Source organism: Pediococcus acidilactici, from assembly GCF_016127815.1.
Lineage (GTDB): Bacteria > Bacillota > Bacilli > Lactobacillales > Lactobacillaceae > Pediococcus > Pediococcus acidilactici.
Genome location: NZ_CP066046.1, coordinates 1,091,892 through 1,148,185 on the forward strand (window position 1 = coordinate 1,091,892; position 56,294 = coordinate 1,148,185).

At 41.6% G+C, this 56,294-nt stretch carries 67 protein-coding genes and 1 pseudogene (2 of these 68 cut by a window edge); 7 read left to right on the top strand and 61 right to left on the bottom strand.

Annotated elements, in window-relative coordinates; translation table 11 throughout:
• The 3 genes from I6H64_RS05390 to I6H64_RS10120 form a co-directional block, all read right to left on the bottom strand.
• Window positions 1-1,636, bottom strand: partial view of a glycoside hydrolase family 3 N-terminal domain-containing protein gene (locus I6H64_RS05390; RefSeq protein WP_008842188.1) — the 5' portion only. The gene continues 572 nt to the left of window position 1, outside the view; 1,636 of the gene's 2,208 nt are visible here — the first part of the coding sequence; its start codon is at window positions 1,634-1,636; its stop codon lies beyond the left edge, outside the window.
• A 278-nt stretch (window positions 1,637-1,914) separates the two neighbouring features.
• Window positions 1,915-2,154: an LPXTG cell wall anchor domain-containing protein gene (locus tag I6H64_RS10115; RefSeq protein ID WP_080600956.1), complete on the bottom strand. Its 240-nt coding sequence runs from the start codon at window positions 2,152-2,154 to the stop codon at window positions 1,915-1,917.
• Window positions 2,154-2,363 carry a hypothetical protein gene (locus tag I6H64_RS10120; RefSeq protein ID WP_205600602.1) on the bottom strand — a complete coding sequence of 70 codons (210 nt, stop codon included), beginning with the start codon at window positions 2,361-2,363 and terminating at the stop codon, window positions 2,154-2,156. Before I6H64_RS10120 ends, I6H64_RS10115 begins: the two co-directional genes overlap by 1 nt.
• A gap of 143 nt (window positions 2,364-2,506) precedes the next feature.
• On the opposite strand from I6H64_RS10120, the gene I6H64_RS10125 reads away from it, so the two are divergent.
• Window positions 2,507-9,505, top strand: coding sequence for a hypothetical protein (locus I6H64_RS10125; protein WP_232623491.1), 6,999 nt, complete (start codon window positions 2,507-2,509; stop codon window positions 9,503-9,505).
• Window positions 9,506-10,473: 968 nt separating this feature from the next.
• On the opposite strand, the pseudogene I6H64_RS10265 reads toward I6H64_RS10125, so the two are convergent.
• The 58 genes and pseudogenes from I6H64_RS10265 to I6H64_RS05680 all read right to left on the bottom strand — a co-directional run.
• Window positions 10,474-10,560 (bottom strand): annotated as a pseudogene (locus tag I6H64_RS10265) (KxYKxGKxW signal peptide domain-containing protein); the annotation flags it as partial.
• A gap of 159 nt (window positions 10,561-10,719) precedes the next feature.
• Window positions 10,720-11,055, bottom strand: coding sequence for a hypothetical protein (locus tag I6H64_RS05400; protein WP_005919288.1), 336 nt, complete (start codon window positions 11,053-11,055; stop codon window positions 10,720-10,722).
• Between the two features lie 777 nt (window positions 11,056-11,832).
• Window positions 11,833-12,750 carry a dihydrodipicolinate synthase family protein gene (locus tag I6H64_RS05405; protein WP_008842374.1) on the bottom strand — a complete coding sequence of 306 codons (918 nt, stop codon included), beginning with the start codon at window positions 12,748-12,750 and terminating at the stop codon, window positions 11,833-11,835.
• 14 nt (window positions 12,751-12,764) lie between these two features.
• Complete coding sequence (locus I6H64_RS05410) at window positions 12,765-14,273, bottom strand: sodium:solute symporter family protein (RefSeq protein WP_005919281.1); 1,509 nt, start codon at window positions 14,271-14,273, stop codon at window positions 12,765-12,767.
• 252 nt (window positions 14,274-14,525) lie between these two features.
• Entirely contained in the window at window positions 14,526-15,257 is a 732-nt protein-coding gene (locus tag I6H64_RS05415) for a sugar phosphate isomerase/epimerase family protein (protein ID WP_008842377.1), read from the bottom strand.
• Window positions 15,238-16,086 carry an ROK family protein gene (locus tag I6H64_RS05420; RefSeq protein ID WP_056985220.1) on the bottom strand — a complete coding sequence of 283 codons (849 nt, stop codon included), beginning with the start codon at window positions 16,084-16,086 and terminating at the stop codon, window positions 15,238-15,240. The genes I6H64_RS05415 and I6H64_RS05420 overlap by 20 nt, the downstream gene beginning before the upstream one ends.
• A 765-nt stretch (window positions 16,087-16,851) precedes the next feature.
• The gene (locus tag I6H64_RS05425) at window positions 16,852-17,439 is read right to left on the bottom strand and encodes a GNAT family N-acetyltransferase (RefSeq protein WP_008842030.1); all 588 of its coding nucleotides are present in this window, start codon (window positions 17,437-17,439) and stop codon (window positions 16,852-16,854) included.
• Complete coding sequence (locus I6H64_RS05430) at window positions 17,439-17,603, bottom strand: hypothetical protein (protein WP_158002714.1); 165 nt, start codon at window positions 17,601-17,603, stop codon at window positions 17,439-17,441. Before I6H64_RS05430 ends, I6H64_RS05425 begins: the two co-directional genes overlap by 1 nt.
• 292 nt (window positions 17,604-17,895) lie before the next feature.
• Entirely contained in the window at window positions 17,896-19,014 is a 1,119-nt protein-coding gene (locus I6H64_RS05435) for a peptidoglycan recognition protein family protein (protein ID WP_008842031.1), read from the bottom strand.
• Window positions 18,998-19,240: a phage holin gene (locus I6H64_RS05440; RefSeq protein ID WP_008842032.1), complete on the bottom strand. Its 243-nt coding sequence runs from the start codon at window positions 19,238-19,240 to the stop codon at window positions 18,998-19,000. Before I6H64_RS05440 ends, I6H64_RS05435 begins: the two co-directional genes overlap by 17 nt.
• The gene (locus I6H64_RS05445) at window positions 19,240-19,530 is read right to left on the bottom strand and encodes a hypothetical protein (RefSeq protein ID WP_036685647.1); all 291 of its coding nucleotides are present in this window, start codon (window positions 19,528-19,530) and stop codon (window positions 19,240-19,242) included. Before I6H64_RS05445 ends, I6H64_RS05440 begins: the two co-directional genes overlap by 1 nt.
• 57 nt (window positions 19,531-19,587) lie before the next feature.
• The gene (locus tag I6H64_RS05450; RefSeq protein ID WP_008842034.1) at window positions 19,588-21,078 is read right to left on the bottom strand and encodes a hypothetical protein; all 1,491 of its coding nucleotides are present in this window, start codon (window positions 21,076-21,078) and stop codon (window positions 19,588-19,590) included.
• A gap of 11 nt (window positions 21,079-21,089) precedes the next feature.
• Complete coding sequence (locus tag I6H64_RS05455; RefSeq protein WP_008842035.1) at window positions 21,090-21,911, bottom strand: collagen-like protein; 822 nt, start codon at window positions 21,909-21,911, stop codon at window positions 21,090-21,092.
• 11 nt (window positions 21,912-21,922) lie between these two features.
• The gene (locus tag I6H64_RS05460; RefSeq protein WP_008842036.1) at window positions 21,923-22,960 is read right to left on the bottom strand and encodes a BppU family phage baseplate upper protein; all 1,038 of its coding nucleotides are present in this window, start codon (window positions 22,958-22,960) and stop codon (window positions 21,923-21,925) included.
• Window positions 22,950-23,507 (bottom strand): hypothetical protein, encoded by a 558-nt coding sequence (locus I6H64_RS05465; RefSeq protein WP_008842037.1) that lies wholly within the window; start codon window positions 23,505-23,507, stop codon window positions 22,950-22,952. Before I6H64_RS05465 ends, I6H64_RS05460 begins: the two co-directional genes overlap by 11 nt.
• Window positions 23,507-26,422, bottom strand: a complete 2,916-nt coding sequence (locus I6H64_RS05470) for a phage tail protein (RefSeq protein WP_056985218.1) — start codon at window positions 26,420-26,422, stop codon at window positions 23,507-23,509. The genes I6H64_RS05465 and I6H64_RS05470 overlap by 1 nt, the downstream gene beginning before the upstream one ends.
• Window positions 26,422-27,183 (bottom strand): hypothetical protein, encoded by a 762-nt coding sequence (locus I6H64_RS05475; RefSeq protein WP_008842040.1) that lies wholly within the window; start codon window positions 27,181-27,183, stop codon window positions 26,422-26,424. Before I6H64_RS05475 ends, I6H64_RS05470 begins: the two co-directional genes overlap by 1 nt.
• Window positions 27,183-30,203, bottom strand: a complete 3,021-nt coding sequence (locus tag I6H64_RS05480; protein WP_008842041.1) for a phage tail tape measure protein — start codon at window positions 30,201-30,203, stop codon at window positions 27,183-27,185. Before I6H64_RS05480 ends, I6H64_RS05475 begins: the two co-directional genes overlap by 1 nt.
• Window positions 30,187-30,504, bottom strand: a complete 318-nt coding sequence (locus tag I6H64_RS05485) for a hypothetical protein (RefSeq protein WP_008842042.1) — start codon at window positions 30,502-30,504, stop codon at window positions 30,187-30,189. The genes I6H64_RS05480 and I6H64_RS05485 overlap by 17 nt, the downstream gene beginning before the upstream one ends.
• 98 nt (window positions 30,505-30,602) lie before the next feature.
• Window positions 30,603-30,938, bottom strand: coding sequence for a tail assembly chaperone (locus I6H64_RS05490; RefSeq protein ID WP_008842043.1), 336 nt, complete (start codon window positions 30,936-30,938; stop codon window positions 30,603-30,605).
• Window positions 30,939-31,003: 65 nt separating this feature from the next.
• On the bottom strand, window positions 31,004-31,282 hold the full coding sequence (locus I6H64_RS05495; RefSeq protein ID WP_008842044.1) for a hypothetical protein: 279 nt from the start codon (window positions 31,280-31,282) through the stop codon (window positions 31,004-31,006).
• Window positions 31,283-31,359: 77 nt separating this feature from the next.
• The gene (locus tag I6H64_RS05500; RefSeq protein WP_008842045.1) at window positions 31,360-31,962 is read right to left on the bottom strand and encodes a phage major tail protein, TP901-1 family; all 603 of its coding nucleotides are present in this window, start codon (window positions 31,960-31,962) and stop codon (window positions 31,360-31,362) included.
• A 17-nt stretch (window positions 31,963-31,979) separates the two neighbouring features.
• Entirely contained in the window at window positions 31,980-32,381 is a 402-nt protein-coding gene (locus I6H64_RS05505) for a hypothetical protein (protein ID WP_008842046.1), read from the bottom strand.
• Complete coding sequence (locus I6H64_RS05510; protein WP_008842047.1) at window positions 32,382-32,723, bottom strand: HK97-gp10 family putative phage morphogenesis protein; 342 nt, start codon at window positions 32,721-32,723, stop codon at window positions 32,382-32,384.
• The gene (locus I6H64_RS05515; RefSeq protein ID WP_036685659.1) at window positions 32,716-33,021 is read right to left on the bottom strand and encodes a hypothetical protein; all 306 of its coding nucleotides are present in this window, start codon (window positions 33,019-33,021) and stop codon (window positions 32,716-32,718) included. The genes I6H64_RS05510 and I6H64_RS05515 overlap by 8 nt, the downstream gene beginning before the upstream one ends.
• 4 nt (window positions 33,022-33,025) lie before the next feature.
• A complete protein-coding gene (locus I6H64_RS05520; RefSeq protein WP_008842048.1) occupies window positions 33,026-33,400 on the bottom strand; it encodes a phage head-tail connector protein in 375 nt (124 codons plus the stop codon).
• A gap of 11 nt (window positions 33,401-33,411) precedes the next feature.
• Window positions 33,412-33,657, bottom strand: coding sequence for an Ig-like domain-containing protein (locus I6H64_RS05525; RefSeq protein ID WP_008842049.1), 246 nt, complete (start codon window positions 33,655-33,657; stop codon window positions 33,412-33,414).
• A 38-nt stretch (window positions 33,658-33,695) separates the two neighbouring features.
• Window positions 33,696-34,514: a N4-gp56 family major capsid protein gene (locus I6H64_RS05530; protein ID WP_056985216.1), complete on the bottom strand. Its 819-nt coding sequence runs from the start codon at window positions 34,512-34,514 to the stop codon at window positions 33,696-33,698.
• Window positions 34,514-35,230 (bottom strand): capsid assembly scaffolding protein Gp46 family protein, encoded by a 717-nt coding sequence (locus I6H64_RS05535; RefSeq protein ID WP_008842052.1) that lies wholly within the window; start codon window positions 35,228-35,230, stop codon window positions 34,514-34,516. The genes I6H64_RS05530 and I6H64_RS05535 overlap by 1 nt, the downstream gene beginning before the upstream one ends.
• Before the next feature lie 107 nt (window positions 35,231-35,337).
• Window positions 35,338-35,547, bottom strand: coding sequence for a hypothetical protein (locus tag I6H64_RS05540; protein ID WP_036685661.1), 210 nt, complete (start codon window positions 35,545-35,547; stop codon window positions 35,338-35,340).
• A gap of 11 nt (window positions 35,548-35,558) precedes the next feature.
• A complete protein-coding gene (locus I6H64_RS05545; protein WP_036685662.1) occupies window positions 35,559-36,530 on the bottom strand; it encodes a minor capsid protein in 972 nt (323 codons plus the stop codon).
• Complete coding sequence (locus I6H64_RS05550) at window positions 36,499-37,794, bottom strand: phage portal protein (RefSeq protein WP_144235491.1); 1,296 nt, start codon at window positions 37,792-37,794, stop codon at window positions 36,499-36,501. Before I6H64_RS05550 ends, I6H64_RS05545 begins: the two co-directional genes overlap by 32 nt.
• Window positions 37,795-37,914: 120 nt before the next feature.
• The gene (locus I6H64_RS05555) at window positions 37,915-39,183 is read right to left on the bottom strand and encodes a PBSX family phage terminase large subunit (RefSeq protein ID WP_036685666.1); all 1,269 of its coding nucleotides are present in this window, start codon (window positions 39,181-39,183) and stop codon (window positions 37,915-37,917) included.
• Window positions 39,173-39,697, bottom strand: a complete 525-nt coding sequence (locus I6H64_RS05560; protein WP_008842056.1) for a terminase small subunit — start codon at window positions 39,695-39,697, stop codon at window positions 39,173-39,175. The genes I6H64_RS05555 and I6H64_RS05560 overlap by 11 nt, the downstream gene beginning before the upstream one ends.
• 506 nt (window positions 39,698-40,203) lie before the next feature.
• The gene (locus tag I6H64_RS05565; RefSeq protein ID WP_008842057.1) at window positions 40,204-40,647 is read right to left on the bottom strand and encodes an ArpU family phage packaging/lysis transcriptional regulator; all 444 of its coding nucleotides are present in this window, start codon (window positions 40,645-40,647) and stop codon (window positions 40,204-40,206) included.
• Between the two features lie 105 nt (window positions 40,648-40,752).
• Window positions 40,753-40,989, bottom strand: a complete 237-nt coding sequence (locus tag I6H64_RS05570) for a hypothetical protein (protein ID WP_036685668.1) — start codon at window positions 40,987-40,989, stop codon at window positions 40,753-40,755.
• Window positions 40,964-41,182 (bottom strand): hypothetical protein, encoded by a 219-nt coding sequence (locus I6H64_RS05575; protein WP_036685670.1) that lies wholly within the window; start codon window positions 41,180-41,182, stop codon window positions 40,964-40,966. Before I6H64_RS05575 ends, I6H64_RS05570 begins: the two co-directional genes overlap by 26 nt.
• A 24-nt stretch (window positions 41,183-41,206) precedes the next feature.
• On the bottom strand, window positions 41,207-41,383 hold the full coding sequence (locus I6H64_RS05580) for a hypothetical protein (RefSeq protein WP_008842059.1): 177 nt from the start codon (window positions 41,381-41,383) through the stop codon (window positions 41,207-41,209).
• A gap of 4 nt (window positions 41,384-41,387) precedes the next feature.
• A complete protein-coding gene (locus I6H64_RS05585; protein ID WP_008842060.1) occupies window positions 41,388-41,633 on the bottom strand; it encodes a hypothetical protein in 246 nt (81 codons plus the stop codon).
• On the bottom strand, window positions 41,633-41,941 hold the full coding sequence (locus I6H64_RS05590; RefSeq protein ID WP_036685671.1) for a hypothetical protein: 309 nt from the start codon (window positions 41,939-41,941) through the stop codon (window positions 41,633-41,635). Before I6H64_RS05590 ends, I6H64_RS05585 begins: the two co-directional genes overlap by 1 nt.
• A 19-nt stretch (window positions 41,942-41,960) precedes the next feature.
• Complete coding sequence (locus I6H64_RS05595; RefSeq protein WP_008842062.1) at window positions 41,961-42,389, bottom strand: DUF1642 domain-containing protein; 429 nt, start codon at window positions 42,387-42,389, stop codon at window positions 41,961-41,963.
• Window positions 42,389-42,979 (bottom strand): DUF1642 domain-containing protein, encoded by a 591-nt coding sequence (locus tag I6H64_RS05600; protein WP_008842063.1) that lies wholly within the window; start codon window positions 42,977-42,979, stop codon window positions 42,389-42,391. The genes I6H64_RS05595 and I6H64_RS05600 overlap by 1 nt, the downstream gene beginning before the upstream one ends.
• Before the next feature lie 169 nt (window positions 42,980-43,148).
• Window positions 43,149-43,520, bottom strand: coding sequence for a hypothetical protein (locus I6H64_RS05605; RefSeq protein ID WP_036685673.1), 372 nt, complete (start codon window positions 43,518-43,520; stop codon window positions 43,149-43,151).
• Window positions 43,507-43,656 (bottom strand): hypothetical protein, encoded by a 150-nt coding sequence (locus I6H64_RS05610; RefSeq protein ID WP_008842066.1) that lies wholly within the window; start codon window positions 43,654-43,656, stop codon window positions 43,507-43,509. Before I6H64_RS05610 ends, I6H64_RS05605 begins: the two co-directional genes overlap by 14 nt.
• Window positions 43,657-43,686: 30 nt before the next feature.
• Window positions 43,687-44,307 (bottom strand): hypothetical protein, encoded by a 621-nt coding sequence (locus I6H64_RS05615; RefSeq protein WP_008842067.1) that lies wholly within the window; start codon window positions 44,305-44,307, stop codon window positions 43,687-43,689.
• Window positions 44,307-44,534: a hypothetical protein gene (locus I6H64_RS05620; protein ID WP_008842068.1), complete on the bottom strand. Its 228-nt coding sequence runs from the start codon at window positions 44,532-44,534 to the stop codon at window positions 44,307-44,309. The genes I6H64_RS05615 and I6H64_RS05620 overlap by 1 nt, the downstream gene beginning before the upstream one ends.
• Entirely contained in the window at window positions 44,534-44,965 is a 432-nt protein-coding gene (locus I6H64_RS05625) for a RusA family crossover junction endodeoxyribonuclease (protein WP_036685676.1), read from the bottom strand. The genes I6H64_RS05620 and I6H64_RS05625 overlap by 1 nt, the downstream gene beginning before the upstream one ends.
• On the bottom strand, window positions 44,962-45,369 hold the full coding sequence (locus I6H64_RS05630; RefSeq protein WP_232623524.1) for a hypothetical protein: 408 nt from the start codon (window positions 45,367-45,369) through the stop codon (window positions 44,962-44,964). The genes I6H64_RS05625 and I6H64_RS05630 overlap by 4 nt, the downstream gene beginning before the upstream one ends.
• Before the next feature lie 8 nt (window positions 45,370-45,377).
• Window positions 45,378-46,610, bottom strand: a complete 1,233-nt coding sequence (locus I6H64_RS05635) for a replicative DNA helicase (protein WP_008842071.1) — start codon at window positions 46,608-46,610, stop codon at window positions 45,378-45,380.
• A complete protein-coding gene (locus I6H64_RS05640) occupies window positions 46,600-47,466 on the bottom strand; it encodes a conserved phage C-terminal domain-containing protein (RefSeq protein WP_008842072.1) in 867 nt (288 codons plus the stop codon). The genes I6H64_RS05635 and I6H64_RS05640 overlap by 11 nt, the downstream gene beginning before the upstream one ends.
• Window positions 47,444-48,145, bottom strand: coding sequence for a putative HNHc nuclease (locus tag I6H64_RS05645; protein WP_008842073.1), 702 nt, complete (start codon window positions 48,143-48,145; stop codon window positions 47,444-47,446). Before I6H64_RS05645 ends, I6H64_RS05640 begins: the two co-directional genes overlap by 23 nt.
• A gap of 10 nt (window positions 48,146-48,155) precedes the next feature.
• Window positions 48,156-48,581 (bottom strand): single-stranded DNA-binding protein, encoded by a 426-nt coding sequence (ssb, locus tag I6H64_RS05650; protein WP_008842074.1) that lies wholly within the window; start codon window positions 48,579-48,581, stop codon window positions 48,156-48,158.
• Window positions 48,574-49,272 carry an ERF family protein gene (locus I6H64_RS05655; RefSeq protein ID WP_008842075.1) on the bottom strand — a complete coding sequence of 233 codons (699 nt, stop codon included), beginning with the start codon at window positions 49,270-49,272 and terminating at the stop codon, window positions 48,574-48,576. Before I6H64_RS05655 ends, ssb begins: the two co-directional genes overlap by 8 nt.
• Window positions 49,273-49,728 carry a hypothetical protein gene (locus I6H64_RS05660; RefSeq protein WP_036685680.1) on the bottom strand — a complete coding sequence of 152 codons (456 nt, stop codon included), beginning with the start codon at window positions 49,726-49,728 and terminating at the stop codon, window positions 49,273-49,275.
• A gap of 162 nt (window positions 49,729-49,890) precedes the next feature.
• Window positions 49,891-50,112, bottom strand: coding sequence for a hypothetical protein (locus I6H64_RS05665; protein WP_036685683.1), 222 nt, complete (start codon window positions 50,110-50,112; stop codon window positions 49,891-49,893).
• A gap of 97 nt (window positions 50,113-50,209) precedes the next feature.
• A complete protein-coding gene (locus I6H64_RS05670; RefSeq protein ID WP_008842077.1) occupies window positions 50,210-50,416 on the bottom strand; it encodes a hypothetical protein in 207 nt (68 codons plus the stop codon).
• A 68-nt stretch (window positions 50,417-50,484) separates the two neighbouring features.
• The gene (locus I6H64_RS05675; RefSeq protein ID WP_008842078.1) at window positions 50,485-51,210 is read right to left on the bottom strand and encodes a Rha family transcriptional regulator; all 726 of its coding nucleotides are present in this window, start codon (window positions 51,208-51,210) and stop codon (window positions 50,485-50,487) included.
• 112 nt (window positions 51,211-51,322) lie between these two features.
• A complete protein-coding gene (locus I6H64_RS05680; protein WP_008842079.1) occupies window positions 51,323-51,511 on the bottom strand; it encodes a helix-turn-helix domain-containing protein in 189 nt (62 codons plus the stop codon).
• A gap of 289 nt (window positions 51,512-51,800) precedes the next feature.
• On the opposite strand from I6H64_RS05680, the gene I6H64_RS05685 reads away from it, so the two are divergent.
• The 6 genes from I6H64_RS05685 to I6H64_RS05715 all read left to right on the top strand — a co-directional run.
• The gene (locus tag I6H64_RS05685) at window positions 51,801-52,133 is read left to right on the top strand and encodes a helix-turn-helix domain-containing protein (protein ID WP_008842080.1); all 333 of its coding nucleotides are present in this window, start codon (window positions 51,801-51,803) and stop codon (window positions 52,131-52,133) included.
• Between the two features lie 14 nt (window positions 52,134-52,147).
• Window positions 52,148-52,432 (top strand): hypothetical protein, encoded by a 285-nt coding sequence (locus I6H64_RS05690; protein WP_008842081.1) that lies wholly within the window; start codon window positions 52,148-52,150, stop codon window positions 52,430-52,432.
• 59 nt (window positions 52,433-52,491) lie between these two features.
• On the top strand, window positions 52,492-53,154 hold the full coding sequence (locus tag I6H64_RS05695) for a hypothetical protein (RefSeq protein WP_008842082.1): 663 nt from the start codon (window positions 52,492-52,494) through the stop codon (window positions 53,152-53,154).
• Between the two features lie 66 nt (window positions 53,155-53,220).
• Window positions 53,221-54,108, top strand: coding sequence for a DUF5067 domain-containing protein (locus tag I6H64_RS10135; protein ID WP_066027433.1), 888 nt, complete (start codon window positions 53,221-53,223; stop codon window positions 54,106-54,108).
• Between the two features lie 138 nt (window positions 54,109-54,246).
• Window positions 54,247-55,326 carry a tyrosine-type recombinase/integrase gene (locus I6H64_RS05705; RefSeq protein WP_008842084.1) on the top strand — a complete coding sequence of 360 codons (1,080 nt, stop codon included), beginning with the start codon at window positions 54,247-54,249 and terminating at the stop codon, window positions 55,324-55,326.
• Window positions 55,327-55,721: 395 nt separating this feature from the next.
• Window positions 55,722-56,294 carry the 5' portion of an N-acetylmannosamine-6-phosphate 2-epimerase gene (locus I6H64_RS05715; protein ID WP_008842223.1) on the top strand. The gene runs 117 nt beyond the window's last position, so the window shows 573 of its 690 coding nt (coding positions 1-573); it begins with the start codon at window positions 55,722-55,724; its stop codon lies off the right edge, out of view.

Below are 56,294 nucleotides of genomic sequence, written 5' to 3' on the forward strand. Positions count from 1 at the left end.
ACCAAACCAATAACAAACTATCAAAGTACGGTTCTACATCAGTTAACACTAGTGGCCGACCGGTATAAACGATGCCCACAATCGGTTTCCCCTGCTTAGCAACTGCTTGAATAAGTCGCTTTTGCTTAACCGGCAGGGTCAAATGTGCTTTAGCTGCACCTTCTCCACTTTCTAAAAAGTTTTCTCCAATGGTCAAGACCACTACGTCCGCCGCGGCTGCCTGTTTTTCAGCTTGTTGTAAGAGTAAGTTTTCGTCCTCAATTGGGCCATTAACCATTTCAATCCCTTGTTTTAAGGGTCCAAAAGGCTTATAAGAATCAAACAAGTTATATCCTCGACTAAACGATAACTGTGCGGGATTAAATTCTGCTTGTAGTCCCTCTTTTAAAGGAACTACGTCGGTAGATTTACCGCTTACTGAAGCCCAGAAGCCCAGGGTAAGTTTGCTTTCCCCATACGGACCAATCACGGCGATTTTTTGGTCTTGTCGGAGTGGTAAAGCGCTTTTATTTTTCAATAAAACGCTGCTTTCCTCAACCAATTGGGCAGCTAAAGCTCGATCTTCCTCAGCAAGAATCTTACCAGTGGCTGGCTCATCCAATCCACGAAAAGGATTTTCAAATAGTCCCAACTTATTCTTTAAAACTAGGATTCGCCAAACTGCCTCATCCAATAATTGACGCATCTTAGGATTTTTAAGCACCTTCGGTAATCCATTGGCATAAACCGCCGTCATCATATCCAAGTCTACTCCCGCACGCAACGCTTTTTGAGCGGCTTCTTGGGAATTGGCTGCGTAGCCGTGATTTACTAATTCTGCAATTGCAGAGTAATCTGCGTCCAACACTCCTTCAAACCCAAATCGATCTCGAAGAACTTCCCGATTTAACCACCGGTTCCCAGTTGCTGGTACGCCATTTAAAAGGTTGAAGGCAGTCATTACTAATTGAGTTTTTGCTTCAATTGCGGCTTGGTATGGTTGCAAATACTCATTATAGAGTTTTTGGTAAGACAACTCCACCGCATTGTACTCGCGACCGCTTTCTGGAGCACCGTAGGCCGCAAAATGCTTGATGCAAGCTGCAACGTGGTTACGGGTAATTTTTCCGTCAGCCAAGTCCCCTTGGTACCCGCGGACGACGTGTCGTCCAAATTCTTTGGCAGTGTATACATCTTCTCCAGGTGATTCCATTACTCGTCCCCAACGCGGATCGCGCACCAAATCGAGCATGGGCGAAAAAACTACGTGAAGACCATTTTGGTAACTTTCTTTTGCAGTTACCGCTGCCGCTCGTTGAATTAAATCAAAATTATACGAGCCTGCTTGCGCTAACGGCATTGGAAAAATCGTTCGAAATCCATAAATAATATCTGACATGAATAATAGCGGTATCCGATGACGGCTCTTTTCCAATACTTCCGTTTGCAATTTTTTCAACTTGCGATGGTCGTTAACGTTATAAATTGACCCGATTTCATAATAATTAAAATCAGCTGGTAATCCTAAATCCGTTTTTGGTCCAGTACTCATCACCCCACTTTCCACAAAAAGGTCTCCATTCAATTGAACAGTCTGACTGACCTTCTCTGCATCACTTAAATCATTAAACAATTTTCTTAACTTTATTTCTTCCAAGTAACTCCCCCCTCTTTGAGTAATCGCTTTCAATTCTCTTACAATTGCAGTATAAAATATTTAACTCTTAAAATATATCAAGAAAATAGTGTTTATAACAAAAACGTTCAAAAACCAAAAACTATGTTTCCACGCTCTTCAAATATTCATTTTATTTACTAAAAAATACCTGCTGTTAGCGATAGTTACCACCTACCACTAACTACAGGTATTTTTTTAAACTTGTATTTTTTTCTAACCGTTGAACGAATAACTCTTCTTAACTTTAAAGTCGACGATTATTCTTCATCGTGACGTTTACGCTTCTTACCAAGACCGAAGAGTCCAAGTAATCCACCAATCAAGCCAACTGTACCAGCTGCAAGAGCACTAGCGTTATCTTCCTCACCAGTTTGTGGTAAGCGTTCTGCGCTATTTGTTCCGCCATTCGAACTATTTGTGCCGTTGCCACCATTACCTTGGGTAAGGTCGACACTACCGTCACCTTGGCCGTTGCCTGGTTGATATCCAGTATCCACTAGGCTAGCTCCGCCGTTGCCGGTATTGCCATTGCCGCCGTTAGTACCGTTACCTGTGCCGTTGCCAGCACCGCCATTCCAGGTTCCATCACCTGAGCCATTCGAACCATTGCCTTGGTCAGTTCCGTGATTATTTCCAGAACCGTCATTCGAGTTGTCGCCAGCCCCATTGTTGGAACCGCCGTTATTCGAATCAGAACCTGAGCCATTGTTCGAGCCGCCGTTATCGGAGTCAGAGCCAGAACCGTTGTTGGATCCGTCGTTATTCGAATCAGAGTTCGATCCATTGTTAGATCCGTTATCGGAGTCATCGTTGTTCGAGTTAGAATCTGAGCCGTCTCCTGAATGATGGTTGTGGTTATCCGTTGAATCAGAACCGGAACCGTTGTTATCAGAATCGGAGTTGGAACCGTTGTTGTTCGAGTCCGAATTTGATCCGCTGTTCGAGCCGCTATCATTCTTATCGGATGCAGACTGTGATTCACTCTCTTGCTTGTCAGACGTGGACTTCGATTCGCTTTCTTGCTTGTCAGATGCTGACTTCGATTCGCTTTCTTGCTTATCAGACGTCGACTTCGATTCACTTTCTTGTTTATCAGATGTCGAACGTGATTCACTAGCGATATCTCGTGAGTCTGACTTAGAAGCTGAATCGGAAATCGAAGCTGACTTCGATGCTGAATCGGAATCAGATGCTGATCTCGAAAGCGAGTCCGAACCAGAAGCCGAAATCGAGCTAGAGCCAGAGGTCGACTTCGAGATTGAATCTGAGCCAGAGGTTGACTTCGAGATTGAATCTGAGCCAGAGGTTGACTTCGAGATTGAATCCGAACCAGAGGTTGACTTCGAAATTGAGTCAGAGCCAGAAGCCGAAACTGAACTAGAGCCAGAAGTTGACTTAGAAATCGAGTCCGAACCAGAAGCCGAAACTGAACTAGAACCGGACGTCGACTTAGAAATCGAGTCCGAACCAGAGGTTGACTTCGAGATTGAATCCGAGCCAGAGGCTGATCTAGACATCGAGTCGGAATCAGAAGTTGATTTCGAGATTGAGTCCGAGCCAGAAGTTGACTTCGAAATCGAATCGGAGCCAGAGGCTGATCTAGACGATGAGTCCGAACTAGAACCAGAGGTCGAAATCGAATCCGAGCCGGAAGTTGACTTCGAAATCGAGTCTGAACCAGAGGTTGACTTCGAGATTGAATCGGAACCAGAAGCTGATCTAGACGACGAGTCCGAACTAGATGTTGACTTCGAGATTGAATCCGAGCCAGAAGCTGAAATCGAGCCAGAACCAGAGGTTGACTTAGAAATCGAGTCCGAACCAGAAGCTGATCTAGACAACGAGTCCGAACCAGACGTTGACTTCGAAATTGAGTCAGAACCAGAAGTTGACTTAGAAATCGAATCCGAACCAGAAGCTGACTTCGAAAGCGAGTCCGAATCTGAGCTAGAGGTCGAGATTGATTCGGAACCAGAGGTCGACTTCGAGATCGAATCGGAGCCGGAACCGGAGATTGAATCCGAGCCCGAGGTTGACTTCGAAAGCGAGTCCGAACCGGAAGTCGAGAGTGATTCGGAACCAGAAGTCGACTTCGAAATTGAATCAGAGCCGGAACCAGAGATTGAATCCGAACCGGACGTTGACTTCGAAATTGAATCCGAACCAGAAGCTGACTTCGAAAGCGAGTCCGAACCGGAAGTCGACTTCGAAATTGAATCGGAGCCGGAAGTCGAGAGTGATTCGGAGCCAGAGCCAGACGTCGACTTCGAAATTGAGTCAGAGCCGGAGGCCGAAATTGATTCGGAGCCGGAAGTTGACTTCGAGATCGAATCCGAACCAGAATCAGACTTCGAAAGCGAGTCCGAACCGGAAGTTGACTTCGAAATTGAGTCGGAGCCGGACGTCGAGAGCGATTCGGAACCAGAACCAGATGTCGACTTCGAAATGGAGTCAGAGCCGGAAGTTGAAATCGATTCGGAACCAGAGGTCGACTTCGAAATGGAATCCGAACCAGATGCTGAAATCGAATCCGAACCGGAGGTTGACTTCGAGATTGAATCAGAACCAGAATCGGACTTCGAAAGCGAGTCAGATCCAGATGTGGACTTCGAAATCGAATCCGAACCAGAGCCGGAAGTTGAAATCGATTCGGAACCAGACGTCGACTTCGAAATTGAGTCGGAACCGGAAGCCGAGATCGATTCAGAGCCAGAAGTCGACTTCGAAATTGAATCCGAGCCAGATGCCGAAATTGAATCCGAACCAGACGTTGACTTAGAAATTGAATCAGAACCAGAGTCGGACTTCGAAAGCGAGTCGGAACCAGACGTCGACTTCGAAATTGAATCGGAACCAGAGCCAGAAGTCGAGATTGATTCGGAGCCAGAAGTTGACTTAGAAATCGAATCCGAGCCAGAAGCTGAAACCGAGTCAGAGCCGGAACCAGAGATTGACTTCGAGATTGAATCCGAACCAGAAGTCGAGATTGATTCGGAGCCAGAAGTTGACTTAGAAATCGAGTCAGAGCCAGAAGCTGAAACAGAATCAGAACCGGAACCAGAAGTTGACTTAGAAATCGAATCAGAACCGGAGGTCGAGATTGATTCGGAACCAGACGTCGACTTCGAAATTGAATCCGAGCCAGATGCCGAAATTGAATCCGAGCCGGAAGTCGACTTCGAGATCGAATCAGAACCAGAATCGGACTTCGAAAGCGAGTCAGATCCAGATGTGGACTTCGAAATCGAATCCGAACCAGAGCCGGAGGTTGAAATCGATTCGGAACCAGACGTCGACTTCGAAATTGAGTCCGAACCGGAGCCCGAAATTGATTCGGAACCGGAAGTCGACTTCGAGATTGAATCAGAACCGGAGGCCGAAATCGAATCCGAGCCGGAAGTTGACTTCGAGATCGAATCCGAACCAGAATCGGACTTCGAAAGCGAGTCCGAACCTGAAGTTGACTTAGAAATCGAGTCCGAACCGGAGCCGGAGGTCGAAATCGATTCGGAACCGGAAGTTGACTTAGAAATCGAATCGGAGCCAGAAGCTGAAACCGAATCCGAACCAGAACCAGAGATTGACTTCGAAATTGAGTCAGAGCCGGAGCCCGAAATTGAGTCGGAACCTGACGTTGACTTCGAAATTGAGTCAGAGCCGGAGGCCGAGATTGATTCTGAGCCTGACGTTGACTTCGAAATTGAATCCGAACCAGAAGCCGAAATCGAATCGGAACCGGAAGTCGACTTCGAGATTGAATCAGAACCAGAATCGGACTTCGAAAGCGAGTCCGAACCGGATGTTGACTTCGAAAGCGAGTCGGAACCAGAGCCGGAGGTCGAGATTGACTCGGAACCAGAGGTTGACTTAGAAATCGAATCAGAACCGGAGCCCGAAATTGAGTCGGAGCCGGAACCAGAGATTGACTTCGAAATTGAGTCAGATCCGGAAGTCGAGAGTGATTCGGAACCCGAAGTTGACTTCGAAATTGAATCAGAGCCGGATGCCGAAATTGAATCCGAACCAGAGGTCGACTTAGAAATCGAATCGGAACCGGAGGTCGAAATTGATTCGGAGCCCGAAGTTGACTTAGAAATCGAATCAGAACCAGAGGCCGAGATCGAATCGGAGCCCGAAGTTGACTTCGAGATCGAATCAGAACCAGAATCAGACTTCGAAAGCGAGTCGGAACCGGAAGTCGACTTCGAAATTGAGTCCGAACCAGAGCCGGAGGTTGAAATCGATTCAGAACCTGACGTCGACTTCGAAATTGAATCAGAGCCGGATGCTGAAACCGAATCGGAGCCGGAACCAGAAGTCGACTTCGAAATTGAATCGGAACCGGAAGTCGAGATTGATTCGGAGCCCGAAGTTGACTTCGAGATTGAATCAGAACCAGAGGCCGAAATCGAATCCGAACCAGAAGTTGACTTAGAAATCGAATCCGAACCAGAATCAGACTTCGAAAGCGAGTCTGAACCAGAAGTTGACCTAGAAATCGAGTCTGAACCAGAGCCAGAAGTCGAGATTGATTCGGAACCAGAGGTTGACTTAGAAATCGAATCAGAACCGGAAGCTGAAACCGAATCGGAGCCAGAACCAGAGATTGACTTAGAAATTGAGTCAGAACCGGAACCAGAGATTGAGTCAGAACCAGAGGTCGACTTCGAGATTGAGTCAGAACCGGACGTCGAGAGTGATTCGGAGCCCGAAGTTGACTTCGAAATTGAATCAGAGCCGGAAGCTGAAATTGAGTCGGAGCCCGAAGTTGACTTCGAAATTGAATCAGAGCCGGAGGCCGAAATTGAATCCGAACCGGAAGTTGACTTAGAAATCGAATCGGAACCAGAATCGGACTTCGAAAGCGAGTCCGAACCCGATGTTGACTTAGAAAGTGAATCTGAGCCAGAGGTCGAGAGTGATTCAGAACCCGAAGTTGACTTCGAAGTTGAATCAGAACCGGAAGTTGAATCAGAACCGGAAGTCGAAACCGAATCGGAACCGGAAGTCGAGAGTGATTCGGAACCCGAAGTTGACTTCGAAATTGAGTCAGAACCAGAAGTCGAGAGCGATTCGGAACCAGAGGTCGACTTCGAGATGGAATCAGAGCCGGAAGCTGAAACCGAATCAGAACCGGAACCAGAGGTTGACTTCGAAATCGAATCCGAACCGGAGGCCGAAATTGAATCTGAACCAGAAGTTGACTTCGAAATTGAGTCAGAACCGGATGTTGAAATTGAATCCGAACCAGAAGTTGACTTCGAAATTGAGTCAGAACCGGAAGTCGAGAGTGATTCGGAACCCGAAGTTGACTTCGAAATTGAATCCGAACCGGAGGTTGAAATCGAATCCGAACCAGAAGTTGACTTCGAAATTGAGTCAGAACCGGAGGCCGAAATCGAATCCGAACCCGAGGTCGACTTCGAGATGGAATCAGAGCCGGAAGCTGAAACCGAATCAGAACCGGAACCAGAGGTTGACTTCGAAATCGAATCCGAACCGGACGTTGACTTCGAGATGGAATCAGAACCGGAGCCCGAAATTGAATCGGAACCAGAGGTGGAGATTGATTCAGAACCAGAAGTTGACTTCGAAATTGAGTCAGAGCCGGAGGTCGACTTCGAGATGGAATCAGAACCTGAAGCCGAAATCGAATCCGAACCGGACGTTGACTTCGAAATTGAGTCAGAGCCGGATGCTGAGATCGAATCCGAACCGGAAGTCGATACTGAGTCGGAACCAGAAGTCGAGAGTGATTCAGAACCGGACGTTGACTTCGATACTGAATCCGAACCGGAAGTCGAGAGTGATTCGGAGCCGGACGTTGACTTCGATACCGAATCAGAGCCGGAAGTCGATACTGAGTCCGAACCGGAAGTCGAGATTGATTCAGAACCGGACGTTGACTTCGATACTGAATCCGAACCGGAAGTCGAGAGTGATTCGGAGCCGGACGTTGACTTCGATACCGAATCAGAGCCGGAAGTCGATACTGAGTCCGAACCGGAAGTCGAGATTGATTCGGAGCCAGACGTTGACTTCGATACCGAATCAGAGCCGGAAGTCGATACTGAGTCGGAGCCAGACGTCGAGAGTGATTCCGAACCGGACGTTGACTTCGATACCGAATCTGAACCAGAGGTCGATACTGAGTCGGAGCCAGACGTCGAGAGTGATTCCGAACCGGACGTTGACTTCGATACCGAATCTGAACCAGAAGTCGAGATCGATTCAGAACCAGACGTTGACTTCGAGACAGAATCAGAGCCGGAGCCCGAAACTGAATCTGAGCCAGAAGTCGAGATCGATTCAGAACCAGACGTTGACTTCGAAATTGAGTCAGAACCGGAACCCGAAACTGAATCTGAGCCAGAAGTTGAGATCGATTCGGAACCAGATGTTGACTTCGAGATTGAATCAGAACCGGAGCCCGAAACTGAGTCGGAACCAGAGGTGGAGATTGATTCGGAACCGGACGTTGACTTCGAAATCGAATCAGAACCGGAGCCCGAAATTGAATCAAAGCCTGATGTCGACTTCGAAACCGAATCAGACGTTGACTTCGAGATCGAATCGGAACCGGAAGTCGAAATTGATTCAGAACCGGACGTTGACTTCGATACCGAATCAGAGCCGGAAGTCGATACTGAGTCCGAACCGGACGTCGAGAGTGATTCAGAACCAGACGTTGACTTCGAAATTGAGTCGGATCCAGATGCTGAGATCGAGTCGGATCCAGAGGTCGAGACCGAATCAGAACCGGAAGTCGAGATCGATTCGGAACCAGACGTTGACTTCGAAATTGAGTCAGAGCCGGAGCCTGAAACTGAGTCGGAACCAGAGGTGGAGATTGATTCGGAACCAGAAGTCGATTTCGAAATTGAGTCGGAACCAGATGCTGAGATCGAGTCGGAACCAGAAGTCGAGATTGATTCCGAACCGGACGTCGACTTCGAAATTGAGTCGGAGCCGGAGCCCGAAACTGAATCTGAGCCAGAAGTCGAGATTGATTCCGAACCGGACGTCGACTTCGAAATTGAGTCGGAGCCGGAGCCCGAAATTGAGTCTGAACCAGAAGTTGAAATTGATTCGGAACCAGACGTTGACTTCGATACCGAATCAGAGCCGGAAGTCGATACTGAGTCTGAGCCAGACGTCGAGATTGATTCGGAACCAGACGTTGACTTCGAAATTGAATCAGAACCGGAACCCGAAACTGAATCTGAGCCAGAAGTCGAGATTGATTCCGAACCGGACGTCGACTTCGAAATTGAGTCGGAGCCGGAGCCCGAAACTGAGTCTGAACCAGAAGTCGAGATTGATTCGGAACCGGACGTTGACTTCGAAATTGAATCAGAACCGGAACCCGAAACTGAATCTGACCCGGAAGTCGAGATCGATTCGGAACCAGACGTTGACTTCGAAACTGAGTCGGAACCAGATGCTGAGATCGAATCGGAACCAGAGGTCGAGATTGAGTCTGAACCAGAAGTCGAAATTGATTCAGAATCTGATGTTGACTTAGAAATCGAATCAGAACCGGAAGTCGATACTGAGTCTGAACCAGATGTCGAAACCGAGTCCGAGCCAGAAGTTGACTTAGAAATCGAGTCAGAGTCAGAGGCTGAGATCGAGTTAAAGCCAGACGTGGACTTCGAGACCGAATCAGAACCGGATGCCGACTCGGAATCAGATGTTGACGCTGCTTCAGAATCGGATATCGATGATGACTCGGAATCTGACATCGATGCTGACTCAGAGCCCGAATCATCAACCACCGTTAAAGTTGCATCTCGTTCAACGCTTGCGAGACTTTTCGGATCAAAATATTCTAAATGTACCGTGTAAGTTCCCGCTACGTCCCAATTCACATCATCAAAATTAGCTTGGACATCTGCAGGATCCCCAGGGCTTCCGTCTGAATTCGTTACTGAAACAACAAAATCTGCGGCCGTTAAATGTGGGTCCCCTACATGAGTTTCTTCGTCGTGAACCACTAAGTCAATTTTATTTTCTTGATGAAGGTATACATACCGCAATACAATATTACCTTCATCTTTATCATAGTGAGACCCCCTATTTATTGCATCAATAAATTCTTGAGCGCTATGAAATGGGCCAAAATATTTAACAAGCTCCATCCATTGACTTAATGACATTTCTACATTTTCTATATATAAAGTTGACTGATCAAGATCTAAAACATAATTAGGATCATTAAATTCTGGAGGAGTTAGATCTAATTGTTCCCCTGAATGATGATCAGATTCTTCCGGATCTAACAAGTTATTGCCGTCTTCATCAGTATGTAAAACCGTCTGATGAAAGACATCATTTTTAGTATCCGTTACTTCTTTAGACGTACTATGCTTATTTTTTATATTATTATTACTGGCACTTTGACTTTCTGAAATTGATAATGAGACGCTTATAGAATTTTGATATTTAGCTTCAGTACTATTTGAATTATCTTTTTTTTCCAATGAACTGCTTTTAGAATCACTATTTTCAGAATTGCTATTTAGCACTTTTGATTTACTGTCTGTTTGGCTAATATCCTTGCTATCCACTCTCGAATTTTTTGTAGTGTTCGCCTTTGCTGAGTTATTCGCACAGGTCTGGCTTGTAGATGCCGAACCTTCTTTACTGTTTGGGCTGACTGCTGTTGAGTCTTTCATCTCTGATTTTGGAATAACCGCACTTGTTTTCGTTGCTAACACTGCGTCTTCGTTCTTGAAATTCTTAGTTATTGCCCTTTTCTCGGCAGCGCTTACAGTATTAGTTGAACCCGCCCCTAGAAGACCAGTAACTAATCCTATCCCGGCAAATAGCCATTGCTTGCCGTCTTTGTACATTTTATAACGCTTTTTTTCGTTGACATTCCATAGTTTATTTCTGGACATCAGTTTCTCCTTATATATATATCAAACGCACAATTACCTACTTACAAGTAAAAAATTATTATTATTCATTTTTTTGCTAATAAAGCGCATCCAAATAAAATATCACTTCAACACTTAATAACCGAGTTAATCATTCCACACATACACTATATACCTTCTTCAGTGTTTAAGATACCTTTGTTCAGCATTCTTTCGTGCAATTACTGCATCCGTAAAGTCTTCGAATGCCTCGTTTAGTTTGAACTCTCCTTTATACATCATCCTCGCTCGCCAACGTTGCACACTTTTATCAAAAGAAACTCCAACTATTCCACTTTTATTTCGTTTGCCCACGTAAATCATTTTCACCGGGTTACCAAGCTTATCTTTAAGACCTTTAGGGTTTCCAATAAACCTTTTAGTGTTGCGATTTTGACGAATTCGTTGTGCCGAGGCTTCCCTTCTTAAACAACCACAACTTCGAACAATCCCGTGCCTAAGTGAATAACTATCCACCTCGACGGTATCTCCACATTTACATTTACATAACCAAATCAAGTTTTTATTAGCCCCTCGCCGTGAAACGGTCTCTAGAACTTTGAGCCGGCCAAAACTTTTACCGGTTAAATCGATTTTCCTTGAAATATTCAGCCACTCCTCCACTAAAAATTTGATAAACTAGCTCCTTAGGGTAAACCCTAAAAAGACATTGCCTTCATTTTTTAACGTGTATTATTAATACTTTATCTGACGCTCATTTTACGTTTGATTTTGTTTAAAAAAGTGGATTATAAACGTGAATTTTGTATTCTTTGGAAAACTTGATACCAGTTAAACCGGCGAATTAAGCCTACTTTTAAAGTTTATCCGATAGATAAATAATTACGTAAAAGGGGTATACAACTCGTTATTAATAGGGTAAACTTTTCTACATGGTGTAACTCGTAGGCGTTGCTAATGAATATGCTTACGCTCAATTTATCTGTCTTTTTAGGGTTTACCCTAAAAAGACATTTTTGCCGCAAAATCGCCTTCTTTTTTGATTTTGTAAAAAAATATACAATATACGTAAAACATAGGGTATTCTTTACGAAATTATTATTTGACCATAGAAAAAAGCTCAGGCCATGCAAGTATGCATGGTCTGAGCTTTAATAATTTCTATATTCATAAAGGGAGTGTTTCTTAATTACACTCATTATTGTCTAACATTTGCTTTAAATTCAGCAGAATTGACCAAACACTTTAAAATTTTTAATTTTAGCTATGAATGAATAAACCAAAATTACTAACCTAGCCAACGTATTTCTCAATTGCCTTATCAATATTTTCCCGTACTTGGGTAACTCGATCCATTTCGCTTTCTTCGACGTGTGGTAATGGATAACGGGCGCGGCCCACGGCAACCCCTCTTTGCGCCAGAATTAACTTCATTACGTCGTAAAGATTTCCTTTAAATGAAGTTAATTGTGAAATTAGATCATTGATGCATAACTGAATTTCCAACGCCTTATCTAATTCGCCTTCTCGAACACAGCGGTCAGCTTCTAAAAGTAACTCTGGATAAACGCCGTACGTTCCGCCAATTCCAGCATCTGCGCCCATTACCCGACCGCCAACGAACTGTTCATCAGGGCCGTTAAAAATGATATTTTCTTTTGGAGTACGCAATTTCCACATATTGATGTCCATTACCGGCATGGATGAATTCTTAACCCCGATCACCTGTTCCTTAGCCATCATCTTCTTAAATAGTTTCTCAGACAATGCGTATCCAGTTGTTTGAGGAATGTTATAAATGATGAAATCAAGGTTGGTTGCCTCCATAATACTTGTCCAGTATGCTTCGATTGCGGGCTCTGGCAGTACAAAGTAGATTGGTGGGATAGCTGCCAACGCATCCACGCCCAATTGTTCCGCGTGTTTAGCTAATTCAATGCTATCCCGAGTTGATGGTGCCGCAACGTGGGCTATAATTGTCATTTGTCCGCCGACTGCTTTCATTACGTTTTCCAAAACTAGCTTCCGTTCTTCCACCGTTTGGTAAATACATTCTCCCGAAGATCCGCCGACGTAGAGTCCCTTCACTCCCTTGGCTAAATAATACTTGGCAAGCTTTTGCACCCGTTCCGGACTAACATTACCTTCGTCATCGTAACATGCGTAAAATGCAGGGATAATTCCTTTATATTTATCAAGATTTTTTGTCATTTCAATTACTCCTTTTAATTTTTGAGATTAACTTTTTGATCAATCGTTTTAAACGTCAACCCGGTAATGTCATGTTGATGACCCGGTTTGAGGAAACTAAATATATATCCTAAAATCATCGCACCTAGGAAGCCCACTACACTAACAAAAAGGGCGTTGATTCCGTGAGTTTGGATAAAGTAGCAGATTGCCGTAGTGACGATCATGCCGAGGGTTGCTCCAAAGCCGTTTGCCCGTTGACTGACGATACCTAGAGCAAAGATTCCGGCAATCGGCACCCCAAAGAGTCCAAACAACGAAAGGTACGTATCGATCATGTCCGAACTGTGTAACTTAATCAACACTAGCGTCACTAGCAAGCCAAAAATTCCGCAAATCAAGATACTTAGCCGTGTAATCCGCATACTCATCCGGTCGCTCTTGTCCTTCATGAACCGCTTTTGAATATCAGTTACCAAACAAGCCGCGGTACTATTTAAACTCGAAGCAATCGTAGCTTGCGAAGCCGCAAAGATGGCCGCAATAATCAACCCGGCAACTCCCGCTGGAATTTCAGTTAATACAAAATATGGCACCAATGCAGAAGTGTTAAATCCGGTTGGTAAACTACCACCGTGTTGGTAAAAACTGTAAATTACGGTCCCCATCCCGTAAAATAGCGGAATGGTAATTAATGACAACAGTGCGTTGGTCCAAATTGACTTAGCAATGTGCTTATTGTCAGTCGAAGTGGTGTACCGTTGAACTACGTCTTGACTGGCCGTGTATTGGTACAAAGTGTTGAAAATCTGTCCTAATAGGATGATTGGCACCGTTGACTTAGTAACGCTCCATACAAAATCAGCCTTAGTTAGAATTTTCCCTTTATTGACGGCATCTTGCGCAACGGTTTGCAATCCGCCGTGGGTTCCGTGAACCGCAAAGAAAATAATTAAAACCGCGCCTACTAATAGGAGGATTCCTTGAATTACGTCGCTCCAAATTACCCCTTCCATTCCGCCATGGTATGTATAAATGATACACAGGATGGTGATTAAAGAAGCGATTAGGTACGGGTTAATGTTGATAATGGATTGCAGTGCCACGGTCGGTAAATAAATTACAATTGCAATCCGCCCAATGTGAAATAACACAAACAAAATGCTGCTAAACACCCGTAAAAACGGGTTAAACCGAAACTCCAAATATTCGTAAGCCGTGGTCACCCGCAACTTTGAAAAGAATGGAATGTAGTACTTAATTAATACCGGAGTAATCAAAAAAATGGCTAAATTTCCAAAGGCATAAGCCCAGTTGGTCAAAAACGATTTTTCTGGAGTTGACATGTAGGTGATCGCACTTAAAGTTGTCGCGAAAATACTAAATCCGACCGCCCATGCCGGTACGTTACTAGTACTAGCCTTAAAGAACTCTTCCGAATTTTTTGAACTCTTCTTACTGAAACTTAAACCAATTACTAACATAATGATTAAATAAGCAATTAAAACCAGCCAATTTAAAACACCGAATCCTTGTTTAACCATATTACGCAGTACCTACTTTCTACGAATTCCAAATTAAATGATTTTCACGTAGTTTAAGTAGCGGCATTATCAGCCAGTAAGCCTGATTCCTTCAGAATTAACGACCAATCTTTTCAAAAATTGCAATAAAAAATGCCACAAAAACTCGCACTACATGATGTGGTAGTGTGAAACCTTTGCGGCAGTTGAATTCGCATTAATAACTATTACAGATAGAGATTATAAACTGTTCCCTGTTAATTGTAAACCCTTTCAAAGAATTAAATTTACTTTTTGAATTTCTTCGTCTAATTCTTCATCAGTAGTAACTCCGTATTCCAAAAATACCGGCACTTCAGAATTTAAAGCTTGCACCATGGATTGCCAATTAGTTGCTCCCTCACCCAGACGGACCGTGGTTAAATCGGTAATATCTTTCAAATGAAACACGGTAATCCACTTCTTTAAAGAATCAAAAGCACTTTGCGGATCTTCTTTTATCCAATACCAGTTTCCCGAGTCAAACGTATAACCTAACTCAGGAACCAACGCCAACAATTTAATCAAGTTATCTTTAAAAAGTTCTAATTGCCCATCCTGGTTTGGTTGATTTTCCACCGTTACCACTCCAGAATACGTGCGGAGTGCTTTTTGCAATTTCGCTAGACTTGAAGCGGGTGTATTTTGGCAGTCACCCAAACTAATTTTTAATCCTTGAATTTGGAATTCGTTTGCCACGACTAAATAGTCAAAAATATTTTCGTTTAATTGTCCTTCTGTAAATAAGGCTTCGGGAATCGAATAGTAAAATTGCCAATCGTTTTCCTTACACAATCGCTGAATTGTAGCTAACTCTAGATCACGGTGATCTTCTTGAAAAAATTCACCCCGGACTTCAATTGCGGCAATTGGCTTTCCAATTAACTGCTTTAGGCATTCGCTTTGACTACGTCCATTTTCAAGCTGGTTTAAAAATACTGCGGTATTAATCGATACTTTTTTCATTTACCTTCTCCTTATTTTTCTTCAAGAACGGCACAATTGCTCCAATTAATTGCGCTTGGTTACCTTGTTGCGCAATTTTTAGCGTGGTTCGGTTAAAATCTGGGGGTAATAATGCAGGTAATTGCTTGTTAAACAGATCAATCAAATATTGACCCTGTGCAGAAACCGCCCCGCCAATTATGATGTAGTCCGGATCAAATAAAATAACCACTTCAGCGATTCCCCTAGCCACTTCGTTAGCCCACCGTTCAATAATTGATTCGTAAGTTGCTTGACCCTGTTTAGCTTTTTCAAAGGCATCAATTACCGTTACACCCTTATCGGCTAGTTGGCGTTCCAAAACTAACGTTGAAGCCCGTTGTTCATAATTGGTATTCGTTTGCGGATCAAATAACGTATATCCAACTGAATTGCCCTGTCCATGCGCTCCACTGATAATTTTTCCATTACGATAATGCGCTCCACCGATTCCAGTACCTAACGCCATGCAGTACACATCTTGATTCACTAATTGTCCCGTAAAAACCTCGCCTAGTAAAGCCGCGTCGACATCATTAACTACGCTGACCGGTAAGTTAGCCTGCGCAGTCAAACTAGTTTTAATGGGCGTACCAATATAATCCGGAATGGTTGGACCTGCGTATTGAATACTGCCGTCCCGGCCCACAATTCCCGCCGTACTGACCCCAATTCCAGCAAGTTCGAACCTTTCTTGAATAGTTTGACTTATCTGCAGCAAGGTTTTTAAAATATGTCCGTTTCGATTTTGTTCTGTATTAACCTTCCCTATATCCGTAAAATTTAATTGTTCATCAATTGTTTTTATTATTTAAAATGCTACAAATGGCTTTATATAGTCATTTTCGAAAAATAAAAAACCATAAAAAGCAATAAAAAAACGTGGGTATGTCCCCAAGATGTCCCCACAGTCCCCAATTAAAAAAGAGGTAACTTCATCTAAAAATAGACAATAAAAAACCGTTCGATTAATTTCGAACGGCTTTTTATTTTGAATCAGTAGATCCTGTATAAGTAAATGTCAATTGGTAATGCTAATCTGTATTCGACCAAATAGTTAGCAAAAGTCGCTCAGTTATTTGATTGGTAATCCTTTTAAATTTGTTCTACAATTAATCTCGTATTTTATTCTGTATTTTTAGGATTTTCCCTTGACTATATAAACCTGCCTTTTAGATATCAAAATAAAATACACAAACAAAAAATCACGCAGCCTATTCATAGACTGGTGATTCCCTGGCAAGCCTGATATTCTTTGGAGGAACCTAGCTTGCAACTTCATTGTAATACTTTAATCGTATTAAGAAAAGTCCACTTAACCATTAATCGGTTGTGTGACTTTTTTTATTTTAAGTTATTTTTTTACCTAAAATAATTGGTGAGATTAATATTTTTGATATTAGACACCAGTGATGTCGTTTTGATATAAAAAAAGGAGAACTTAATTCAAGAGCCTACTCCCCTTTAACCCTTAAACTAATCCTCCTACTAATGATTATCCTACACTCAAATACACTTTAAAACAACCTATCCAGACAACAAAAAAGCCCCTATCCGAAGATAGAGGCTAAATAATTTAATTAAATCCGTCATCCAGTCTAACTAGGTCAATTAGTTTATTAACACTCATCATCATTTGGTATGAGCTTAAATACATTTTTTCTTGATATGGATAGATCGGTTCAAAACCGATTTGTTCATAAAAATCGTACGCGCCATTTAAAGCTTCTAAAAATATACAAGAAAATCCTATTCCATGATCGTAATTTGACTTAACTAAATCTAGAAAAAGATGATACATCATAGCTGTACCCACTCTTTGATTTTGATATTCTTTATCTACAGCGAAATAATTCAAGTTTACGCTTGGAAATTCCTCCATTGTTTCCCTAGTGGTGGGTATTTCGATTCTCTTTAAGTCTATTTTAGAAGTTTTTATAGAAACTATTCCAGCAGCAATAGTATAAAAACCTACTACATCTTCAGTTATCTCATCATAATAAATTGTAGTCGCTGCAATATTCTTTTCATCAAATTCAAGTGCTTCGTTTTTAAAAAAATCATCAATTAGCTTGTTACCACTATCAAATTTTTTTACAGAATCAGATAAAATAAAAGAAGACATTCTACATGCCTTCACTTTTGCTTTATTAATGTCTTTCATTACTTAATCCTGAAAGGAATATTTTCAAATCCTCTACGGATTCTATCATTATTCCTAGCTTCTTGTCGCCTTTTATTTTCGTTTGGAGTGATAATATTTGTCAGCCTTAAAAGCTCTTTGTGGTTAGCAGCATCAATCTTATGATTAAATACCAAGTCAGCCATAATATCCCCTCCTTACTCCTCGTCCATTGCTATATGTCATTATAAAAATATACCAATTAAAAAGTCAACAGTTTAATCTGAGCCCGAAACATACCAAAACAATTAATTAGTAGTCATTTTACATTCTAATTCTTTTTTAAAGGGCTTAGAACTAAAAATAGGGGTCAATACGCCCACAACCTATATATTAGAAATAAATATACCAATTTTATTTTTGATTTAAATTGTTGTTAACAAAAAAACCTATCCAGTATTTAAACTGAATAGGCTTTTTTACTTCCTGTTGTTACGTTTAAAAATTACTATGGTCGTTAATACTAATTTGCAGTCGATCGAGCGGCTCACCAAGCATGCCAGCCCAGCTGTCGTAACCAGCAACGGAACCATTATCAGCACACACGCCTAGCCAACCTGCTCGATTTGCTGTTTGCGTGCGGTAATAAGCTTGTTGGTAAGGCTCGCCAGATGGCGTTGTGTAATACATTTGAACTCCGTCGATGGTGTGGCCCTTAATACCAGCAACACCGTTGACTGTGTCGTTCTTGTTTGCTTTAGTTACCCACGGAAGCCAGCCATCCTCAATCGTATGGACACGGTACTTAATTGAACCGCGGTTTACTTTGATGTACAGCAAATCGTTTGCTTGATAAGGTGCCCCAGCATAGCCGTTGCTACCTGATCCGAAGTTTTTAACATCCGGGTACCAACTGCCTCCTCTTTGATGAAGCGCGTAGGTTACATCTACCTGCTTTTTATCAGTCGGCTTGGTAGGTTTACTTGGTTTAATTGTATTATCAGTATCAGAATCCTTCGTATCAATTCCGTATTTTACATCGTGGGCAAATTGAGACTTACTAATTCCGTGGCTCGCTAGATAGCCGTAAGGGTCGGTGTGATCTCCCCAAACGTTATTAGTAACCCAGAGATGTGACTTAACGCCACGCCATGAAGAATCATCTACAGTAGTCGGAATTCCGTATTTGATAGCGCTGGAACGTAGTAAGTTAACGTACGTCACGTAGTCCTTACGGAACTCTGCTTGATCATACGTCTGTGCCAGTTCAATTTGCACCGGAGCATTTGCATTAGCCCAGCTACCAGCGCCCCACGCTTGATAGCCTTCGGCGCCGACGCGGTAAATCTTACCACCATCGCCAACGATGTATTGAACGTACGCACCGTTGCTATACCACGTACGTTTTTCAAAAATAGCGTTGTTGACAGCTGGAGCATAAGTACCAGTGGCGTGCGCAATAATTACGTTATTGCTGGTACGTAATGATGAGCCTTCACTAGCGCTTAAAGCATAGTCATTGTTAATCGTTGCAGCGCTCACCTGTTGATTCAGTCCAACAAAAAAGGCCGCTGCTCCAGCGACCAATCCAGCAATTAATTTATTTTTTAGCTTCATTGTCAGCCTTACCTCCTTCAGTATCAACAGCCGTAACGTCACTAACCACTCCCAGCATTCCTAGGATTGTTAATACTGTGTTAATAATGCCTACAATATTTTGCCAGTCGATTGGATAATTGTAGCCAAAGGCTATCATGAATTGCTGAATCAACACAATTCCTAGACTAATCAATCCTGCCCATAGCTTTCCATCGTGCCAATTGATGTTTTTTACTTTTTCCATTAGTAACTTCCTCCCATTATTTTGTCATGCAAGTCCTTAATTCGTTCATGATGCCTATCTAATCTTCGGTCATGTTCGTCCGCTCGTTTATCTAGTTTTGCGATATCACTCCTTAACTCGCTTAGATTATTATTAAGCATCTTAAAATTCTTGTTTAAATCTTTTATATCTTCCTGAAATGGACCAAAAACGACGTACTTAAAAAGCAGGCTAACCATGCCTGCCATAAAAATAACTACAGTTGTAATAGATGCCCATTCCCCCCAAGACAGTCCCAACAGCGTATGCAACCTTACACCTTCTTCCCCTTAATTTTTCAAAATAAAAAACGCCTATAATCTAGGCGTTTATAATTGGTCACCATAGTTTTTAATCCAGCTTAGTTTTCCATCCTCTGAAATTGACGCTTGCCAGATACTGCCATCCGGTGACTTTAATTTTAGATTTTTGAAAGAACCATTCAGTTTCTTAGCCTGTACTTTTAACCCTGATTCATCAGCTTTTCGGTAGATGATATCACCCTCTAGAGTTAGCTTACCAGTGCCATCTAAGGTAGCATTAACCTCGTTATGTTGATAGCCCTTAACATAAGGCAATTGTAGCGGTACTGATTGGTTAACTGGGAGATGCTTAACATCGATTGTGCTAAGTCCAACTGGCGTCTGTATTACTAATGTGTTCACTGATGCTTCTAGATTAGCAATTGTAAATTGCGGTGCACTAGTGGCATGGAGCGTGTTAGTACCGACCGTAATATCAGCACTAACTCCGTCTGCGTTCCAATAAGCATATTTAGTCGTGCCATCTTTAATATATTTAGCGATAAAGCTTCGATGTTCACCTACATCAGCCCAGACCCATGAATCAAAATAGTAACCCTTTAATTCTTTTAGCACATTTTTAACCGCCGTCCCGGTAGGCGTGATGTTCTTGTTCAGGTCAAAATATTGGTATTGCTTAAATACATATAAGTAACCCAAAATGAAGTTGTACATCATCGGTGCTCCAAGAGCATCATGGATTATCATTTGTCGAACTGTTAGTGCTGCTGATTCGTCTTCAGAAACTAGTCCCTGCCAATTGTTCTCTTGATCATTGCCAGCGTGCTCGACAGCGAAACCAAACTCGGTCATCGCAAATTTATCACCGTCGTAGCTGCTTGTTTCTAGCGGATTTAATAACTGATTTTCTGGAACGTTGTTACCCTTGGTTCCGATATTTTTGGTATAAGAATGACGCGCATAAGCACCACTATCAATTAGTCCTTCTTTGATTAAAGGCACACCGTAGATAGGATCTAATACAGCTTCCACAAAGGTGGCTGTTGGGTCATATTGCTTAATTACCGCCTTAAGTTTGTTATCCCATTCAATCGCTTTGCGGTAGCCCTCCATGTTGTTCTGGCCGTACCAGTCACTACTATCAGGCTCGTTAATGCCCTCGTAGATAATCCCCTTACCAGCGTTACGGATAACGAATTCAGTCATGATTCTCAAATAGCGTTCCGAATCAACCTTAATCTCAGCTTCAGTTAAAGCATTATTTTGACTTCCTTGAGCAATGACCATCACGCTTATTCCGCGTTTTAATGCTTTATCAACGAGGTACTGAACAACCGTAACAAATTCAGAATTGTAATCATCGACATGGGTAAAGGGTGTCTCAATGTGTTGATAACCCATCTCCTCCACTAAATCAAGTTCATTGTCAATGTAACTCTTGTAGTTGTCTAAAGTAACTGTCTTCTGGACTGCTGAACCGTGATGATGAGCAAAGATACCGACCTTCTCGTCGAATGGCTTGTGTGGATTAAAGAAGTAATCCTGTGACATTTGCATCTAATCACCTCCTATTGCTTATTAAACGTTACATTGCCATCGTTGTCGATAATTTCGCGCCAGACTGTGCCATCTGCGGATTGAATCAACAAATAATCGAACGCTCCAACCACATTATTAGATAACACGGTGGGTTCTGCATTAAGTGTCCAATTATAAGCATGTGGGTCTGTTGGTGGCATATCGTCAGTCGAATAGGCAATTCCTACGTAGGTTAAATTGTAATTTGTAGTGCTGAAATTGGTTGAACCGTCCATACTATCAGCCCAAGCCAAGAACGGTGTCAAGCCGTTTTCACCATCTTTACCGTCCTTACCATCAATCCCATTACGGCCATCCTTACCGTCTTCGCCGTCCAGACCATCGCGGCCATCACGACCATCTTTACCTGGATCACCCTTATCTCCCTTTAAGCCTTGAGCTTTTAGTTCCGCTACCTTATCATCAACGGCTTTGAGGATTGAATCTAACGTTACCTGTGGCACGAGCGAATCAATGGTCTTAACTAGGTCTGGTGAGACGTCAAGCGTAATATAGCCAGCTGTTGGATACTTAGCTACATTCCCATTTTCGTCCTTGACATTAATTTCTAAGAAATAAGATCCAGCGGGTAATCCATTTAAAACTGTATTACCTAGATCGATAATTACATTCGGGTTATCGACTTCTGGCACAATCAATCCAATAAACCCGTCGTCATTTGCGACTGAAATATCAACTGTCTTGTTATCCAAATTAGTAATATCTAAATCGTCATATAGATTAATCCTATAAGTAGCCGCCGTATCATTTTCCTTCGTCAGGGTTTTATTTAAAACTTTAACAAATCTCATAACTTCCTCCTCTAATCATTAGCAATATAAGTTAAAGTGGCATATAAATGTATACCTTTGTCTGTTGATGGATTCGTCACCCAATGCACAATTAGGACGTCATCCATAATTGATAGAGCAGCTGATGCACCGTTGTAAATGAAACTATATTCACCGGGATAATTAGGCCCCGCGGAGCCCTTCCACGGCAATTTCAATAATTGGTTACCATTGTTAAGCTTATTTCCTTCGTAATAACCAGTAACAGCTTGGATAATTAATTGGACCACTCCATTGCGTTTTCTAATTTTTGCAGTACCCGCAGCTCCTGGCAAAAAGTTTTTGGAAATGTCCATCCAACCCGTGTCATCATCAGTTTTGTGAGCAATCTTAGCTGTATCTGCTTCAGAAGCCATGTCAGCTTTTTCAGCAGACGTGATTGTTCCGTTAATTGTTTTTTCAAAAGTGTTATTTCCTGTAAATTGATTATCGGCGCCTAACGTTGCTACTGCATTCTTATTGATTAAGTCTGTGTAGACTGCTAAGGCATCTTTTAAGGATAGGAACGATCTATTCTGTGCATTGATAGAATCGCTTAAGTCATCAATTCTATCGCGCATTTCGTCGATAAAATTATCGATTTGATCGATATAATCTTGACTACCGTTAGACGTGATAATCATATTGTTTTCTAGCACTCTGAACGTTAAGGGCACTGAACTAATTAAAACTCCACTGGAATCCGTAATCGCTAAATAAGCCTCTTCAAAATCACCCGTCGCTTGGTAAAATTCAGGCGGAATATACATACTAAATAATCCTTTGGATGCAGAAATCAAATCAGCAATGCCCGTAACTTGTTTAATCTTGCCCTCGGAATCCTTAGCGCGAATAAAAGCATCCTGCCCGGTTAGGTCATGATTTTTCATTCCATCTTTCAGAGCAAAAAAAACTTTTCTACCACTATCACCTAAGCGACCGTTAAGCCGGTCAACTACGGTCACGTCTGTGGTACTTAACAAAGTGTTGATGACAACATAACGTCCCTTTTCTTCCGCTTTAACTTTCATTAGAATCCTCCAATCCTTGTTCCTCAATAATATTATTAACGACTTCTAAACTCCTATTAATTTCGGCTTCTTGTCGCGATATATATTGCCGTACGGCTGTTATCTCTAGGCTGTTAAACTCGATTTTTTGCGGGACACTAATTTCAGTGTCTGAAATTGTTTTCCCAAGTCCCATTTTCTTCATGCCTGAGATTAAAGCCGATACCCCGTCTATCGTCTTACCGTAGGCATCAACTAATTGTTGCCTAAAATCTACATCAAAGTATCCAGCGTTAAAAACTGGCGTGTCTAACACTGGTATGTCTGTATCGTAATTAGCGTTGATTACGCTTGATACTTTATTGGCTTTGTTTGTGATTTCTGGGAAATGAGTCTCGAATTTAATCAAATCTTCCCTTTTAAGAAGTTCGTCGATTAGTTCGAACCCTTGTGCGATTGATTCGCGCATATCTTTGCCATATTTAGTTGTGCGAATTTTCTTAGCAACTTCCGCAATATTATTCGGTATGCTAGACGTCTCAACATTGTCTTTATACACTTCAGTCATTATCCATTTGCTCCTTCCAACCTTCTTAATCTTGCATCTAAGTTTGCGATTGTTTGCCTATACTCATCCAGCGTTTTCTTGGTTGATTCGTCATCTTCTTTTACAGTTTTCAGGTCTGTTTCAGCGTTAGTCAATCGTTCATCGGCTTTTTGGTTAAAATCCTGAATACCTTCTACATCCTTCTGCAACTGTGGCACGTTGGTATTGCCAAGTTGGTCGTAGATTGTCTGCAATTGACTGCTAGAGTTACCCGCACCGCCACGCATAGCCGAAACATCACCAGAGATAGTTGTCACCGTGCTTGCCAGCTTAGAAACTACTTTGGAAATGTTCCGGTTTTCATTCTGGTAATCGGTCAACTTCGGCGTCTTATCACCAATTGTTAGTGTGGACTTGAACGGATTGGTAATGTCAATCTCCTTACTAACAACCGTCAGTAACTGCGTATCAGCTACGTACGGGTTGATGAATAAATACCTGTCGTAGACTTTAAAGTGATCGTAGTCCGGCAACTCTAGTGCCGAGATGTTCCACGAATTCGTCGACGCTTTCTGATTATTAATCCAAGCCTTAGCCTTGCTTAGCAACTCGTTCGGGTCCTTGACGTCATCCCACGTGACAGTACCATTAATGACTCCAAATTCTTTTTGAAAATCAGGAATATTAAGGTAGTCTTTCCCGTCATTGACTGGCGCAATGGTGTAACGAACGCCAGACTTAATCGTGCCACCCTTTTGGTCACCCGATTCTTGTTCTGGAATATTTCCGCCGAAACGATAGAGATACCAGTACCATTCACCGTTCCACCCCTGTGAATTCCGTTTCCACCAAGCAGCTAAATTCTCATCACCCGATTTACCGTGCTCGAACATGTCGGCGCCACCTTGGTCATAACCATTGCTCCAACCTTGCGCGCACTCTAATAACGTATCCGCGTCTTTCATTACTGCGGTATGGCTTGGTTTGTCGCCTTTTTTGCCCAAAATAAAAACATCGCCAGTTTGCAATGCTGGGAGCGTCTTAGTGTTGCCCTCGTAATGCAGTGCATAGCCATGTTTTTTCAAAAATCCGTGCAACGTGTCGGTTGTGTAGAGCGTTCTATCAGTTTCATGTACTGCCAGCTCTAGAAAATAACTTACAAACGATGAACAATCGCCGTGTGCTTGATTAGACAAGATGTCCGCGCGGAGGTAGTTGGTCTCATATTTTAAATGTGAAGACTTTGCCGCTTCGAACAGCTTTACCCCAGCTTCAATGTCAAGTGCTTGCTTAGCTAACGGCGAATCGGCAACTACCCGCTTAGCCCGCAACATTATTCTCCTTTTTGATCCAAAAATTAACGGCTCCGGGTCAATCCATGTACCATTATTAGTAAACGAGTGTGCAACTGCGTAGTTGAAGTCCTTTTTTGTCACACCAACATGAAGGTGATTGGTTGTCCGTCTGCCGACTACTTGGCCAGTCTTAACGTAATCTCCAATCTTAACCTTGATGTTGCTACTACTGCCGAATGCTTCCTGATAGACCACATTGTAGCCATCATCGGAATGGGTGACGAAGTAGTATGCCAATCCACCCATGTAGCCCTTATGCGTTACTCTACCGCCATGGACGGCGTGGACGTCGGTGCCGGGATACTTAGCCGTCCCAAAGTCTAAGCCGTCATGGAAGCCATTTTGTCGGAATTCTCCTCCAGGGTGAACGCCGAAAAGTTGTCCGCTTTCGAATGCTACGTGTCCGACAGAAGGGAACGGAGACCCCCAATTACCACCTCCGCTAGCAACAATTTCAACTGGTAATTTATCATAACGACGCTTACCGGTGGGCCCCCATCCACCAGTATGGACATCACTAGCCCAATTGGAATCATTGAACATCGCCAACAGTTGGTGGAAGCCTTTGAGAATATCGGTATAGCCTTCGATAGCGTACGCCTTAAAAGTCGTGTCAATGAATTGCAGTAGTCCCTTGCTTGGGTGCCCAGCTGCAGCGTTAGAATCCCAGTTATTAACCACTGTCTCGCTACCACCGGACTCATGTTGAATAACATTTTTGATAGTAGCAACTTGGGCGTTGGTCACCTTAGTGTTCATACATTGTGCCGCAAACTTAATCGCTGGCCCCCAGTCACCATTAACAGCATGCATTGGACCGCTTAACTTAGTCCCATCGTCCGAACTATCATCATTCTTTTTATCCGGGTTCTGGGTCTCGATCTGTGCACCTAGCGGAATCAATCTAGTAATTACCTTAGACGGGTCAATCGTAACGCTTGCCGATTGCATGTTTTCGGTAATGCGAATTGGTGTGTCGTTGTTATGGTCCTTGCCCGGTGCCTTAAGGTAATCCAGGTAGTTCTTACCGTCCTTATATTCAGTAATCAAAAAGCCACCAACGGAATCCGTTAGTAGCTTCTTAATGGTTTCTTGGGTTGTGGCATAGTCAATTGTTCGGAGTGCGTTATCCTTGCTATTATCAACCGTTACAGTTCTTAGATTGAACTGCTTATAAGCCGGTACTTGAGTATTGTGCTCCTCAATAACCTTCTCCAGAAATTGCTTAGGCGTTGCGTTTCTAACTTCTAAAAAGCGCTGAACGCTGTCGATTAGGTAGCTTGAAATGTCTTCAAACACATAGGTCTGCAGAAATTGTCCGGAATCTTTCATCTCTCGCGTAGGCTTTAACGCTCGCCCCCGAAAGATAAGCTTATCATCGTCGTAGACCTCAACGTGCGTGTGCATTGGTCTCACATTGCCGAAGAGAGGGTTATCTTGATTGATGGTTAGCGATAAATCGTTAACATCGGACTGCTTAAGATTTAGCTTGCCTTCACTAACCGATTCGTTAACAGCGGGATCGTGGATAACAAAGCCCGCTGTATCAGTCGGCTCATTGTAAGCAATAATTCTATACATTACAGCAGTTCCTCCCTTCTAAATTTGAACCATATTGTTCCATTGCCATCAAGTATGATTTTGTTAACTCCGACTTGAATTGGGATCGACGACTTTTCATCGGTCTTCTCGTCGAGGGTTTTCGTGCCAAACGAGCCTTTAATAGTAACTTTGCCAGTCACCTCAAAGTTACTCATCACCTTATGCGATCCTATATTTTCTAACTGGATATCTTGCTTTCCGTTAACATTAAATTTGACGGGTTGCCAAATCCAGTGATCGAAATAGACGTCATCCCAAACGTCTGCACCTTCGAGGTTGTTAGTGAACGCAAATGGATAGCAATCGAATACTACCGTGACGTTCAATAATCCTTTCTCTGAATCGTCGTCAGCTTCCACACTCTTACACTTACCAATCCAGTAATAGACTTCCTCGTGTGTGTCAATTAACGCTTGCCGTCCTAATGGCATTAGTTGGCGCTTGATATCTTGCTCAACGCCTTTTCGATCGTGATAGACCCCGATTGGGATAACTAACTTGTACGTGATTTCACGGTTTTCAAAGAACCGTTCATTCTGATACATTGAAAAATCGTAGACGCCTTGCATGTATGGCACACTCTCGGTGATCTCTTTTTCTTCTGGCGTAGGCGCAGTTCGTTCGACTAAAAAAAGCCCTGCTTTTCGGCTATCAAAATCACCGAATGCAAAGCCTTCCTCTGGAATATCGTTAAATGTATCTCTAAGCGTAGGTTGTAAGTCTCTGAACCGATATTGCATTAGCGCCCCCACCTTTCGTTTAAGTCAGCATGATTACCGAGTGCCGAATCCGTACGTGTATAAGTCCTACCAACTAGGGCATCACCGTCAAGATAGATAGCTTGTTGCTTGTTAGCTATTTTTCTCAAAAGCAAGTTGTTTTGTTGTCCTACAGTCGAATCCTGTAAGGCAACCGTGCCACTAAAGTTGGCACCAAAGGTGTTCGATGATAGTGACTGAACTCTACGGAGACTATTGTTCATGTTTGAAGCATCAATCGAAGGCATCGTAAACTGCATGCTATCAGCTACCTGTCCTGCCATTGCAGTAACGTTGCTCTGTACATTGCTGAACTGCTTCATCAATCCTTCATTGAATCCAAGCATGATAGATTTACCAGCAGGGATTAATAACCGTCTATCGTAACTAATTGGCCCTTTATGCTGTTTAATCCAGCTGGCAATACCACTTACGAAACTCTGTACAGCACCATAAGCGGATTTCATACCATTCAGAAAACCATTAATAATAGATTGACCGGCACCAAATAATGAAATGCCACTAATTCCGTCTTTAACAGCGTTGGCATTTTTAGTACCAGAATTTCTAGACCCGGTCAGTCCATCCAAAATACCTTTAACGAAAATTCCAATAAGCTTGGTTCCTGATGCAAGTACTTGTCCTAGAGCATTACCAACACCATAGACGAATTTCTCAACAGCTTGAACAGCGACACTAGCAAGCCTAGGCATTGCATTAGCTATTCCTAAAATAAACTTAGCCAGCAAATTAATACCTGCATCGATAATCCTGCCTAAGTTATTTGCGATCCCGTTAATAAAAGCAACAATTACATTAACTGCTGCCGTTATTATGTTAGGGAGATTTTGCGCAATTCCATTTAAAAACGCAACGATCAAATTGGAACCTGCAGTAATTAGTTGTGGTAGGTATGTGGTAATCGTGTTCAAGATTCCGATTATCAATTGTGCAAACGCCTCTGTTATTTGCGGAGCGTACGTCACAATTGCATTAATTAACGCCATTAATAGCGTCATGAAAGTTTGGATAATTTGAGGTGTCAGGGTAACGATCACATTAAGGATTGTTTCTCCTAATGTGATAAATGCTTGTCCAATTAATGGTACATTAGTAATTACCGCATTAAGGATCCCGCTTAACAATGCACTCATGCCAGCACCGATAGCTCCCATCATTGGGATTACTAGTCCAATGTTGTTACCAAGCAAGATAAAAGCATTAACTAGTGCCGTGACACCTTTGCTAGCTAGGACTAACCCGGCTCCCATCGCAAGGATACCGGCTCCAAAAAGTGCAACACCGGCACCTGCAGCTACTACCGCAGCACCGAACGCGATTAATCCCACAGCGTTAGCTGTCAACACTGGTCCGAGCAGAGCGAAAACACCAGCCAACACGGCGACTGTTGCGCCAAACGCTACTAAGGCAACCACGCCGTCCATGCCTTGCTTAGCCAATTGCGCAATCGCAAGTACCAACACAGCCAGGCTAGCAATCACCAACGCGAATCCTGCCGCAATCTCAAGTGCAGCGAATCCCATTGCGATCATCTGTCCAGCACTTTTTTCAGCATTCTTTCCAACTGCTTTTTCACCAACAGCAGCACCTTCGGAAGTAGCACCTACAGCAGTGTTTCCGGTTGCTACGCCAAATAGCTTAGCGACTAAGCCAACTACTGCCTTACCTATCGAGTAGAAGCCCTTAGCAAGCTTTCCGACTGCCGATGCCACTTTTACTGTCGCAATTAACAAACCTCCAAAAATAACTAATGCAGGTCCTAAGACTGGAGATAGTCCAACAAAACCACGAATAACTTTCGCAATCCATGAATTAGAAGTTGTCGCCCACGTAATAGTATTATTGATCATGTCAATCATGGCACCGACAACGCCGTTTTTGCTATCCATAGCCTTGTTTCGTAAAGCTTCCCAGTTACCGCCTATTTGCTCAATTTTAGAGCCAACATTTTTCTGCATTTCTGATGCTTGCGTACTTAAAGTTTTTGATGCCGCCGCGGCACTATAAGATCCGTTTTGAATTTCTTGAAACATGCCGTCCCACGACTTGGTAACAGAGCCTGATTTATCATTAATTGAATCAAGTAACGGTCCAATTGCTTGCATTCCGGCAGTACCAAACATTGCTTTAAGATTTTTTTGCTTTTCAGACGATGTCATCCCGTCCATTGACTTGCTAATTTCTTGAAGGATTGTAGGGAATGGCTTCATATTTCCTTGGGCATCAGTAAAGCTAATCCCCAAATTCTGCATAGCCGCCTTAGCAATCTTACTTGGCGCCTGCATCTGCAGAATCGCATGGTTCAAATCTTGAGAAGCTTGAGCCGCACTATAACCACGGTTAGTTAATAACCCAATGGCTGTAGATGTGGTCTGCAAACTCATGTCAGACGCTTTTGCAGTACCACCAATCGTTGCTAATGCTTGTTGCATGTCCTCGATTGACGCATTACTTGCATTCGCAGTTAATGTTAATGCCGCCGCGGCTTGCTTTGGCGATTCTAGGCTATCGCCCCAAATGTTCATTGCATTCTGCACAACCCCCGCGGTCTGGATTAAATCAGAACCAGCCGCAGTTGATGCTTCGGCAATGGCTGGGAACTGCTCTTTAATCTGTCCGACATCCGCTCCTGCTTGAGCCATCTCAATCATGGCGTCCGCTGAATCTTGCGCTGATAAAGGCAGATCAGCACCCATCTTATTAGCAACATCCGCTAATCCTGAAATGTCTTTTGACGTTCCACCAGCAGTTACAGCTGCCTTATTTAGGGAAGCTTGGAAGTCACCGAAGGACTTAACAGAGCTAACACCTAGAGCAGTGGTCGCCCCGCCAATAACAGCCATTGACTTACCAACCCCGCTAGTAACGGCGCCAACCTTAGACGAGAAGGAAGCAGTCTGATCAGCGGCCTTTGCCATGGTTGCACTAAAATTTTTATCAATTGCGCTTAATATCGCCGTTACATTATAACTTTCCGCCATTCTGCTTCCTCCTTTCCTTAATCTTTTGGTAAGCGGCATAGCGCTCCGCAATCATGCGGCTACGTTCTTGCTTTTCAATTCGTTTAGAAGGCAGCCCTTCGAATTGATGTCTAATCTCACTGATTTCAGCTTCAGCGTCGTATAACTTATCGAGTTGGTCGTACTTCGGATGCGGATTGCTTTTACTCTTAGGTGTTTGGACCATCTGATTAAAAAAGGCTTGCAATGCTAAATTGGTACGTTCTTCTACTTTACGAAGCTGGTAAGCTTCTAAGCGCAAGTAATACTCGCTGATCGTCATACGCTCAATTTCTTGGATAGAAGTAAAGCCTAGATAAGCTAACGAAAATAGAATGATTTCGCGATATTCTTCATCGCTTGATCTTTTTCGTTTGCCATCTAGGCTTTCATGTTTTTTAATGCCAACTTAACTGCGTTAGCCTTTTTAAGTTCTTTGTTAACTTCTTTGAATAGTCCTTCAATATCAGTGTCTGGATTATCAATAAAATCATAGATTGATTCGAGGCTTGCCCGTGGTGAATTAGGGAAGGTCGCACAGTATAGGACTTGAGCCAGTACTGCTGTATCGTAGGCTTGTAAAGCTGGAATACTCTTTGTCAATCCAAAGCCCAACGAAATTCCATCGCGTTTAACTCCGATTACATTATCAAGTTCATTTACGAAACGTACTCCAAAATTCAATTCTTGTTTTTGCTTTCCAATTGTAATTTCCATGTCTTATTACTCCTTTAATTGCCGCCCCCGTAGGTATTGTTCATTTAATTGGCGACTAAATTTGTTTACTCGGCTGTAACTTTTGTCCCATCATCTGTTGGTGAAGCCGTAACATTGGTTGCTACTTCTGGTTTAGTTTCGGCATTAACTGTGAACGCTGGCACATCGACCTTATCCGATTCGTTAGTACCGTCGCTCCAAGCAATCTGATAATCACCTTCTGCAACAGCTGTACCGGCTTCTAGTCCTGTGATTGCGACCGTTGTTGCTCCAACCTCGCCTTCAAATTTCTTAGTACCAGACTTGTCATAGATAACCAAATGTTGATTAGTTCTATCTGCCATAATATGGCCTCCTTTTTAAAGTGCGTTTACAATAGCCCCGCTATTAGTGGGTGTACTAGAAACTCCCACCGGGGCTTCTATTTTGACGGTGATGCGTCTGGTACGTTTGTCCCAGCGTCCGCATCTTCCCATGGAGTTCCGCCGTTACTTTCAGTGCCATCATCGCCTTCTGTGACCTGATCCAGACCACGGAAGATATAATCCAATTCAGCTTGTTGGTCAGCAGACAACGTTAACCAGCCCCGTTGTGGGACTCCTTGGATTGCGAACGATACGTCACGTTCAGACTTATCACCAGCATCATTAGAGTTGTCATCTTCGGAGACTACTCCGCGCATGTACCACGCATAGTACTTACCATCTTTGTTTTTACGTTTCCGATTAACACCCCAGATTTCCATTACTTCATTGTTCATGATCGAATCAATTAGTTGGTCAGCAATCTTCGAAGTGTTATTAATGAAGTCGATTTCCACGTCCGTTTCCAACGAAGAACTAGTTTGGAATCCTCCATCTTTTGTGTCTTCCGTGTCGGCATCTCGCTTGAAGTCAATCTCAAACGAAGTTTGCCCAGGGATTAACTGCGCTGCTTCCGTTTTGGCATTGGATAGCTTACGAACGTAACCGACAACATCGTCACCGGAGAACTTAAGCACGCTATCATTTTTGGTTTCTGGCATTTATTCTTCCTTCCTTTCTATTGAATCTGTAGTTCAACCGTTACAATTCCATGCAATAAGGTTGAATTAGGTACGCTGGTGTCAATCAAAGTGCGGGTTGATTGTTGTTGAGCTTGCCCGTAATACGAGTAGTTTTCTGTATTGATATGACCAACAGAGGCATAAAAAAAGCGCTCAACCATATCTGTAATGGTTAAACGCTGTTTCGGTATGCCCCAACAATCAATGGTTAGCACGATTGATCCAGTCAATTCTGTTTTGGTGTTATTTTTGTTATCTTCGACGCTACTCATTACGACGAACGGATATTTGACCTTGTCAGGTGGCAAGTAGTCGTATGTGTCGTATCCCATTTTCCGGGAAAGCATGAAGTAGCGATCGTAGACGTCTTGTGCTGGTGATTTTCTGATATTAACCACCTACCTTACTAAATTATGCAAATCGCTTAAAAATAGTGGCCGTTCCTTTCGCCAAGCCGGACCCATGTATGGTTGAGCAGCCATAAAACGAGTACCAAATTCTTGGTATCCTGAGTATTCTGCAGAAGAAATAACTGCTCCTGCCATTCCGCCTTTTAGCAATTGCGAACTAATGCCACGTTTTAGATTACCCGTATCAACTGGCGCCAATTCTTGAGCTTTGCTCTCCATGTTTGCAGTATGGGATTTAACAATAGCTTTAACTGCACCTTTTTGAGCTTTTTGCTTCAATTTTCTAATTAAAAGGTCTTGACCTTTGACTGAAAAATTATAGTTACTCATTCTGCGTTTTCCCCACGATATAACCCATTATCTTAAGCGGATGTACTCCTGTCTGGAGCTTGTAGTACGTTTCTCCATCATTGACAGTCAACAAGTCCCAGTTGCTGTTAAACGGCTCTACCAAACGGACGACCAACCTATCTACGCCGATGTCGCCAAATAATTGTTGTGAGCGGTCAACGCCTAGATGTGTGACGTTAGCAATTACTTCACCAACCATAACTGGCTCTCCGCTAGGATTACTTGGATCGTAATGGTCATTTGATTTGTAGAATTGAACTCTGTCCGTGAATCGCATCTCATCACTTCCCTTGATAGCCTGAAATGAAGCTAACCTTACCTAACGATGTAGGCTTATCTTCTTGATCAGCTAACCAATCGACGATGTCATCTTTGAAATCGTCGAAATCATCACTGTTAAATGTGATTGATTCACCTTCTTGGGAATAGTTAGCCATTCCTTCATTTTTAAGGCGATTGAAACGCCGTACAGCCACTTCTAACAAGATGTAGTTGAGTTCATCGGGGACAGTCTCGCTTGCTTTCCTATGGAGCTTAATTTTTAATGATGCCGACGTATTATCAAGGATTAACTGTAGTAATTCATCTTTGCTAACATCGTCTTTCTTCAGCATCAGTAGCTTTTTAAGATTCTTCAAATCTTCTGTTTCAGCCATTTGACAACCTCCTAGGCGGCGTCAGTAATCGTTACAGCTACTGTTGCTTTAAATTCACCGCTCGTAAACGTGATGGTTGCTGTACCAGCCTTAACGCCGGTAATTGTGAATGTGCCATCACTCTTCTTAGCGACCGTTGCAATGGTTTCGTCACTTGATGTAGCAGTTGTTGCTTTAACTACAGCGTCAGCATCATTTGCGTCTACTGGATCACTAGTGATGGTAATGTCTTTAGCGTCCCCCACCTTTTCGGACAACGTTTTTTGACTAGCGGTAATCCCACTAGCAGGTGGGTTTACGCTTTTGGGGCCGAGTAGATAAGGTTTTTATCGTAGTAAACGTAAGCTGTGTAATGCTCATCGGCGGTCATGATGGTTGTCTTACGAGTAATGTCTCGGTCAGTTTCAACTTGCACACCACGCTTCATGATTAACTTGAGAGCTGGCTTAGTTGGATCTACCTTGATAAATACTGCTTCGCCTTCTTTTAACTTTTTAGAACGCACAATTTGAACACCTAATACGTCAAGGTATGTGCCGTTGATTAATTGGTTGGCGCCCACTTCTGAACCAAGCTTTTGTGTCATAGCATCTTTACGAACCTTAGCCGCATCCTTAGGGCTCATAATTGCCACTACTACCTTGTCATCTTCATCATCAAAGATATCAAGCGCGGCTTGAATGCCATCAACCGTTGGATCGAACGTGATTGTTTGAGTTGCTGTCTTAGCAGCTGCCAATACGTCGTCATCAACCTTATTGGCAAGCGATAAGCCTAATTGACGAGTAGATTCACCGAGTGGGTCTCCATACCCTGAAAGTACTGCTTCATCAGTAATAGAAGTCCCTTTAGCAGCCTTCTTAATGGTTGCTTCTTGCGTTTCTGTCCCTAATTTATCAAGCGGAATAGCTTCGCCTTCACCAATATCTTGTGCATCTCCAATGTAGGTAAACTTAGGAAACTTTAATGTAGTCCCTGGTTGACCTTGTAGAGTAGTATCTACATTTGCTAATGGTGAAAAGCGAAGTGCCTTCTGTAATTCATAGGACACAATCGGTGCTAATACCTCTGGGTTTGTTAAATCTGCAATTTTTGTTGGGGCTGTATCTGCCATTATTTAATTCCTCCTGTTAATTTATTAAACTTGTCGGGATCGTTTGCAAGGAGTTGAACCTTTTCAGCCAATGTCATTTGATCAAAATCTTTTGTCGAAACCTTAGCTGATTTCTTGCCACTGATTCGTGGTGTCGATCCTTTCATAAACTCTTTTCTAGTATCTTCCTTAATGTTATTAATCAAGCCTGTCAACGCCTTTACGTTTTCGTAAATAGCGTCATTATCAGTACCATTGCCTACAACCATGTTAAGGACGTCATCACTCACTACTAAGCCTTGGTCTTTAAAGACTGCATTAGTTTCATTAATAGCTTTAGTACGAGCAATTTCAGCTTTTAACTTAGCAATCTCATTATCCTTTTCGGTTTCTTCCTTTGACTTTTTATCGTCGGAAGCGAGCTCCTTAATTGATTTTCGTCCGGACTTTAAATCATCAAGTAGTTGAGATTGTTCCTCATACTTCTGTTTCAAGTCATGGTTTTCAGCTGTTTTAGAATCTAGACGCTTCTTGAGCTTATCAACGGTTTTATCGCCATCAATATTCTCGTTTTTGCCATTTTCTTCTTCGTTTTCCTCTTGTTGTCCTTGAACATCTTCCGAGCTAGCTTCGGTATCTGTACTAGGGTCAAGATTATCATTAGTAGCATCGCCACTATCATCTGATTGTTCAGCGAAGAATTGTAAGTTCATTGGTAATTTTTCTTCTAGTTCCATAACAATTTCTCCTTTGCTCGCATTTAAAGCCTTGGGAGGCTACTCAGTTGTTCTTTTAGCTCTGCAAACAGGAAAAAGAGCATAAAAATAGCGGTGACCGTGATTAGTCATCGCACACGTCCCCATGTCTCTCTTGTAATTTCTGAAATTCTCTTTTGAATCTCATTATCAGATTTGCATTCGTTAAATTGATCTATCACTGCCACACATACGCCAATATATTGGTCAGGATTTTCAAAACCAGCTTGTCTAATATAGCTTCTAATAAGCTTAATTTTTTCAACATTATCCATCGACAAAAAATCTTTAAAATCCATATTGCATTCTCCTATTCTTTGTCATGCCACGCTGAAATACTACATCTGCAATTAGGGTGTGCTGGTAAATCTGGTACATCATCAGTCGAATAGACACCTTCATCAGTAGAAGCAATCTCACGGCACACTTTACAAGCAGACGGTTCTGCATGCCATTTGCACGACTTGATATGGTACTTCTTAAAGCTTCGTAACTGTGCCTGTGTCTGTACCCTAGCTGATTCAGTCCGTGCTAGTCGTTCGGTTACGTATCTGGCGTTGTTGACCTCTGCTTTGAGATAAGGCTTCAAATCTCTGGCAATCACCTTAGGATTCAATCCTTGTACCATCTGTTTAGTTAGCAGTTGGTCTAATTTAGCTTTAAAAATGTCGCTATTAGCCCATAAACGTTCACTAAAATTAGCATTACCTGTAGACGCCATTACAATGCTAGACGTTTCAGCCACTTTAACTGCTCCAGCTGAATCGGATAAGATACCAGCCTGCCGTTTTAACTCGTCTACATACTCATCGTTAAGTCGGTCAGTCATTGCACTGTAAATATCCATGTTAGTGTCAATCATTTCTAAACCTATCTGGGCTTTGAGCATCTCTAAACGATTAATGCGCATTGTAGCATTGTACAAGCGTAATCGAGTGTTGACTTCGTCTGAAAAGTCGGCATATTCCACTTTGCCTTTCCTTTTGAAGATATCTCTCGCTTTTGCTACCAGCTTCTTGGCTTGGTTAGAAAATGCCTTAACATCTTCTTGAGCAACTTTCTTCCGCGCTTCGGCAAGCGTGTAGCCTTCCCGCTTAGCATACCGGGTGTACTGCTCGCTGATGTCCTTGTTAATGCCATCTAGCAACGTGTCGTAATGCTCCTGGAGAAACCTATCGAAGTCTTTATCAGTTTTGATGTTGGATTCAATCCACTTGCGTTCCTCTGCCTCGCGCTTCTGCCAGTATTGCCTAGTCTTCTTGTTCAGTTGTTTCTGGCTCATTACCTACACCAGCTTTCTGTTGGTCGGTTAGATTACTGGTTGCGTCCAGCGAATTCTTGATATTCTCCGCCTGTTCCTTTTGCATCCGTGTAATCTCGTCCTTAGCATCATCAACGAACGGCAATGTAGAGAGCTGTGTTTCCTTACTTACAATGCCCTCAAGTGACTTCGCTGTATTAGCCGCATCCGCCATGTTAACTGGTAGATTGCGGTTAAATTGAAAACTAAGGTTCTGCCACTCATCCGCTTTACTTTCTTGGAGTACTGTGCCAGCGCTAAATATAAGCTTGTAGAGTTTGCGTAACGATTGTGTAAACTTTCGTTCCTTGTTCATAGCCAAGTTCTTCATAGGTAAAAGCTTGTACTCCAGCGCTACTCCCGAACTGTTGCCAGCAAAAGATTCATCGTTCATATTTGCCACCATACTAATCTGATAGATCATATTGGTTAGCCGGTCGAGTAGGTGCTCTTGCATTGCGTCGCCGTCTGGCTTGTCAAGAAACCCAATCTTAGCATCAACAGAAGCCGCATCACCCGAATAGATAATTTGGTTGCCTTCTAAATCAAACAACGGCTTACCGTCCTTATCTTCTGGTAGCTCCGCCCCGAACACGTACATATATGTGTTGTCGAAGTATTCGTTTTGGTTAGCCTTCTGACTTAACGTATTATCTAGCGCATTGATTAGCGTTTCGACGTTGTCAATGATGCCCTGCCGTTCTTCATTCTGGAAGAACTCAACTGCAGGTACTGCCTTGTAAGGATTAACCTTGCCGTCTTTCATCTTGAACGAATCCGTTAGGTCATAGATAGCTTCGTCGGTGATAACTGTGCCGTGCAGTTCATTGTTGATGTAATAGTAGTTGACGAATGCGAGCGGGTTCATATCGACCGTGTCATCGTAGATAATGAACGCTGAAATCGGGCTGGCATACTGAACACACGTTTCGCTATCCTCATTCTGATACAAAAAAGCAATCGAACGACCATAGATGTCTACCTGACGGCTAATCTCTGATAGCTTGTCTTGTAGCGAGTTAGTGTCATTCCATTGCTTCAATTTCGCGTTGTCAGTTTCATCATCCAATGTAATCTTTGGGGGATTACCGATGAAAAAGCCATTGAATGTTTCAACAATATAGTGCGCCATATTACCAACTAACCGATTGTCCGGTCGATTGCCACGGTGTGTATCCTTATGCAGAATGTCGTGGTCTCCGATGTACTCTTTGCGTAGCTCCTTATAATGGTTAGCAATGTACATATGCTGAATGATAAAGCTCTCAACGGCTTCACCAGTTAGCTCTTTGTCGGCTGGATACACCAATGAATTGTTGTCTGTCACATACACATCTTCACTTAAGCTTTGAATTGCGATCACCTCCTAAATGTAATTGTTTCTGATTACTTTAACTTCTTTGCGTCTGATTACCATGTAGACGAAGTACCGCATTGCGTCCATGGCGTGGTCGTGTTCCTTGACTACCTTATCTTCACCGCGGTTCGACGCTTTCTCGTCCCAGACGTATGAAGCAAGTTCTTTGAAGACATTCTTCAAGTTCGGCGTAAACTTAATCAGACCATTGTTCATCGCTGATTGCGTCTCGCGTATCCCATTCAGCACGTCATTATCAGCACGGATAATACGGTAATGCCTGCTTCTTAACACGGCAATAAATGATGCTGCCGAAGGGTCAATAATAACCTTTGCATTTAACTCACCAACAAAATTATCCAAGTCATCGGCATACTGGTCATCGGTTTTTTGACGCGAGCTGTGCCGTCCGTCATAGTAATATTCTTTTAAACAATACCAAACGCCATCATAAAAACCCCACAGCAAGAATACTGTAGGGTTTTGGGTACCATAATCAATCGACACATAGTATTTAGTACACCGTTCTGGTGGCTTATCAACGACCATTGTGTCGCGATTAAAGTTGTCGTAGATAACGCCTTCGGACATTACCCACAAGCCTAAGATGTAGCGTTGGTAAAACACGCCTGAATAATTCCGCTTGTAACGGTCGATAACATCTTCGCTAAGCGAGGGGTTGTCCTCCATTCGGAAATGAATCCGCAACGCCCGCTTACCTTTTAGGTCATCAATCCAATTCATTTTAAACCAGTGATAGGGGCCTTCCGGGTTCATGTTAAACCAATATTTACCACCAGACACAGACACACGAGCCGTTGCTTGGTTAACAAATGATTGTGGCATCAATGCCACTTCGTCAAAAAAGAAACCTGCAGCAGTCAACCCTTGTACCAGGTCTTGGCTAGCTTCGTCTTTTCCACCGAAAATAAAAAAGTAATTGGCCTTACCGTTCTTGACAACTTCAAACATGTTATCAGTACGATGGTCAATTACTTTGTATCCTCTGCCTGCGAGCATCTGTTTTAATGGGCGTAGTACATTACGTCTAAACGAACCAATGGTTTTGCCCGCCATGCCTAACTGTTGACCGTCAAACGTATGCATCGCCCACATGACGTAAGATAGCGACATAATGACCGTCTTACCCGCACGAACCGAGCCATCACAAATTATGGCTTCATTATCCTTGGTGCTAGGATTAACCCACCAGGTCAACACTTGCAATTGCTTTTTCGAAAATTGAGTGAAATGGAACACGTTAGTCTTAAGCTTCATTATCATCACCCCAAACGTTTCTAGCACTGTTCTTCAAAGCTCTAATAAACCCATCGTTATCATCTGCACCGGATTCTGGTTCAAGTTCCTTAGCCCGTGCTTCGGCTATATCAGCTTCGGCGGTGATCTTACGAATCTGCTGTTCAAGTAGCTTGTCGTTATCAGGATAACGTTTAAGGATTTCCTTAGCAGCGCTAATCTTAGTCTTAACATCAGCAGGCACCTTCACTGTGCTTACATCATACTGTGTGGTGACTACCTTCGTTTCAAGTTCTTTCCCTCTAACTACATTAGTAAGGAACTCTAAAGCTTCCTGTGCGTCCATAATGCGGTCTGATTCAATCTCTCGCATCTTTTTATCAATGTACGCTTTAATATTAGGTTTTATTAGGTTTTCACTTGCAATCGTTGGCGCTGTCTTCTTGCTATAACCAGCATCAATTGCCGATTGAGTAGCATTGCCAGTCTTGATATAATTGTCTGCAAACTTCTTTTGTTTAGCTGTTAGTTTCATTACATATCACCACACCTCCTTTAAGTAAAATAAAAAGTCACACAACAATTAAGTTATGTGACCTTAGCGTTATAACTATGAGATGGTAAGGATTTGCACCTTACATATACTGGATTTTGTACTCTCCTACATGTTCTTGGCTTCTCTCAACCTTAGCTTCGGATAGCGTCTACCTTATTCCGCCACATCTCACTGGTAGTTGTCCCCGATGGCATCCGAGTAGGACTTATGCCAGCCTTTAATATATCCCAAAACGATATATCACTGGACTTCCTTTGTATTTATATTTCCGTAGCTACCAACTACGTCAAATACACCAGTAATAAGACAGCAAGGAATCGAACCCTGCGACAAATGTAACATGCCTTTCCTTGATTGAATTTGTTGAAACGGAAGTTCGCCGAACCATCTGCCTTACATCTTTCGATACTACCAATATAACGGATACTAACTCCAAAAGTACTCAAGTTTTACTCCAAATTTACTCCAGATTTACTCCACTTTTTTTATTTTACAAAAGCTTGGCACTCCAGCCTTTCAGCTACATCTAACAGTGCCGCTTCATGCCAATTAAAATAAGTGGTCGATGACATGTTGTAATACCTGTCAGGCAATCGTTGCATTAACACGTCCATGTAGTAGCCGTGGTCTTCCTCGTAGCCTTCACAATAGACAATTTTAAGTAATTCACGGTAATGATACTTTCTGCAACTGTTGATTGCCCAATCTACCCATTTACAGAACACTTTGCCTTTTTCGGCATTAATCATTCTCTGCTCAACATATTCTGGAGCTGGTGCCGTTGCACTTGGTGCCCCATCACCAAAGCTGGCGGTAACTTTCGGGTTAACCGGAGCATTGATGTAAGCTTTGTACTTACGGTATTTAGACAATATTTTTCTTGCGTTATACTTGGTCTGTTCTCTATCTAATTCTGGTAATAATGCCATGCCCCGTCACTCCTGTTATAATAATGTTGTTGAGATTATTAGATCGAGGGCACGTCTGCGGAGTGCTCTTTTTATTAACATCATTCATCTATGTTAATTTACCCGTTACTCTAGTTTTTTGCCACAAAATGGGCAATATTTAATTCTCAAGCTATCAACAACTGCATTTTCTTTTTTGAAAATAACTTTATAGCCACGGTCATCAAGGACAATACGTGACGAAAATCCGTTCCCAACGTCCTTTGCTTCCCCCTTATGGTACTGACATAAGTATTGGGTCCATCTTTCCAATATTCGTTTTACCTTGTTTTCAAAATTAGCGTAAACATATCTTACCTTCATTTTTGACCTCCTCTAAAACAACTTTATAAACCTTGCCACCAATTGATTCTGCCGTTTCTTTCGCCTTGTTGTAATCTAGGTAGCAAGCTTCTCTTGCAATGCTTGTCATTCTGTAATACGGATTACCGAGCAAGTCATTACCGACCTCATATACATATAGATTCCCCAGTTTAACTACATATGCATTTTTCATTTTTGCTTTCTCACTTACTTTCCCTTACCATTGTTCCGCAATTAATTTAGCCACTATTATTACGGTAGGGAACCACCACAGCGCCATAAACAATGAAAACCAAGGCTCTCCACAATAAATAATAACTGCCGCTGGTGCTATTCCAAAATTGATTACTGCTAAATCAACTAAGACAAATATCTTAATTACCTCTTTTAACACCGACTTATTCCACCTCTTCGTACGTCTTTCTGAAAATGTCGTCAGCAATGGCCCAATGCTCACCCTCAACGCCTGTAGCAATCCAATCTCCGATCCATAGTTCCATTAAGCCCTCCTTGGTATCAATAAGATATTCATGAATACCAGCTGACCATACTCTTTCTATTAGATGATATTTGTCCATCATCTCTTTTGAGCCGTCGAACTGTTCAGCCTTGATGGTTGCTGTTTTACGGTATTCTTTTAACATTATTCGCCCTCCGTTTTATTGCTTGGTAGACTTTTAATTTTAATTAGGGCTTCCACAGCTTTTTCCCAGGTCAAATGGCCAAGTACATCGTTAGTAATTGGTGTACCGTATTCTAAATCGCCCTCTGGGTTAACACTAAAATCTAACACAGCTAAATCCAAACCATAACTACCCGGAGCGTATATCAGGCTTGCACCATAATCATTAGGAAATCTATATTTGTTTTGTAATCCCACAGTCATACGGCTTTTGGGGATTTCATATTTTGAAAATTCATTTAATTTTGTAATCGGATTTATTTCAGTCATTTACTATTCCTCCGTTTTTCTACTGGTTTTCTGCTGGCTTTTGGTCACAAACACCATTCTCTTTATTATTTTCAATCGTAAAACCTTCAAACCAAGCACGCACAAACGTTAATAAATGTTCGTCTCCCCTTGCTAAATAAGCCGCAGCCACCGGATTGTTTTCCTTATATGCTGTTACGTGATCAATAGCATATTGTAAGGAACGAGATGATGATTTACAGTAATCTAACCAGTCTGCTACATGTTTTGACAACTGTACTTTTTCCCTTTTTACCGTTTCATCCTCATACATAACTAATGCAGAAACAAAAGGAAAATCTAAGGGATCATATCCGTTCACAGTGTACTTAATATCAATTACCTTTTTATCTTCAATGAATTCATTAATTTGGTCTGTTAGACTCTTCTCACAATTTACGGAATTGTTGTATAATTCTCTAACTTTCATTAGTCTTCTACCCCCTCGAACTCAAGCAATCCAGCGTTATGATAGGATTCGTATTCTGGCCAGTTATCTTTTAGCCACTTTTTAGTGAATTCTGTCTTAAAACCGTTCGTTCCGGTTGGTCCGGCCAGCTCAAACGATTTAGTGCACATACGACATCGAAGGACATTCTTTTTACCCGGTCCTATTCCCTTTACCCTAACTCGATATTTAGGATCTTTCTTAACCTCGTATCCATTGGTACAAGCTTCAACAAATGTTTTGATGTTCTTAGGCCTATCCTCTAACCAATGAGCCGTTTGGCTACCTTCTTTCTCCACATCAGTCTCTGCGCACATACCGCTCATGATTGAGTTTAAAATAATATAGGGATCATTAAATTGATTAACATCCCGCATCCATTCTAAATACTTTGCTACATATTCTGGGATTTTTACCTTTCCAGACTCATTTAACAATGGATACATACCTTGTACGCCTTCTAAAGCTTCAGAGAATCCCTTTGAAAAGTCGTCGTGTGGGTTGAGTCTGAGCATTCTCTTTGAACGTAGATAATTCCGCTCGATTCCTTTTTTAAATGTTTTGATATTCATTATTAATTTCCTCCTTTAATCAAATAAGCAATCCCGCTAATCCAAGTTTGTGAAATGATCGCTGCTATAAAGATTGCTACGCCAATCAGCCCACTATGCACCACATGCCCGATTAATGTTGCCGGCAACAGCCAAAATACACATGAGAAATACCACAACATGAACATAATTAGATTTCCTCCGGTTCAAATTCAATGTCGATGCCTACCTTAGCCATACCAACCGCAATCTCTTTGGCTTCTTTTAACGCCGCTTCTTTTTCAGCAAACAGCTTGGCTTCTTCTTTCGGTGCTGTCCATGACACTTGGTTCATGTAGCCTTTATCGTCCTTATTCTTCAATATGTAGAACTTGTGCTGTTCAACTTCGAAGTTAACCTGCTCACCGATCGGACTAATCGCAGCGTGTAAGATGTCCGCTTTCTGTTTTGCTTGCTTCCATTTTCTAAATACCGTGGCATCTTCAATACCCACATATTGGTGGACTTGATTTCCTAGCCTACGATAATATCTATTAGTTCCTGTGAGCTTAATCAAATACATCTTTTTCAATCTCCTTTTCAAATTGCTTTTTTCGCCAATGTTCCTGTTCGTCGACTACTGCTTTTTCAATGCGTTTTAAACCATCAATCGTATAGTCATTGCCATAGATTTCTCTAACAATTTCCTCTGCCGTCATAACTCCTCAACCTCCATTTCAATTACTAGCTTAATCGCTTGCGGACACCTTCTTTTTACATAGCTTGTACCAGTGACTGGTAACGTTAGATCTTTTCATGCCTAATTTTTCGGCAATTTCATCAAACTTTGTGCCCTTGTTTCTTTCGGCAATTAGAAGCGCGTCTTCCTTTTTAGTCCATTTTTTCGGCGTATTTTTGCTTTTGCTTTTGTCGATTTTAATTCCGAGTTCCCTTAGGTCTGAATAGATTGTCTGAACTTCAACGCCTAGTTTCCATGCAATGTCAGCATAACTAAGGCTTGTGTCAAGCATTTCTGGAAGCAGGCTCTGCCGGGCTACCTTCATCTTGTGCTTCATCACGCTAACCTCACCAATGTACTTACGCTTTTTAATTTTTGAGATGCTCAATCCACGAGCTTTACGAAAACCTTCGTAGTCGCCACAATCCAATAGCTCTTGTTCAATATCGGCTTGCTTAACAGGTGCACCAACCTTCACATAACGCATCGGTTCAGGCATGTCCATGTAAACGCTATCCTTACGATCATCCTCATATTTTGTGTAGGTCTTAAGCATCCACTTATGTAGGTCTGACTTATGTTCGCTTTCTCCATAAACCTCTTTGCTGTTGACTCCGATTAATTGCCACATTAGTCTAACAACTCCTTTTGTCCTTCTGCTTCTTGTGGCTCGTCTGTATTTAATCCCATTTGCTTAGGCGTAATCTTAACTAACACATCGTCACCTGCGGTATTACTTAATTGATTTGCTACTTCAAGAAAATCAGTATCTTCTACAGTCAATAAAACTTGTGCTCCATTTTTATCTAGAGTTACCTTCTTCATGTTTGCTGAAAATTCAAAACTGTTATCTTTCATTATTTTTCCTCCAAATCTAAATCTGCTGGCATGACCAACATTTCAACATGCGGATCTTCTGAGTAATACTTGTTAGTTTTAGTGCTAACTATTTGCGCGTCATCGACCCATAGGAGCCCCGTACAGGCGTCCGTTACTGCTTTAAAGTAATTATCTATGTCACCTTTAACAACGGGTCTATGGAAGCCTAAGAGCCTCATTTCACGTTCTTTTTTTGATAGGCTTTTCTGAATCGGTCGGTAAATTGAAAGTTGCACGTGCACTGCGTAATCTACCGGGTCACCGTGATACTGATTCTTAACCGCCGCAGCCACTTTTTTCTTGTATTCTCTCGACTTGGGCGGGTCATAGCTTCGGACGAATCCCCCACGTCCACTAAATCTAGGTCGTCCTTGTGGGACTGGCTCCCCCGGTACTTCTATTCTTATCAACTCGCTAAAGCCCCCTCTCGTGCTCTCTTAGCCATTTCATCTAATAACTCGTAGTATTTATAGGTAGCCTTCTCAACTGCCGTCATACGGCTTAAATCGCCCTTATATTGAGTAATCATTACATCCATAAACTTGTCTCCTCCGCCGTCTTCAAAAAACATAAAGCCTTGACGCTTTTCAACCTCGGCACAATCAATAGCATCCCACACAGCCTTCCAGCGTTGTTCTTCGGTTTGGTTGATATATTGATTCAAAATTCTGTTACCACAGTCGGCTTCTTCTCGTCTCATCAGAATCTTCTTCCGCTTATTGAATGCTGCCGCTCGTTTTAGAAACAGCTTGACCGCTTTAGATTCTTTATAGCCGTTCTCTTTCATAATCGCTTGATACTCGCGGTAGTCCATGTAAGCCACTAGATTGCCACCTCTTTGAAAGTCATCTCTTCGCCAATAAAGGTAAAGTTAATATCCGCTAGCTCTCCTTCACGGTTTTTACGAATGGATAACTGCACAACGTGATCATCGTTGACTGATTCTGGTCGATGAAGGAATGCGACTACGTTAGAATCTTGTTCAATACTTCCCGATTCTCGTAAGTCGGATAGCACTGGTGTCTTATCGTTCCGATTTTCAATTCCACGAGATAATTGGGATAGGGCTACGATTGGGATGTTGAACTCGTTAGTTAGTCGCTTAAGCTCTCGTGTTACCTCGCCAACCTCGATGTAGCGTTCTTTAACGTTTGGAACTTTGACTAGCCCAATGTAATCAATAATTGCCATATACTTGCCTTGCTTTGCCCTAGACGCGTTTTTTCGAATCGTCTGGACTATTTCACCTAACGTTTCTAAACCGTCGTATACGCGCAATTTAGACGCTAATAATTGACTTGTAGACTGGTTAACCAACTTTTTAAGGATGCCATTTAGTTTGTCTGCGTTGGATCGCAATGTACTGCTTGAAACCCCGGTCATTCGAGACACGAAACGATTAAGCATTTCCTGTTTATTCATTTCAAGCGTGAAGAAATCGACTTCAACTTCTTTGTCATTTTTCATAGCTTGATAAGCTAGGTTTACAGAGAACGCTGTTTTACCTGTAGAAGGTCTAGCACCAATCGTTAACAGCATTGAGCCGTAGAGTCCTCCACCAAGTGACTTATCAAGTTGCGTAAACGTCTTAATTCCGCGTGGTTTGGGATGAGTTAAGGCGTCTGCTAACTCGGCAGCTGCTTCATCAAGTTTTCCGTCGTCTGTAGCTTCTAGCGTTTGATTCTTAGCTAAAATCTCCCGGATTTTTTCTTCATTTTCCGAAAATGGATTAGCTTGGTAATCTTTAATAGCTGAGCTTAGTTCACGTTTGTAAGCTAACTTCCTCATTAAACTAATGTCATTGTTAAGTTGGCTAACTGCTGGTGCTTCGTCCACAATCTGCTTAAATGTCCGAAAGTCCATGGCTTTTTTAGTCAATTGATTGTACTTACCATAAACATCTAATATGTCGTGGCCGGTTGTCTCTTTGATTGCTTTATAGATTAGTCGGTAGTCTTCGTAACCGAACCATTCTTCATTAAGTGCAACGGCTCCCACCTTTTCCGGGTGGTTCAGGAGGGAGCCAATTACTCCCCGTTCAATATCAGTGTTCATTTAATTTCTCCCTTGCTCGTTCTTCGATTTTTTTTAAGTGATTAGCCCTTTCGGCTTCAATCTCTTCAATGCTTTTACCTGCACGTTGACCATCGCTAGTAGTTGTAGTTGAAATGTTGCTACTCTTCGAATATCCATTTGCTTCGTTAAGATAATTACCAAAATGACTTGGTGCAAATATCGTTGTGATTCTTAGGTATGGATTCATCTTTGGATCGTCTTTCCATTGTTTGCTTTTGAACTCAACAACTTTGGCCAATTCAGATTTGGAATATCCTTCATTGATTCTTGCCCTTATGATTTTTCGATTGGATTCAACGTTTTTAAATCTCTTACCAGTCTTCTGATTGAACCATTCAATAAACTTCCCATAATCAACTTTTTCTTTCTGGTCGGACTTATTGTCCGACATATTATTGTTAGTCTCTGTAGTAGTCTCTGGTAGTCTATGGTATTGGTTGGGACTCTCAGTCCCATTCAGAAGGGGACTCTCAGTCCCACTCGTAGGGACTGCCAGTCCCTTTGGTTTTCCCAAATTGTCCAACGCTTCGTAATTAATTCTGTACCATTTGGTCTTATCGAAAACAGCTTTGTTATACACTCCAGTAATTAGCAAACCTTTTCTTTCTAAATCTTTTAAATAGCGTTGGATAGTTTTTTCCGAAATCCACGGAAACTGTTCATGCCAGTTAGAGACACTGTTATAGACCCATCTATAGCCGTCTTTAACTTTGTTAGATTTACTACACCAATAATGTATCTGCTGTAGCATGATTGCCTTATCAACGTTATCTAGTTCAACCGCCAACGACGGTAATACCTGCAGTGGTGGCTCACTGATTAGTAAATTGTTCATTTTGCTCACCCCTATAGTTTCCTTTAATTCCTAATCGTTTCAAATCTTCGACACTTAACTTGATGCCATCAACTGGCACGTGATATTTAGCGGCAAACTTAGCTGGCGTAATGCTTTCGATTTCACCATGATGCACTCTGCAAAGCGGTAGTACATGCCGTTTTGAATGGTCAACCTTGTTTCGGTTCGTTCGCCCGACCACGTCGACGTGGTGAATGTCAGCGTGTTCCCCACAAATCAGACAGACCCGATGTCTACAGCATTGATAAATGAAATAATGCTCTTCGCGTGGAAGTAGCTCATAGCCTTTCTTAAACGGCACATGCCACTCGAACATGAAATCGATAACTAGGTCTAGTAATGTGTTAGCATCGCTCACAGACGATTCTGTGGTGTCTGATAAGCTAATAGACTTACCTGCGGTATAAAACTCGTACTGGGTATAGAACATCGATTTTAAAAATTCACTCGGCACTACGAAATACGTTTCAATATCATGGAGTAGGGCGAAAAATAACCGTCGCTGTTGTACTCGTGCTTTCCGCGGGTCTGCTACCTCGAAATCAACGTAGAACTCGCCTTGACTGCCACTGACTGTCTCTAAATGATCTTGATTCAGTGGTATATCAAGATGAATTATCAAATCTCTGCCTCGTTGTTCCGCTCTAGCTCTTTGCATTTACATCACCTTAGAAAGGCAAACTATCGTCACCAATATCAATTGACTGCCCGCCATTAGCGAATGGATCTCCTGGCGTTGATGCTTGCCGTGCGTTATTTTGCTGGTTGCCTTTTGGCTTCGAATCTAACAACGAGAAGTTATCCGCTACAACCTCAGTTACATAAACTCGTTGTCCTTGTTGGTTTTCGTATGAACGGGTCTGAATCCGCCCTTCAATACCTACCAACGAACCTTTTTGTGTATACTTAGCGAAGTTTTCTGCTGCCTTACGCCACATTACGCAGTTAATGAAATCTGCTTCACGTTCACCCTGTGAGTTGGTAAACTGTCGGTTAACTGCCACGGTAAAACTAGCTACCGCATCACCTTTAGCTGTGTGGCGAAGCTCAACATCTTTAGTTAAACGTCCTATTAGTATTGTTCGATTAATCATGGTGTCCCTCCTGTATTTTGCTGACGTGGTCCAGTTGCTTGGTTACAAGTACGATCATCTGGTTAGCTGTCTCGTAATTTAAGTCATTGATATGGGCAACGTGCGCCTTACTTAGATACGCCGATTTAACTACGGTCTCTGGCTTACCAGTGGCAGTCGCCATTGTCTTGAATAATGCCGTTAGTGTTTCGTTTTGTTCGCTAGAAATTGGGTCAGGTTGTTTTTTGCTTTCAACATTTTTTTGAAACGAATCGGGATCCATATCGTCGGTGGCGATGTTGAAAAACTTGAGTAAGAAGTACTTTTCGCCGTATGTCAGTGCCTTACCGACGCCCTTTTCACCGGCGGTATCAACACCTTGCGCATACCATGGGCATTCAATTGTTTCTTCGGGATTATCAGTGTTGACCCACGTCATCGTCATAATTAATTCGGTAAAGTACACCACCGCGCCCTTCTTGTTCGAACTCGTCATTACATTTTTGCTCGTAATTCGAGGAATCAGCAGCACGCCTTCTTGATCCATTAATTCGTGGATCTGTCCCAATACGTCCGATGACCCGGCATAGCTGTATTGCGTTGAACGTTGCGATTTCTGCACATACTTTGCGCTAGCATGGATTGTCTGTAGTTTTTGGTACAATGTTTTAGGTTTAACCTCTTCTTTTGGTTCTGCTTTAGTCGTTGTCATTTAGTCCACCGCCTTAACTGATAACTTGTCTGGTTTTTGTCGTGCTACATAAGGGATTAGCGCTCCAGTTTCTGTGTCGACTAGTTGCCCGTTTTTTGATGGAACAAATCGACCTTCGGCAACCATGCGTTTAATTGCTGATAAGTTAGGCTCTTGTTTTACTAACGCTTCATCAATTCCAGAAAGTGACTGCACAATCTCTTTAGGCTTCGCATTGTTTGCTTTCGTGACTTGCCACCATGTTGGTTTGCTAGGATTGCTTTCGGTTCGAACATAGCGCCAAGTAGCGGTTTGTAGTTCTCTACCCTGAAATAAGTTAAGTTCCTCTTGCTCCACCGTGCTAATCTGGTCGCGAAGTTCGTCAATTTGAATGTTGATCCCTTCTTTATCGTGCTTTAATTTGCGCAATTTACGATCTAACTTGCTTCGTTTAGCTTCTAATTCGTCAATCTTCATTAGGTTCATCCCTTTCAAATAAAGCTTCGGTTTCTTTGTTTTCACGTTCTGTTTCCCAAGCTCTTTCTAAGCTTGCGCTTAACTGCTGATTGTTCATGTGTTATACTCCAATTGTTAAATTTATTTCTTTGCTCCAGTATTGTCGTTACCAATGAAGATGCTCTAATTATTATCTCGTCTATAGTTTTCAGCATCTTCGTATTCAACCGAGTGCTCCTCGCTACCGCAAATAGCGTCGAGTACTTTTTTAATTGGTTGATTAAAAACAAAAGGTTCGTAGCTATCACCAGTAAAAACATGTGTTTCATTTGGATTGTATTCAACCACTGCATTAATCCTATCTGTGTTGATGTACTTGCTATGATCAACTCGTACTAACTTCATTATTTCTCACCTCCTTACTCGAAAAATGAATTAAATCCAAAACGACCAAACATGTAGAACATCCCTGCTATTACCAACACTGCTATTGCGATTCTCATTACAATCCCTCCACCCATTTGTTTACTTTCGGCTTAATGTAATATGTTCGATTGAGATAAGACGGACTAATTACAGCCTCGTCTAGCCCACCGTATTCAACTGCCTTGTCTACCGTTGCCACTGAAAATCCTAGATATTCAGCAACCGTTTTTCGATCCATGAGCAACGGAAACTTATCGTCGCTCAAACGTTCCTTGTCCGCCATCTTTATCACCTCCTATCTAGTTGCTCCACCTTTTTTGATACTGTTGCATGACTTTGCGTCTCTCATAACTACTCTCCTAACGTTGTTTGCCCCGCTGGCACTTTACTCATCTCTTTAATGATTTGTACCGTTGCGGTAGATGGTTGCCAGTTATTGATGAATTCATTGGCTTTATCAAAGTCCTTTTGACGAAGTTGCGAACGTGTCTTAACGCCTGTGACCTCATTAATTCCTCGGTTGATATCTTTGTACAGTTTGCTACGTTGTGGAGCTGATAGAGCCAAGCCGTGCATATCAATGTATTCATAGACCTTTCTACTAATTCGTTTTGAAATATATGCATATTCCGTTGGATCTAGTCGCTGGTTATTCTTTAAGTAATCAACGTCGCTGTCGATTCGGTCTACTTTCTTATTGGTCTCTTCTGTGGCTTCAAACATCAATCTCAATACTTCCATTGGTGTTTTTGGTAATTGGATACGTTCTGCCTTAATGGTTTCTTCCATCTGGTTGAAAGCTTCAATGTATTTAATTTTGAATTTCAATGCCTTTTTACCGGTGAATCCCATCGCTAATAATGTGAATCCATCTCTATTCATGAAATAAATTCGACGGTCACGTCCGTATAAATCTGGTTCTGTACCTTCCGAAAACATCTCCTCAAAATTGAGGATATCTTTTTTTAGATTTTCGATATCTCTTAAAATATTGTCGTGTCGTTTTCCGAAAACTTCTGCTACTTGTAAGCTAGTTGTTACTGCTTGTTGGTCTTTCATAATTACTAAATCGTTCATTTTGTTTCCTCCTACTTGTGATACATCTTCAAAATTAAGATCAAATTAGCTGTATTAATTATCAAAGTTGCTCCTGTTATCAATGTCGTGAAGTTCTGCATAACCTTTCCTCCTAGATTCCAAATTCTTGGATGATTTTTAAAATCAGCTCATTAGGCTTCTTACCAGTCTTTCGGCCGTTCAAAACTTCGCCGAGATATTGCTTTGAAATCCCAAACACCTTTGCCATGCTTTCTCTCTCAATGTCATTTTCTTCAAGATACTTTTTAACCAATTCACGTCCATTTAACGTTTCCGGCATATTTACACCTCCTAAAACATTTTGGTAAGCAGATTAGTAAACTTTTTATTTAAAATGTATTGCTTATTTTATGCAAATGTTTTAATATCAATGTATAGCAAATAAGCGACACCGCGGTACTTGTTGCGTTGGGGAACGTGAAACCGTGATTCGTTTAGCTACAAATTAGATTACTGTTTTGCTTACTGATTAGCTTACAAGGAATACTTTAAACTATTTGCATAAAAATGTCAACTGTTTTTATACATTTATTTTAATGTATTTCTTTAGAATGGAGATAAATGCCGTCATGATAGTATTTGAGAGAATTAAAGAACTTGCCCAAAAACAAGGCAAGTCTATAAATGATGTTGAAAACGAACTTGGATATTCGCAAAATACGCTCTATCGTCTTAAACGAAGTAATCCAAGCGCAAAAAAATTAAAGGAAATTGCCGACTATTTTAAAGTGTCTACTGATTACTTACTAGGTAGAACTGACGATCCTAACTTGGATAGCTCTGATATGACCGAAAATCAAAAATTAATAGCCTACTCTATCGACCCTGATGTTTCTGATGAAGAGCGAGAGGCCATTATTAACATGGTTAAAGAAGCAATGAAATTCAGAAGAAGATTATAGTAGGACGTGATTTTATGGCTAGAACAGAATTAGAAATGATCGAAGATAGACATCCCGAATTAAAGTTTTGGGGGATTGAGGTTGATAGTCCTTCTTATCATGGTCATATCGAGGGTAACGATGTCTACATCAACACATTGCATGATTACATCGACTGGTTAAAGACTGCTCTGCACGAAACAGCCCACTTTGAAAACGACTCAGGTGATTTATCTAAAATTAATCATAGAAAAGCACTAGTTGCTGAGGGGTGGGCTACATACGAAGCCAAAAAGAATCTTAAAGAATTAATAAAATAATATTATCGACCAACAAACCTGATTGTCGTTAAAAGCTGTGTATTTGGGAGGATTAATTTATGAACAATTTTTTTACATTACTTTTGATACTGGCTCTGATTGCTATTTGGTATTTTATTAAGAAAAAGCCGGATAAAAAATACAGAAATATATCAATAGCTATTGCTATCATTTCTTTTTTAGGCTATGGAGTTTCTGATCGAAATAATACAACCACAACTGGTACTTCTTCAAAAACAGAAATAGCCTCTTCAAGTAAAAAAGAACATCAATCTTCAACAGATAAACAAAGGGATCATAAAGCAAAATCATCTAGTAAAACTGATAAATCCACAAAAGCAAATAAACCTAAAATATACAAAGGGTACACACCTGTAAATCAAAAGTTGGATTTAACCAACCTATCAAAAGCAAGCGATGAAACAATTATAGATAACGGAATAGACGTTTCAGTTACTGGAACCGTTGTTAGTGTAGGTATAATTAATAAAGATTTATATCAATTACTTATTTCGGTCCCTACTTCTGATCAATTATTTTTTGCTTCACCATCAAGACGTGAAGTCAACGGTACTATACATATTGGAGACAAAATTACAGTATACGGGTTATTAAACGGCCACGGAGAAGTTACAGAAAGTTCGGTTAAATCTGGAACTAGTAAATCATTCATAGGCAAAAAGACAACAATAATTATGGATGATCATGTTGTAATTAATTAACCCCAACGTCTAAAAAAAATAATTGACATTAAAAGCTGAACATATTTTTAGGAGGAGTTTCAGAAAATGAAAAAATCACTAACATTGGGAGTAGTACTTATATCATCAATTATATTAGCCGCTTGTGGGAACAAGAACTCGGATGTGGCTACTAATCATTCTAGCAGCTCATCAAAAGTGGAAAAAGCCACATCAAAAAAGACTGACCCATCTAAGCGTAAATGGACGTACAAAAATAATATTTTTGATGCGGGGATTGAAACTTATAAATTTACTAAAACTGAAATCCGTGATTCTGCTACCGAAGGTAAAAAAGTGTTGGTCATGTATTGCGATATAACTAACAACTCTAAAAAAGAACAAGACCCGTCTAATATCTACATGGTTGTTCACGCCTACCAAAAAACAGGCACAGCTGATAAGAATTTAAGTGTAGGAATGAATGCATACGATGACAACGGCAATGATCCACTGCAAAAATATAATGACGGTCTACAAGACAAATTATTAGCAGGCAAAACTACGCACGCAGCTATTATGTTTACTCTGGTTAATGACAATGATGTTACTGTTACATTCCAAAACCCAGAATTTAAGACTATTGGTAAGAAAGTTATCTCAGTTAAAGGACTAGGTGCATCTACTTCATCTAGTTCATCGAATGCATCAAGTGCGTCATCACAAGCAGCTCAAGCAAGTACTTCACAGAAAAGCAAACCTAGTGCTGCCCAAAGTTCTGCAACTGCCAATAGTCAAAAGCAGAATCAAGTTGCTGCTTCATTCAATCCTAATCAATCATTGACTGATTTTGTAAATGAACATGGCATGTCACCGGCAGCTTATAAGATGCAACATGACGGCATGTCCGAAAAAGAAGCTCTAGATTCAACTCCGCGCGGCATGAAAAGTTCCGGAGAAATTCAAATGCAAAACGAGTTAAACAAACAACAATAAATAAAAAAGCCGTATCCCCTTCCCGCCAAGAAATTGGATACGACTCAATCAACTGAACTACTCGAGGGGCAGCCCCTCTTCGTTTGTCTATTTTAGCATGTTGGACTGCCTCCAGAAAAGAGAACGGAGGTTCGCGTTATGGCGTCATTTGAAAAACGTGGAAAGAAATATAGAGCTGTTGTATCAGTAATGGATAACGGCGTACGTAGAAAGGTTTCAAAGACCTTCCCCACCAAAAAGGAAGCGACTGAGTGGGCTACCATTATGGAAGCCGATAAATTTCAAAACAAAAAAATTATTGCCTCTTCAATGACCTTTGCAGATTGGTTTAAGATGTGGATGGAAAATTATAAGAAGAGCGAAGTTAGAGAATCTACTTACGCTGCTTATAAAAGTGATTACAACGTAATTTTAAAATATTTTGGAAATACTACTTTAGCCGAATTAACATATCCATTGCTTCAATCTACATTGGACAAAATTGGAAAAAAGAAAAAGCAAGGATCTGTTGCAAATTTAGTAATTAAGATCCGTGCATCATTGAAAGAAGCGAAATATGAACAGTATATTAAATCCGACATTTATTCAAGATTAAAACCACATGGTATCCGAGTTGATAAAAAGGCTAATGTTTTATCTGCTACAGAGTTTGAAAAACTACAAAATTATCTTTATCAAAATTACCAAAATAATTTAGTGAACGGCGCTATTCTAGTTGCCCTTGAAACCGGAATGAGAATTGGCGAAATACTTGCCCTTAATTCGAAAGACGTTTCCGCTGCTTTTCAAACAATCGTTATAAACAAATCATTATCTCATGCCACTAGTAAGATAACACCTCCTAAAAATAAGCACTCAATCCGGACAATAAAAATAACTAAAGAATTAGCCAATGTAATTGAATCTTATGGATATCATGAACATAGAATATTCAATGTATCTTCAGATACAATTCGAAGGAACTTAGATGAAATTATTGAACTACTAAATCTAACTCCTATCACTACACACGGTTTAAGGCACTCACACGCCTCTTATTTGTTGTATAGAGGTATATCAATTAATTATGTTTCCGCACGCTTAGGACATGCTAATGTCTCGATTACTCAAAGGGTATATGCTCATATGCTCAAGGAAGAAAAACAAAGAGAGCAAGAAAGAGCAATGGAAATCTTATCAATGTCCCCAAATGTCCCCAAAAGAAGCCAAACCCCTTGATAAATCAAGGGTTACAAAACAATAAATAATTGTTCATCAATTACCGCGTATTTGATGGTGGTGCCACCAACGTCAAACGCCAAAAACTTTTTACTCATCTCGGGTTCCTCCAATTTAACCAGCATTCATGATAACGATTTCATATTACCATCCGTTTATTATTTTCACAATCTAAAAAAACAAAAATATTTTTTGTTACCGTCACAACAACGTTTTTTCGCCAAAATGAAAAAAATTACCGGATTTGGTTATTGCAATATTTTTTAACTCGAGTTATATTTACTGCGGCGGTTGAATTAGCAATTAACTATTACAAATTAATTTTTATTTCAGACCCTAGATTAAGTAGCGTTGTTTTTAAGAAATCAAATTTGATAAAAGTGAAGTGTCAGTATATGAAAAATAGATTTTTAGACGCTGTCAAAGGACAGTTAATCGTTTCTTGTCAGGCTTTACCAGATGAACCGCTCCACAGTTCCTTTATCATGGCTCGGATGGCACGGGCGGCTAAAATGGCCGGCGCAGCTGGTATTAGAGCAAATTCGGTAGTAGATATTCAAGCAATCCAAGACGAAACTGGTTTACCAATGATCGGAATCGCTAAAACCGACTACCCGGATTCTCCAGTATTCATCACCCCCACCATGAAAGAAATGCGGGCAGTTGCAGCTACCGGCGTTGAAGTAGTGGCTTGTCAAGTTACGGGACAACCTCGTCCGCACGACGAAAAGATTGCTGACATCGTCAAGCAATTTCGAGCTGAATTTCCCGACACCCTTTTGATGGCCGATACTGACATTATGGAAAATGCTCTCATGGCAGATGAATTAGGTTTTGACATTATTGGTACCACGATGCGCGGTTACACCCCCGCTTCAAAAGGATTAAACATTGCCGACGATGACTTTGCTTATCTCAAAGAACTCTTGCAAAAAGTTCACCATCCGGTGGTTGCTGAAGGAAAAATT

What these genes read in the sequence shown, in the direction of transcription:
- I6H64_RS05430 (WP_158002714.1), bottom strand. Translation starts at nt 17,603, where the DNA reads ATGGCTGACTTGGTATTTAATCATAAGATTGATGCTGCTAACCACAAA.
- I6H64_RS05510 (WP_008842047.1), bottom strand. Translation starts at nt 32,723, where the DNA reads ATGAGTAACTATAATTTTTCAGTCAAAGGTCAAGACCTTTTAATTAGA.
- I6H64_RS05435 (WP_008842031.1), bottom strand. Translation starts at nt 19,014, where the DNA reads ATGAAGCTAAAAAATAAATTAATTGCTGGATTGGTCGCTGGAGCAGCG.
- I6H64_RS05535 (WP_008842052.1), bottom strand. Translation starts at nt 35,230, where the DNA reads ATGGAACTAGAAGAAAAATTACCAATGAACTTACAATTCTTCGCTGAA.
- I6H64_RS05475 (WP_008842040.1), bottom strand. Translation starts at nt 27,183, where the DNA reads ATGCAATATCGGTTCAGAGACTTACAACCTACGCTTAGAGATACATTT.
- I6H64_RS10120 (WP_205600602.1), bottom strand. Translation starts at nt 2,363, where the DNA reads ATGGCTCAGGTTCTGATTCGAATAACGGCGGTTCCAACAATGGGGCTG.
- I6H64_RS05485 (WP_008842042.1), bottom strand. Translation starts at nt 30,504, where the DNA reads ATGACGATCAGCGAGTATTACTTGCGCTTAGAAGCTTACCAGCTTCGT.
- I6H64_RS05655 (WP_008842075.1), bottom strand. Translation starts at nt 49,272, where the DNA reads ATGACAACGACTAAAGCAGAACCAAAAGAAGAGGTTAAACCTAAAACA.
- I6H64_RS05415 (WP_008842377.1), bottom strand. Translation starts at nt 15,257, where the DNA reads ATGAAAAAAGTATCGATTAATACCGCAGTATTTTTAAACCAGCTTGAA.
- ssb (WP_008842074.1), bottom strand. Translation starts at nt 48,581, where the DNA reads ATGATTAATCGAACAATACTAATAGGACGTTTAACTAAAGATGTTGAG.
- I6H64_RS05695 (WP_008842082.1), top strand. Translation starts at nt 52,492, where the DNA reads ATGAACAATTTTTTTACATTACTTTTGATACTGGCTCTGATTGCTATT.
- I6H64_RS05515 (WP_036685659.1), bottom strand. Translation starts at nt 33,021, where the DNA reads ATGCGATTCACGGACAGAGTTCAATTCTACAAATCAAATGACCATTAC.
- I6H64_RS05665 (WP_036685683.1), bottom strand. Translation starts at nt 50,112, where the DNA reads ATGAAGTTAGTACGAGTTGATCATAGCAAGTACATCAACACAGATAGG.
- I6H64_RS05660 (WP_036685680.1), bottom strand. Translation starts at nt 49,728, where the DNA reads ATGAAGATTGACGAATTAGAAGCTAAACGAAGCAAGTTAGATCGTAAA.
- I6H64_RS05605 (WP_036685673.1), bottom strand. Translation starts at nt 43,520, where the DNA reads ATGTATTTGATTAAGCTCACAGGAACTAATAGATATTATCGTAGGCTA.
- I6H64_RS05570 (WP_036685668.1), bottom strand. Translation starts at nt 40,989, where the DNA reads ATGAAGGTAAGATATGTTTACGCTAATTTTGAAAACAAGGTAAAACGA.
- I6H64_RS05450 (WP_008842034.1), bottom strand. Translation starts at nt 21,078, where the DNA reads ATGCAAATGTCACAGGATTACTTCTTTAATCCACACAAGCCATTCGAC.
- I6H64_RS05465 (WP_008842037.1), bottom strand. Translation starts at nt 23,507, where the DNA reads ATGACTGAAGTGTATAAAGACAATGTTGAGACGTCTAGCATACCGAAT.
- I6H64_RS05460 (WP_008842036.1), bottom strand. Translation starts at nt 22,960, where the DNA reads ATGAAAGTTAAAGCGGAAGAAAAGGGACGTTATGTTGTCATCAACACT.
- I6H64_RS05530 (WP_056985216.1), bottom strand. Translation starts at nt 34,514, where the DNA reads ATGGCAGATACAGCCCCAACAAAAATTGCAGATTTAACAAACCCAGAG.
- I6H64_RS05640 (WP_008842072.1), bottom strand. Translation starts at nt 47,466, where the DNA reads ATGAACAATTTACTAATCAGTGAGCCACCACTGCAGGTATTACCGTCG.
- I6H64_RS05600 (WP_008842063.1), bottom strand. Translation starts at nt 42,979, where the DNA reads ATGAATATCAAAACATTTAAAAAAGGAATCGAGCGGAATTATCTACGT.
- I6H64_RS05480 (WP_008842041.1), bottom strand. Translation starts at nt 30,203, where the DNA reads ATGGCGGAAAGTTATAATGTAACGGCGATATTAAGCGCAATTGATAAA.
- I6H64_RS05410 (WP_005919281.1), bottom strand. Translation starts at nt 14,273, where the DNA reads ATGGTTAAACAAGGATTCGGTGTTTTAAATTGGCTGGTTTTAATTGCT.
- I6H64_RS05565 (WP_008842057.1), bottom strand. Translation starts at nt 40,647, where the DNA reads ATGGCATTATTACCAGAATTAGATAGAGAACAGACCAAGTATAACGCA.
- I6H64_RS05575 (WP_036685670.1), bottom strand. Translation starts at nt 41,182, where the DNA reads ATGAAAAATGCATATGTAGTTAAACTGGGGAATCTATATGTATATGAG.
- I6H64_RS05545 (WP_036685662.1), bottom strand. Translation starts at nt 36,530, where the DNA reads ATGAGCCAGAAACAACTGAACAAGAAGACTAGGCAATACTGGCAGAAG.
- I6H64_RS05560 (WP_008842056.1), bottom strand. Translation starts at nt 39,697, where the DNA reads ATGAAACTAACAGCTAAACAAAAGAAGTTTGCAGACAATTATATCAAG.
- I6H64_RS05635 (WP_008842071.1), bottom strand. Translation starts at nt 46,610, where the DNA reads ATGAACACTGATATTGAACGGGGAGTAATTGGCTCCCTCCTGAACCAC.
- I6H64_RS05670 (WP_008842077.1), bottom strand. Translation starts at nt 50,416, where the DNA reads ATGGCGGACAAGGAACGTTTGAGCGACGATAAGTTTCCGTTGCTCATG.
- I6H64_RS05680 (WP_008842079.1), bottom strand. Translation starts at nt 51,511, where the DNA reads ATGCCGGAAACGTTAAATGGACGTGAATTGGTTAAAAAGTATCTTGAA.
- I6H64_RS10135 (WP_066027433.1), top strand. Translation starts at nt 53,221, where the DNA reads ATGAAAAAATCACTAACATTGGGAGTAGTACTTATATCATCAATTATA.
- I6H64_RS05500 (WP_008842045.1), bottom strand. Translation starts at nt 31,962, where the DNA reads ATGCCAGAAACCAAAAATGATAGCGTGCTTAAGTTCTCCGGTGACGAT.
- I6H64_RS05405 (WP_008842374.1), bottom strand. Translation starts at nt 12,750, where the DNA reads ATGACAAAAAATCTTGATAAATATAAAGGAATTATCCCTGCATTTTAC.
- I6H64_RS05705 (WP_008842084.1), top strand. Translation starts at nt 54,247, where the DNA reads ATGGCGTCATTTGAAAAACGTGGAAAGAAATATAGAGCTGTTGTATCA.
- I6H64_RS05425 (WP_008842030.1), bottom strand. Translation starts at nt 17,439, where the DNA reads ATGAAAGACATTAATAAAGCAAAAGTGAAGGCATGTAGAATGTCTTCT.
- I6H64_RS05685 (WP_008842080.1), top strand. Translation starts at nt 51,801, where the DNA reads ATGATAGTATTTGAGAGAATTAAAGAACTTGCCCAAAAACAAGGCAAG.
- I6H64_RS05590 (WP_036685671.1), bottom strand. Translation starts at nt 41,941, where the DNA reads ATGACTGAAATAAATCCGATTACAAAATTAAATGAATTTTCAAAATAT.
- I6H64_RS05520 (WP_008842048.1), bottom strand. Translation starts at nt 33,400, where the DNA reads ATGGCTGAAACAGAAGATTTGAAGAATCTTAAAAAGCTACTGATGCTG.
- I6H64_RS05495 (WP_008842044.1), bottom strand. Translation starts at nt 31,282, where the DNA reads ATGGCAGATAGAACTAATCAACATTTGGTTATCTATGACAAGTCTGGT.
- I6H64_RS05675 (WP_008842078.1), bottom strand. Translation starts at nt 51,210, where the DNA reads ATGAACGATTTAGTAATTATGAAAGACCAACAAGCAGTAACAACTAGC.
- I6H64_RS05490 (WP_008842043.1), bottom strand. Translation starts at nt 30,938, where the DNA reads ATGGAAATTACAATTGGAAAGCAAAAACAAGAATTGAATTTTGGAGTA.
- I6H64_RS05550 (WP_144235491.1), bottom strand. Translation starts at nt 37,794, where the DNA reads ATGTACATTGCTAACCATTATAAGGAGCTACGCAAAGAGTACATCGGA.
- I6H64_RS05620 (WP_008842068.1), bottom strand. Translation starts at nt 44,534, where the DNA reads ATGAAAGATAACAGTTTTGAATTTTCAGCAAACATGAAGAAGGTAACT.
- I6H64_RS05470 (WP_056985218.1), bottom strand. Translation starts at nt 26,422, where the DNA reads ATGTATAGAATTATTGCTTACAATGAGCCGACTGATACAGCGGGCTTT.
- I6H64_RS05610 (WP_008842066.1), bottom strand. Translation starts at nt 43,656, where the DNA reads ATGACGGCAGAGGAAATTGTTAGAGAAATCTATGGCAATGACTATACG.
- I6H64_RS05455 (WP_008842035.1), bottom strand. Translation starts at nt 21,911, where the DNA reads ATGAGATTTGTTAAAGTTTTAAATAAAACCCTGACGAAGGAAAATGAT.
- I6H64_RS05555 (WP_036685666.1), bottom strand. Translation starts at nt 39,183, where the DNA reads ATGAAGCTTAAGACTAACGTGTTCCATTTCACTCAATTTTCGAAAAAG.
- I6H64_RS05440 (WP_008842032.1), bottom strand. Translation starts at nt 19,240, where the DNA reads ATGGAAAAAGTAAAAAACATCAATTGGCACGATGGAAAGCTATGGGCA.
- I6H64_RS05690 (WP_008842081.1), top strand. Translation starts at nt 52,148, where the DNA reads ATGGCTAGAACAGAATTAGAAATGATCGAAGATAGACATCCCGAATTA.
- I6H64_RS05585 (WP_008842060.1), bottom strand. Translation starts at nt 41,633, where the DNA reads ATGTTAAAAGAATACCGTAAAACAGCAACCATCAAGGCTGAACAGTTC.
- I6H64_RS05595 (WP_008842062.1), bottom strand. Translation starts at nt 42,389, where the DNA reads ATGAAAGTTAGAGAATTATACAACAATTCCGTAAATTGTGAGAAGAGT.
- I6H64_RS05615 (WP_008842067.1), bottom strand. Translation starts at nt 44,307, where the DNA reads ATGTGGCAATTAATCGGAGTCAACAGCAAAGAGGTTTATGGAGAAAGC.
- I6H64_RS05645 (WP_008842073.1), bottom strand. Translation starts at nt 48,145, where the DNA reads ATGCAAAGAGCTAGAGCGGAACAACGAGGCAGAGATTTGATAATTCAT.
- I6H64_RS05630 (WP_232623524.1), bottom strand. Translation starts at nt 45,369, where the DNA reads ATGGACTACCGCGAGTATCAAGCGATTATGAAAGAGAACGGCTATAAA.
- I6H64_RS05540 (WP_036685661.1), bottom strand. Translation starts at nt 35,547, where the DNA reads ATGGATTTTAAAGATTTTTTGTCGATGGATAATGTTGAAAAAATTAAG.